We start from the raw sequence: 57671 nt of genomic DNA on the forward strand, positions 1-57671 counted from the left end.
TCTATGTCCAACTCTCCACCTGCAATCTCTGAACCGACTAAACGTGACGTCCATTGAACTTCTGTGGCTTGTGATGAGAAAGAGGTGAAAAGAAATAATAAAAATGCAGTTAGAATATTTTTCATCATGTATCGTTTTAATTTCTGTTATCGGTAATGGTATATCCTTGAAAAGGAGCTACAGGAACAAGTACGCCTGACTCCTGAACCAGGTAATTGGATAAGTTGAATACCGCATTGGTTTGCTTTGAATGGGTGGAATAATTATATAGTTTGATGCGCAGACGTGCTACATCCAGTTCTTGTTGCTGTCTGTTTTTAGAAAAATCCTGTAGTGCCGTATAAAAAATATCCAATTGAGAAATCCTGTAATTCTTAGGATTCGCAGTAATTTGAATGTTGTTAATTCCCAAATCCGCGTTCATTAATTCCAGGTTTACAATCAGTGATCCGTTGACTTCTTTGACACTCTTTTTCTTCACATATTTCAAGGTCTGATTCAAATCAAAACCTGCAACTACCGCTGTTTGGCTGTTGCTCAACTCCATTCCTTTTTGATCTGCATTTATTTTCAGGGTAAAACCTGCTGCATAAATGAATTCCGTTTGATTAATTTTCTGATAGAGTTGCTTTCCGTTCTTATAAACATAACCGGAGTAATTCGAGGTCGCAACTTCTGAGTTCCCCCGGAGCAATTCATACATTGTATAATATTCCAGGTGGTCTGCATCCGAATAATTGGTAGTGATCTTCTTCAATACTTCGGAAGCATCCTGTGCAAAAGACAGTGCGGAAATCCCTATGAACAATGTAAGTAATTTCATCTTATTCCTGGTATTTTATGACATTCGATGAACGCGATTCCTGAATAGTCATGATTCCTCTGGCAGTTTCCTTTTTGATACGGATTAACTGTCCTTCATTGTCGTATTCATAAATTGTCGCATAGTTATTATCATCCAACTCAGCCGTCAGCCAAAACGTTTCAGCGTCGTACACATACGACTTCATGCTTGCATTAAACGGATGCACACGAACATCATCAAAATAAGAATCAACGGAACCTCCTGAACTGGCAAGGTGGATATTCATCTTAACAGCACCGGTAGGAATAGAAAATTTGCCGACAATGCGTTGCCATCCTTCAATGATATCTCCCGTCGGGTGGAACTGATACGGTTGAACAGTGGTTCCTCCTCCAAGAAATTCGATTTCAATGTATGAATTTTGGTAGGTTTTGGGTTGAATGGCATGCCCTTCCATCACCCAGGCACTGATCCAATAAGCGGTTGTTGCATTATCCAATGAAAAGTTTTCACAACAATATTCATTATTTAAAATGATATCTTGGGTCATTGTCACAGAGGTAGTACACGGCGGAAAACCGGGAAACGTAGTTATTTGTGTTACCGTATACGGCCCATTTCCGGGAAAGTCATGTGCAATCGGATCTAATGTTGTCGGAAATACGGATGGACTTCCATCCCCAAAATTAATTTCTACACTTGGTGTTCCCTGTGATGCTGAACCTTCATAATGCGCCGGTGTAAACTCAAAATGATTTTCACCTTCTTCATAGACTACGCTGAAACTTAACCCCGACATGTTCATGCATGGATTATTGGTATTGTAAATTACTTCTGTTTCACAGACACATCCACCTTGAAATGTCACAAATTCCTTGATCGTTTTATTACCATGTGTATTCCCGTAATTCGCGGTATAATTTTGATCGAACTGAACAGCCGAATTTCCTGATTGCCCTGTCTGCCAGTTGTAATTGATCTTGTGACTTGTAACAAACGGAGCCAATGATGAATTTGTCAAGTTTCCGGTCTGAACAACCGGTCTGAATTCAGTTGGCCCAGGTGAAATAGTAGGAGGTGTCAGGTAATCGCAGAGGTTATTCAAAGTAATCGGAACTGGTTTTGTATAAGGACAAAGTAATTTATTTGCTCCGTTTCCAAATCCCATTGATGCGGCATGGGATAAGGTATACATTTTTGTAACCTGTAAATCCGTAGTTGCAGTTAAATCATTAAATTCAGGCTCATCCGATCTGCAATAAAAATGAGGTGATGCATTTACATACAGCGGATCGTTTTCTCCTAACCGATCACCGTTTTCCAATTCTGTTTGTGACCAGATTCCTGCAGAACCGTCGTCAAAATTAAATACATAATAGTCGTTGTTGGTAACATAATCACCCGTATAGATAAAATTATAGTAATTGGGCAATACGGAATTGGCAGTATAATCGATTGAATTGAAATTATTTGCAGCAGTTGGTCTACTATAAAATTGAGTCATTGGAGGATTCACTGTAACCCAGTTATTAAACACATTCTTATATTCGAATGTAACTTTAATCCATGCGTTTTGATTTACTTCATTAAAATTGATATGATGCTGAAGTCCGCCACCATTAGAAGTGATGTTCGGCGTACTTACCACGCCATGAAATTGATTTCCTGAATTATACGATCCATTAACATCAGGAGTTGAATAGTGAAAGGTAATATTCTTAACTAGTCGTGAACAGAAGAATCTTAAATCAACCGTACCATCACAATTCACAATCGTGTGTAATGTTGTTCCATTAGGTGCTGAATTGTTTTCGATTATTACATAGGTAGCTTGTGCAACTACATTTAAATTCAATCCAACTACTAAATAAAATAGAATTGCGATTTTTTTTGACAAAATATTTTTTTTGTGTAAATGCATAGTGCTTTTTTTAAAATTCATCTATTGCCCGCTAGTTCCACCCTCTTCCTCTGCTTCAAAATCCTCAATTTGTCCACAGTTCAGTTTCTTTTCCAGAGTAGAACGCTGTCCCGGGCCAATTTTCAAACTTTTCTTACCGGTATGTGCTTTATTGACAATTTCACCATCGAATTGGAAATGCGGAGTATGCGGGCATCCGCCAAAATTCCGGTCTTCGAAGCCATCAAAGCCTATCTTTTTGTATTCCGTATTTGCTCCGACAGCTATCGGGAACATGTTGTTATATCCATAAAGTGCTGCGGAGAAACGGTTCAATGCATCCCGGTTTTCCACTTCAAACCCATACGGACTGTACTGTTCTACCTCCGTAACCTTTGTCCAACCGGTATAATCGTGTACCCATGCGTTATTGAAACGCTTGTACATCGGGGCAAATTTTGCAAAATACCCATCTACCCGTGGCGTTGCCTTCTGTGCATAATTTCTGCCCGTTAAGTATGTACGGGATGATTTTGTCCGCCACACTCCCAGTTCATTAATTGCATACGGGTTGTAAGTCGATTGTTTATCTTCTATACCACATTCACAGCTTACTTTCCAGTTGCTTGAATACTCAACGGCACCGGCATTGATAATTTTCCAGGCGGCATCAAGTCCTTGTGTGGTAAACAAATTCGATAAATTCTGAATCGGACTGCCATCCAGTTTTTGGAGCGGATTTTTCATCAGCGTTACGTTCATGATTCCTGCAGACTGGAGATTTCTTCTGGCTGACCGGAGTACGACATAATCCAACGTACCTGTCAGATTTAGCGTGGCTCCACTTGCATCAATTAAGACTAAACCACTTCCTACCTGACTTACCCATGCATGTCTTTGTTCGCTCGAATTGTAAACAATCAATTCATCACCCGGCATGAAGAAAGGCAGGTAATTCCCCCCCGGATTATACACTCCGCTACCTAAACTGGTGATCGAGCCACTCAATCCCGTGTTCGTGTACGCTTGTCCCATGCCTTTATACACCCAATGAGCAGGGTAATTTAAAGTATAGTATTTGTCATTGAACTCATCAACAGTCTCCGTAACCAGAACCTCACCAGTTGCCTCATCCCAGGCCAGGTTACGTGTACTGACACGGGCACCCGCATCATAAGCAATCGTTTCACGCAAGATTCCGAATGTATTAATGACTTTTGTTGTGGTTGCAGATCTGAACTGATCTTCTGACTGAGAATAATCAGGTAACGGAACCGGGATCGGTATTGGAATAACCCCCGCAATAATAGTTGCCAGGTTGGTGTTCATCCCTGGAGTTATCGTTTTCGACTTATTTTCCCGTAGGTGATTGACTACATCAATTTCGACACCGATTGTTCCATTTTTAACTTCACCGTTAGGCGCAACAACTGTAACGGAATTATTCAATCTTCCCTGGTTCGCATTCGTGATATCAGCACTCTGAGAACCGTTGATATCGTAGATGTACTCTACTCCCGAGATCGCATCATCCTGACCTTCGGCATACACCATTTGTGATTTTTGTTTGGCATTCATGTCATTTAAATGAATGACATATCCCTGTGATGCTGTAAAGTGTTTTTTCGTATTTAAGTTCAGTAGATTACTGAGCAAATCGGTTTTGTCTTCTTCCGTTTGTAATTTGGTTTGATCCACAATTACAGGATAGTCTTTGGAGGTATAGAACTCACTGACAACTTTACCTGTTCTATGCAGCGACTTTATTTGCTGACCTGCCGCTGTATTTGTTCCTAAATTCAGCGAAGAAACACTAACCCGCGAATACGTTACCTGCGGACTTGGGAAAAAACTCTCCCCAAACGGAGCTTCCATGTAATTTTCCTCATCAGGTGCCAGTAATTTTTCTACGTGACTTGTAACAGGTTGCACAAGCGGATTCTCTTTGTTTCCTATCGGTTCGTATGTCGCAACTCCACTTGTTTTTCCGTTTGGTAAATCATACGAATAGGACTGCCCGTATTCCATTTTGATAAACTGACTAAAGTTAGGTAAGCTATTCGGATTGTTCTCACTTTGCTGACCTGTACTTAACATTTGATCCCAATTATCACTTATCCGAACTTCTTTTACGCGGGCACCACCACCCAGCTTAACTCCGTCCGGGTCTTTCAGACGCACCCACGACTTTTCAGGAATGAATCTTCTGGCAATCATTTTTTGTTCAAGTGCACCGTTGGGCCCTTCAATAATTTCCATCAAACTATTGATCATATCCGCACCCACCAGCTGATTGGCAATCGCTTCTATATCGTTCTCTTCATCATTCGGATTGAGACTGTATACGTATTTATTCAAAAATTTCCGTCCGAATTGCCATCCCCCCTTCGCAATCGGATTGGTCGCACCACTACCGATATTTTCTTCATGAACGGTTGTGACAGGTAAAATTAAATACGCTTGTCCACCATAAAGTTTAACGTCAATAGGTCTCCCGGTATCATATGAACAATAACCCGAAACGTAGTCAAATTTTGCATTGTTTAGGTTATTTGTACCCGGAGCCCCACCTAACTGCGTCATGTTCAAAAAGAACCTAAACTGAATCGGGGTTTGAATCACGTCAAAAAACAACTGTTCAATCTGCGTCTCACTCATTGCATCAATCGTTGCTAAAGATGCAATGTTTTGAAGTTCGTCCTCGTCCAGATCGACAATTAAATAGTTGGTGTGATTCTGAACCATGCCTGCCGTATACAATTCTTGTTTCAGGTCGTTTAAATCCGGATCAGGGCTTGCAGATACTCCTGCCACCTTGTACATCCGGTTTACTTTTTTGTCCTGAACATAGGCGTATTCATCTGATTCATACACTAAACTTATTTCTCCACCGGAGGGTAGTTTTATTTTTTTCAACAGCCATGCAGATGCGTACTCATTTTGTGTCGCTTGCTGTTGATTCGTATATGGAAATTCAGCAGCTGTCGGCATACCGGTAATGGTATTTGAATGATTCGGAGGCAAATAATTTCCCCATGTATCATACCCTTTCAAGTCATAACCGGGGTTGTAATCGCTGTATCCGAATTCATACCCGGTATATTTACCCATTTTGGAATTGCGGTACGTAAAGTGTATTTTTTTGAGGGTTAATTTCCCTCCCTGATTCACGTCAGGACCTTGTAAATCATTGTTGATGACTCCCTGGCAAAGTTCATAATCGTATTCAAAATGCACTGTTTTTATCGGTACCGCAGTTTGAATAGGCTCATGATTTGCATTATAATATTCCCCGACGGAATACAAGCTTATTGAATCCAATTTGAATGATTTCGATAAAGACGTTTCAGGATTGGGTATGCCCGAACCATGTTCATCATTTACACCATACCCGTCATGTCTGGGAGAAACATGGAAAATGGCAACATGGGTTTTTGTTTCAACTTTGCGGATGTAACGCACCTGTTTTTCACCATAAACATAATTTCCCTGATCGTCTTTCGGGTCTGTCTTCATCCCCTCGTTATAACTTCCTTGATTCGCCTGAAAAGGAACTCTCCATTTATACACCCCAGCATCTGGTGGATCAACAGCGTCTGTAGGGATAGTTCGAGGATATCCATCGGTATAGGTGAACAGCGTATAAGACCCAAAATCATCTGGTGTAGGACCATCATTTTCCCTGTCAAAATAATCTGTTGACAAGATGGATGATAACAGGTATGTATGCACATATCCTGGGGTAGTAATCCGATTAAAATATTGATCATTTGGCAATCCACTGATCGGATTCATCGGATTATCGAATGATGATGGGTTATAACTAACAAGTCCTGTATTCGAATTTGCCATATTCCCATTAACGGCAAATGTGGTTTCTTTCTTTGTCGTATTGTAAAGTGGTTCACCGTAGATATAGCGGGCACCGTCATTGCGAATGATCTGCACCTCACCGACGTGATGTGATTTTGCTGCGGCAGGACGTAAGTTATAATTTCTCGCAATCGGGCCGTAACCAACCCCTTTTTCAAGTTGTTCAAACGTTACATTATTAATCGTTTGATTCCTCGATTGACGTTCGGTTCTTTTTATTTGCTGACCATTCAATGCGACAAGGTTGGATTCGTTCATCCCAACAGAACTGATTTTTTTGGAAAAGGCACCATTCAATGTTCTGCCGAACTGGCCTCCTGAAAATGGGATTCGTATTGCCTGATAATCACCTATTTTCGTCTTAAAAGCTCCCAATTCCCTGTCAGAAGAAAGATCTCCTACATTTCTGTAATGGACGTTTTCAAAATTAGGATTGGATGAATTTGTTTCTCCCAGTGCACTTAAGATGTTATTCTGCGAAAACCATCCTCCTGAGCTACTGTTCGTAGTTGTGGTCTCAATATCTACTCCCACGTGTGCAGTTTGGGCAGCACCAACTTCAACTCCTATTGTTCCGGAAGCACTAAAATCCGTGATCTTCGTATCGTAAATATAACCTACCTGGTTTCGGTAAGGCCTGTATGTACCACTCACACCCTGCCCCTGAATCGAATAAATATCATAGGTGTAATTTGCAACAGGCATATTTGTCGTATTCACACTGAAACTCCCGTCCTTTTCAAGATTGAAGTCCAGTACATCTTCTTCTCCGGCTTCATGCGTATTTGCATAACCATAGGCACGTGAAGTAGAAACGACATCACGTACAGTCGTAATCGTACCGTAAGCTGTAATCTGCCCTTGTGGCTCCGTTCCAAAAACTTCAAGTCCAACTCCTGCATTTAGCGTGAAACTTTCTGTTTTCATCGCTACCCGTTTTGAAGGGGTATATAACTCTTCAGCATATGCAACAACAGAGCCTAATGATGCACTCCCTCTCGCATTCCCAGCCTTAAAATGTGTATACTTCAACTGTCTCAGTTGAGCACTTTTCGAAATATTCACAGACCTGGAAACCAGACCTTGTCGCGAATTATAACTTGCCCCAACATTGGCAGAAAGCTTTGTCCCATTTCCCGCCATTCGCTTTGCCTGGTAATGAAGAGATGCATTGGGACTTAAAGAAAGCCCGTTTTCACCGGATTCCACATTAAACCCGACTGAAGCTGCCTTACCCAAATCCAATGAAATTCCTGCACTTGGTTTAATTGAAAACCCGGTATATGAATTAAAGGATGCTGCTACTCCAACACTCGCGTTCGCACCGATTAAACTTTCTACATCGATACCTGTAATGTTTGCCTGGACGTTAAAATTTGCTCCAACTGTCAGGTTCGGCTTAAGGTGATTTTCATACGTCATTTGATCACCTTTGAAGTCATCCGGTAATCCTCTTACATTCCGGTTAATCTGTCCAACTGATAAATCCCAGCCAAGACCAACCCATGAAGCCTCCTGATCCATACCGACATTACTCGAATAAGCAATGTTGATCGGGTAGCCCCCCACGTCCATGAGCGGAATGTTATAATTCATATCTCCTGATGACAAATCAACCATGTCGCTGGCCCCGATCGGTGTGAAGGAATTAAATTCCGGTTGTGTCGGACCACCTGTCAATGCCAATGCCTGAGCAGGAAAGACAACGTTTATAAAAAGAATAGCTGACAGCAGTATTGCCGTTCTTTTAAAGGATTTGCTGGCACGAATTTTTAAAATCATACGGATTGTTGTTTATGTTGCTTTGATACCTTAATGATACCGGCATCAAATAATTGATCAGTGTATTGAATGGTGTAATTCTCACGGATATCGACTCCTTTGAAAAAAGTCAAAATCCTTATTTTATTTTCATTGGCTCCTACTGTTCCCTCGTATTGAATCCCGTTCGGATTGATGCGCTTTCCATTCTGAGTTAACCAGAAATCGTTTACAAAATCACCAACGAGGTATTGAATCATTTCATCCTTGCCCAGAGTCGCGTGGATGTTCTTAAAAACAGAATGATATTGATTTGTATCGGACAGTTCAACGATGATCACTGTCTCGTCTTTTAATTCCTCCGCATCTGCATCTGTCGGAATTTTGTTGTTCCTTGCAAGAAAATCAAGTGCGCTAATCGCAGCAAATGAAAATCGAATCCCTTTTACTGTTTTTGTCTGAATGTTACTACCATCTGCAGCCTGTTGCTCCTGAATATCAAGTACACGCGGTTCAATGTTTGAGCCTGAAGTTTCATTATCCTCAATTAAACCGTGCTTCTTATTCTCTGAATGACAGGAAAGCGTGAAAAATATCAATATATACAGCCATCTATGCATTACTCCTCGAATTTTTTATTTGCATACGTTATCATTTCTTCTGTAAAATCGTTTGATTCTTCAACAAATAACACCGTACCGTTATTCCCTGAAAATACAATATCCAACTTTTTATCCTTAGCAAATTCTTTGATATACTCATCGAGTCTGGCAGTAACAAGCTTCGTATATTTCATGGAGTATTGTTCAAACTTATTATTCATTAACTGATCTGCAACCTGATATTCTCTTTTTAATTTCGTAAGCATCTGATCATCGGTCGTGCTGTTGATCAACGTAGATAATGAATCCAATGCAACAGTTTCTGCCAATAAGTCATTTTCCAGTATTTTATCGTATTCAACTTTCATCGTAAAACTTTCAAACAGTTTCATTGAATCAATAAATCCGATCGATTCAGATTGATCTTCTTTTCCAGAACAACAAGTCAACAAAAAGCTAACGCTGATTATACCAATGTACCTTAACATGACTTATATAATTTGAAAACGTAAATAGAATTTTTCTGACTTATCATTGATAACCTCCAAAATGTATTCTCCGCTCTGCAACTGTGACACATTGAGTTTATAACGATTATCTCCAAATGTAACATCTTCTTGATTTGTTGTTCCGGTCATTACAGGAGTTACAGGATCAAACGCTTTGTAAATTTTGTAATTCAAATTCGGGCTGGAACTATGGTATTCCTGATCGTAGTAAAATTGAACTTTATCCAGGTATACTTTATATTTCTCACCGGTCAACCTTCTTTCAAGCTTTGCATAAATTGTTCTTTCCGGGCACGGCAAGTTGGATGAAACATTTTTAAAACCACAGTTCAACCGGTTAACAAATGCCACTAATTTATCCGGGGATGAAAAACTAAAGGTCGTTCCTATCGCTGAATAGGAATTCCAAAACGTATGCTTTCTGAATAATCTCGCTTGCGTTGGAGATAACAATTGCAATCTGAATTTTGTATTCAAAGGAATCGTATTATTACTCCCTCCCGGAACGATTACCCCCAGTTGATTAGAAGCAGGATACGTAACAAATCCTAAACCAACGGTCGGGTACATTGAGTTAAACGACTGATCCTCAAAACCAATAAAAAGAATGTTTGTATATGAACCTGTTTGTTTTATCTCAAAGTCAACATAATAAGGATAATTTGTTCCTACCACATTCTTCGATTCCGCAGACTCAAGATCTACCAACAGTATAGAAGGATCGGTAGAGGTCAACGATTCATCTGCACTTTGATAAATGGCATCATCTAAATTTGTCCAGATGATTCGGGAATCGATTTCAACAACAATAGTTGTAGTGGTAACAAAGCTATTCAAACCTGAACCATTTGCTACATAATAACGTTCTACTTCAAAGTGATAGGTACCCGGCAGTAAATGCTCATAGTTGTAGACATATTCATTGGTACTGGTATTCGCAATCGTAACAGACGGAATAGTGAGCGTCGTGGAAGGTGTTATTAAATTGTCATTGGAATCATACAAGCGGATAGCTGTCACGTGATGCGTTTGATACATGTCTGAATACGCCACATTGCTCGTCATAAAATTCAAATTACCCTCTCCTGAATAGCAATTGCTGGGCGTTTTATGAATTTTATAGAAGTTTACCCATTGAAGAAGTGATGGCAATGCTGTTAATTCCAGGAAACCATTTATTCCATTGATTTCAATTGTTAAATACCGCTCATCACTTATACTCAACGGTTTTTTCAATATGGAAATGTCGTTCAAAATAAATTCAATAAAGCCATCTTTTCGCAGAATAGATACGGTACTCTTATCATTGATCTTGTAATTTTTCTCCTTCAATTCTCCTTTGTTGATAACAGAAAGAATACCATTACTCACTTTAAAACCTTCATCAACATCAGAAAAATCAGTCAATATTTTTTCACCTCTGTAAAAACCTACTGTGATTCCTTCATTTCGTAATAATTTTGAAACCTGAAGGTTCATTGTGGCTGTTGGCATACTCTCACGTCCTATAATTGCTGTACCCTTCGTTGAATTGGATACTAAACGTTTACCGTCTTGTACAACTCCTGAAGTATGGCTGAATAGCAGATTTGGTGCATTATAAATCTCTTTTTGAAAAATAATTTTCCCGGCATTATCATAGGAAGACACATAATACTTCCCCGGCACATCATTATAAGTAACGTAAGGCGTAGTATATGAATGGCTTCCGTTACAAAAACTCGCTGAATCGATTATGTTACTGTCCAGGCTCGTATTGATCATCGACACATAGTATGGTAGCGGCGGAATGATTAATGAACTCCCATCTATGTAGCTAACGTTTCCGGATAAGCCGCTAACCTGGTTTAAATTTACAGCCACTCTTCCGGTATTTAAGCTATCAACCCAGGTAGTAGTGAGTAATGCGTCATAATTCTTATGGGAAAAAGACATGTTTTTTAATTTACTTCCTCCGATTACAACTCCTCCGATTACTAAATTTCCAAGAGTCGGAATATTCATTGAATGCATGATAATACCATTTACGGAAACGTTCCAGGTTCTGTTTTCCTGATCTGAAAAAATAGAAAAAACATCTCCTGGATTATATGAAAACTCCTTTAGTTTATTCGTATAAGATGTAATTATTGCTATCTTGTTCTCAAAACTAATTCCAATAGGAGCATTAGAAATAGATGAGAATGAGCCGCTTTGACTAATGATTCCAAATCCTCGAAATACTGTTTGATCATCCGTAACATACGAAACCCAATGATCTTCTTGATCCGTGAAAACAGATGTCGATTTTGCAGTACCAAATATCCCGGGGCCCAATGGAAAAAACTCCAGAATTCCCTGACCAAAACTATCATTATTTACAACCTGTGATTTATTAAATGAGCCCCATACGATCGGTTCTCCAACCCCATATTCTTTGTCTATAGTGTTTCCTAAATTATCTCTGACCTTAATCTTTTCCAGGTTTTCAAGGTAGTTGTGTTTCGTAATTGCTATATCACCATCTTCCCAATTATACAGATAATTTTCGAGCGTATCCAAATAAATGAGGTTGTTCACATTGTCAATCTGTGTATTTAACTCCACTATTTTTGAACTTATGGATGTTGTTAAATGTGAAAAACTGGAAGGTGCGCTGATTAGCTGAGCCTCTATTTGCAACACCTCATACGGATCAACAAGAAGTTGGTGAATCTTCGAACCATTTAAGGTCACAAAAATAGAATCTTCGAACCGTTCCAAAGCAATGGAATCATTCACAACGAATGTACCAAGCGTAATTGTTGAATCAGCATTGAAAAAATACAGCTTACTATCCACAAAACTAATTCCGTAATCAATTTCGTTGAACGTCTGACTACTGTCACTGATAACATCAAAACCGATTTTTTTCAAATCATCTGTCACATTGCCTATTTTTAAACCAATCCCGCCATTTTTATATCCGTACTCATTCCTTGCATATAGAATGTTCTTTGATCTGCAATAAGGCACCGCGACCGATTGCGTGTTTTTCTTCACGAACGTTTGACCAACGCTGATATCCACACCATTCCCATGAGACCATACCAACTCAGTATCTTCTTCAACTTTAATTTTAAATCGTACATAAGGTCTATAACTTGCAGTTGCGTGATCTGACGAATAGAACCGTTGATATTTTGATATATTATTATAATAAAGTAATTGAACAAGCCAGCCATAGTTACTTATATTATCTTGTTGCCATGTTTGAAACTGAGACAAAGCATCCAATTGAATTTTACTCAAACTGGTGATCGTTGAATGTGCAATTTCCAGATATTCAGTCGATGAAGAATTCGGCATCGACGAATGTGTTACAGTCATTTCCCCCCAATCATTGTTGACTCGATTGAGTCGAACCGTATTGTTGCTTCCACTACTTGCAGTTGCAGTTGATCGGCTTAAATAGAGACTTGCCTCATTCATTGTAAATGCAGGATCCAGCCAAAGTCTGAATCTTAACAGACCTCGAATGTCATTTGTCGTAGTCACTTCTTCAGCAAGTATATTCCCAGTTACTCCATAATTGTAGTAAAGGAAGGAAGAATATAATGATGCATCGTCAATAAAATTACCGTCAGGGTTATACGTAATGGTCACCTCTTCTCCTTTTTTTCCCACCAGAAAAGAATAGTAAAATGCTTCTGTTCCTACAATAGAACTTGTAACTCGTAATCCATACCAACCATAGGGAATGTCTGTTAATTCCAAAGATGTTTTCCCGGGCATCATTGTTCCTGGGCCATTGTACCATTGGTAACTATAGGTTCCTCCCGGACCATCTGCTAATAGGGGTACAATCGATCCGTCATTCGTCCCATCAGCACTTTGATGGTTAATTTCAACAGAGGAGACAGACATCGGAATGTAATAAGTGACTTCCAACTTTGGTATCTGGGTGGTATTAAGTGCATCATCAGAAGCAAAAGACCTGTTAACTGCAAGAGATTGTGTCTCATTCGAAAGATAGAGTATCCACCCATTATTGGTATACACATTCGCATTCATTTTCTGCACATGACTTGTCACATCAAATGTAAGCCAGTTACTCACAATTGAAGACGTTGTAATGATATCTGACGTTTCATAAGCAGGTTGATTTGCCCAAATTGCTGTACTTTCACTCCATGGGGCAGATAATCTTGCTGCATATATTGTAGGAGTTCCTGAAGTAGTACTGATATACATTTTTAGCTTTGCAGAAGTAATAATTGCATTCGATGGAATACTCGTCGAAAATTCAACCAGCGTTCGGTAAGTTGTGTAAGGATCTCCTGTCGCTCTGGGAGCATATCTCCCAACTAGAACAGATGATGAATTAGGATTTGCTGTTGCGCTTGCAGAATGTACGCTCGTAGATTTATCCGATGTAATTTCTGTGGTGGTAATCAATGAAGTTTGTGAAAACACAGTCAGGGAACTAAAAAGCCCCAGTAATAATAAAATAAGTTTCATTCGTTCAGAATATGTGGTTAATGAACCGTTTTGCTGATAATCGGATAATTCATACCTTGATAATCCCGTACAATAACTTCGACACGATACTCTCTTTCTTCTTCAACACCATGTTGAATATTGATTGTAATAATACCTGAATTGTAAAGATTATTATCGAGAATTGATTGAGCAGTATGTTTAATCTTGTGAACCGGATAATCTGTCTCTTGATCATACGCTGTTACGATAATTTCTCCAAAAAAATCAAAATCATTGACCCATGTTTCGGTTTTAATCGCTTTGACTGTTGCTGTAGAATCCAAGCCCTCGAGTTGGACAGTCACCGTTTCAAAATACGTATTAACAGAAGCACTGTCGAGCTGTGCTGTAGAAGAGAAAGGAACGAATGCGAGTATTAACAGGCACAAGGAGAGCATATTTTTCATGGAGATCTAAGTAATTAGTTATTAGTGATAATCTAGTTTTTTAATAGTGAGGTGCAAATCTACTCTAAAAAAAGATTAAAACAAGAAAAAATAGAAAAAAACAATACAAAATGTTATAAAATTAACACCAAAACAACCAATCATCGACCTTACCAACTGAAAAAGAAGACAGTACACCGAAATAAAATGACATTAAACAGCTGGTAAAAAAGAACCGAATCGCCTATCTTAAGTCTGCCGTTTCAAGGAAGCGTAACACATTCGCGTAGATACGTTCTTCGATGTTATCTGTAGCGGCTTTTTGGAATTCCTTCCCCGTAATGCGTTCGTACAATTCAATGTATCGTTCTGTAATTGTTTCCACGAATTCGTCCGGCATCACCGGCATTTGTTGCCCGTCCAGTCCCTGGAAGTTGTGCTCAATCAACCATTGACGAACAAATTCTTTGGACAATTGTTTTTGCGGTTCGCCTTTCTCCTGGCGTTCTTCGTATCCGTCCGCATAGAAATAGCGGGAAGAGTCTGGTGTGTGAATTTCATCAATCAGAATCACTTCCCCGTTTCGGATACCGAATTCGTATTTTGTATCTACCAGGATTAACCCTTGCTTTGCAGCCATCTCCGTCCCGCGCTGAAACAATGCACGTGTATAGTTTTCTAACTGTGTATAAATTGCTTCCGGAACAATGTTTTTCGCAATGATATCTTCACGGGAGATGTCTTCGTCATGCCCTTCATCCGCTTTGGTCGCAGGTGTAATAATCGGTTCCGGGAACCGGTCGTTTTCTTTCATTCCTTCTGGCAATTCGACACCACACAGCACTCGTTTTCCAGCTTTGTACTCACGTGCCGCATGTCCTGCCAAATAGCCCCGAATTACCATTTCCACACGGATAGGTTCGCACGCATACCCAATCGCAACGGAAGGATCCGGTGTTCCGATCAACCAATTCGGTACGATATCACGTGTTGCCTCCAAAAACAAAGTAGCAACCTGGTTCAGCACCTGCCCTTTGTGGGGAATTCCTTTCGGCAAAATATGATCAAACGCAGAAATGCGGTCAGAGGCAACCATTACCAACAAATCATTTTCCAGTGTATAGACATCGCGGACTTTTCCTTTGTATACCTTTTGTTGTCCCGGGAAATTAAAATCTGTTTTTACAATTGCTTTTTCCATTGCTTTCATTTTCGTTTGATTCGTTCTGTTGTTTTTCTTTTTTTACATTTCATTGATCAGTGATCGTCTTCGACCCGGAGCTCTTTTTCTTTCGCCTCTGCTTTGTCGAACGCATCAATGATCTTTTTCACCAGGCTGTGGCGAATGACATCACTTTGTTGCAGACGGATGATTTCCAATCCCTCCACATCTTTCAGGATATCCATCGCGTAAGCCAGTCCTGATCGCTGTTTTCTCGGCAAATCGACCTGTGACATGTCGCCGGTAATGACAAATTTTGCCGTCATTCCCATCCGCGTTAAAAACATTTTCATCTGCATGGTTGTTGCGTTTTGTGCTTCATCCAGGATGACAAATGCTTTGTCCAACGTACGCCCGCGCATGAATGCCAGCGGCGCGATTTCGATGATACCGAATTCAATCATATCCGCCAGCTTTTCTGCCGGGATCATATCACGCAGGGCATCGTACAAGGGCATCATGTACGGATCCAGTTTTTCTTTCAGGTCGCCGGGAAGAAAGCCCAGATTTTCACCTGCTTCCACTGCCGGTCGGGTCAAAATAATCCGCTTGACTTCTTTGGCTTTCAACGCCCGCACAGCAAGTGCTACCGCCGTATAGGTTTTTCCCGTTCCAGCCGGTCCGACGGCAAAGACCATGTCATTTTTACTCACCGCCTTCACTAGTTTTTTCTGGTTGAGCGTCCGTGCCTTGATCTTCACTCCTCCGTTACCATGGACGAGTGTTTCCGAACCGTCATCCACCGAAAGCATGTTGTGCCCGTCTTCCAGCATCAGGTTGTCAATATTGTTTTCAGAGAGTGAATTGTATTGTTTGAAATGACGCATCAGGAGATCAAACTTTCGTTCAAATTCCTCAATTACCTCTTCATCTCCGATCAACGTAAGTGTGTTTCCCCTCGATACGATTTTCAACTTCAGGAAGAAGCTTTTTATGTGCTTCAATTTGGTGTTGTTGACTCCAAAAATCCCTACCGGGTTGACATCCGTAATTTCAATAGTTCTTTCCTGCAAACTGATAATTTATGAAATAATTGCCAATAGTATAACGATAAAACGTATTTTTGGACAAAATTAGGAATTATTTACTCACTGTAATAAGGATTTTTTTAACAAGCATGCGTTTTATCACATTAACGACAGATATGGGGTTGGATGACCACTATGTTGCTGCAGTAAAAGCTACCATTTTACAGCAATGTAATCAGTCTATACACCTCATTGATATCACGCACAATGTTCAACCGTTTGATGTTGCAGAAGCAGCATTTCATGTGAGTCAGGCATTCAGAAGTTTTCCGGAAGGCACGATTCACATTGTAGGAGTGGATTCGGAACCGATCTTCAATTTCGGAAATTCGGAAGGAGCATTTCCATCCATTATGGTGATGAACAACCAGTATTTCATTTCCAATGACAATGGTTTTTTCGGGGTATTATCCCGTTTCGGGCAGGACATTCAATTCTACCGGATCGAAGATGTGCTTTCCAACCCGAAGGGGTTCAAGTTTCCAACCAAAAACATGCTGGTTCCGATTGCTGCAAAACTGGCAAACGGAGAGAAAATAGAAGAAATTGCAACTCCTCACCCATCTTTCAAAAAGGCATTTGCAACCGTTCCGGTGATTGAAGAACACCTGATCAAAGGATCAATTATTCATTTCGATAAATTCGGAAATGCGATCACCAATATCGATACGGAATTGTTTCAGAAAATCGGAAATAACGCACCTTTCATTATTAAATTCAGAGAAGGAGAAAGCTATAAGATTGATGTTATTTCTAAAACGTACAATGAAGTACCGGAAGGAGAGAAACTGGCTCTTTTCAGTGAAAACGGATTGTTGGAAATTGCCATCAACAGAGGAGCCAACCAAAGTACGGGAGGAGCTCAAAAACTATTTGCACTGCGAAAAAATGACATTGTCAGAATTGAATTCATGCCACGGGGATCCCGGGAATCATTCGATCAATTATTTTAACATACATCCATGATACGCATCGTAAAATTGACATTTGAAGAAAATAAAATCACTGAATTTTTAACGTTCTTCGACTCCATCAAACACATTGTCAATAACTTTCCCGGATGCAATGGAATGAAATTGTTACAAGACATTCACAATCCCGCTATCATCATGACATACAGCTTGTGGGAAGGTGAGCAAGATTTGGAAAATTACCGCGTGTCTCCTGAATTTCAACGGATCTGGGGAACAATCAAACCCTGGTTTGCGACAAAGGCTGAAGCCTGGAGCGTGGATGCTTACTTTGATGGTTTTGCTGAGAAATAAGCACTATTGATTTTGGAAAAGTCTTATACTGACTGACTGATACTCTTGTCTTTCCGCACTCGCCAGATCACCGCATCGAGGTAGTAATGGTGCAACGACATGGAGAGAAAAAGAATCGCAATCGCATTTCCTAATACATATTCCGTTTCGGGAGCTACTCCGAATGATATGAATTTTGTACCTGTCCGGAATAATTCGTAGACAACTGCATAGATGAAAGAAACGGCGATAAAAAAAACTGCTTTTTGTGCCATTTTTTTGGCTATTCCATGCTCTTGTTTACTGGCTGAATAATAGTTGTAATTGAAGAAATTGACGAAGGTCAGATACTGAATGTTATGCGGAATGGTAATTGCCATCACCACAATGGATTTGTTCTCAATCGGCAACAATAAAATACCTCCGTACAATACCAGCGAAGAAATCAAAACCGCCCATTTCTTTGTATTCAGCACTTGTTGATTGATTGCTTTCCGGATGCTCATCACCAATGACACAACAAAAAGAAGAACGACTCCGGTCAACACCACATATAAAACATTCGTTCCCCATTTCAATAAAGCCTGCATCAAAACAAAAACCGCCAGGAAGAAGAGCCCCAGATTTCGACTTACATATTTGTATTGAGGACGCGATTGGAACACATATCCGATCAACAGCAAAATAACTGAAAAAAGAAGTGTATACAATGAAATCTCCCCCCATTCCTGTGCGAGATATTCCACTAAACCTGGTTCAGGAGTAATAAAAAATGATTCGGAAGGAAACCAGACCGGATAGATGATCGCCGCGAGAATAAACGGAATAAATGACCCGCTGAGCAACACCAATTTATCCCATCGATCGGACCCATCCTCCGGTTCATTCATCTTCTTTTTATAAATGGCCATGAATCCCCAGTTTTGCTTCACCAGGTGATAAAATCCAAGAATCGTTGTGATCCGTAGAAAATAGGTAAAAATAAATCCTGTGTCGTACACTCCTTCTCTTGCAACCAGAAAAAGTACAAATAAAGGCACCGCAATGATCAGAAAAAAACTGGCGTTCAACCACTTTTTATTTTCCTTGAAATAAACCTTGTCCAGATACGTTCTGGAATACGTGGAAAATAGATGGCGCACATCAAAAAAGATGGCGTAAATCAAGAAAGTAATGAGAATGGCAATATCCGGTTGCTTTGGGAATACGGCTTGCATCAACAGGTAAAAACCTATCAGCATAAAACCAGAAAGAGAGCTGAACACAATGAAGGTCCAATCTCTCTTTTCCGTTGCTAATATTGTTGTCATAGCTCGCCCAACGGTGACTACCTTAACTTCTGAACAGTTTTAAGGAAAGTGCAACTTTGTCTCTGAGCTCACCTCTGTGCACAATGTAATCCAGGAAACCGTGTTCCAATACAAATTCGGATGTCTGGAATCCGTCCGGCAAATCGCGTCCGATTGTTTCTTTCACAACGCGCGGTCCTGCAAACCCGATCAATGCTTCCGGCTCCGCAATGTTTAAATCTCCCAACATCGCAAAAGATGCAGTGACACCACCTGTCGTAGGATGTGTCAACAGGGAAATGTATGGTAATTTGGCTTCAGACAATTGCCCCAGTTTCCCGGAAACTTTTGCCATCTGCATCAGGGAAAACCCTGCCTCCATCATACGGGCACCTCCTGATTTGGAAATAATCATAAACGGTGCATTAATTTTGATCGCATGGTCAATTGCACGTGCGATTTTTTCTCCCATTACCGAGCCCAACGAACCTCCAATGAAATCAAAGTCCATACACGCAATCACAAAATCATGACCATCCAGCTTTCCTGCCGCCGTTCTGATCGCATCGTACAATCCTGTGCTTTTGATGGTTGCCTTAACACGGTCTGTGTATTTTTTTGTATCCTCAAAATCCAGGGGATCACCTGATGTTAATTTCGCATCCAGTTCTTTGTATTTCCCATCATCAAATAAGATTTGGAAATATTCCTCAGAACCGATTCTTCCGTGGTGTGAACAGCGGTCACACACCCAGTATAATTTTTGAATCTCCTGAAGCGTATAAACTGTTTTACACTTGTCGCACTTATGCCACAGTCCCTCCGGAGTTTCTTTCTTCTCTTTTGTAGAAGTGGTGATTCCTTCCTTAACTCTCTTAAACCAGTTGCTACTCATACTTTTTTCTTTTTCTCTGCTTATTCGGACAAACGGCCCTTATCAAAGTGTATTTACATTGTTCAGATCGGCAAATGCTTGCTCCAAACGTTTGATAAATGTCAATTCCCCTTCACGTACCCACTTTCTCGGGTCGTAGTATTTTTTGTTCGGCTGATCTTCTCCTTCCGGATTTCCGATCTGTGTTCTCAGATAATCAATTTTCGATTCTACATAATCCCTCACACCTTCTGTGAATGCAAACTGCAAGTCGGTATCGATGTTCATCTTCACAACTCCATAGGAAATTGCTTCACGAATTTCTTCCAGTGTTGAACCGGACCCCCCGTGAAATACGAAATTCACAGGATTGTGACCTGTATTAAATTTTTGCTGTACGTATTCCTGGGAGTTCTTTAGAATCTTCGGTGTCAGGACAACATTCCCCGGTTTGTATACGCCGTGTACGTTTCCAAATGCTGCTGCGATGGTGAATTTATCACTTACTTTCATCAATTCTTCGTAAGCATAAGCCACTTCTTCCGGTTGTGTATACAATTTTGAACTGTCCACACCTGAATTATCCACACCATCTTCTTCTCCACCGGTAATTCCCAATTCAATTTCCAGCGTCATTCCGATTTTGCTCATTCGCGCCAGGTATTCTTTGCACAACTCAATGTTTTCTTCAATCGGCTCTTCCGATAAATCCAACATGTGTGAAGAGTACAGGGATTTTCCTGTTTCTGCGTAAAATTTCTCGTTCGCATCCATCAAACCATCTATCCACGGAAGCAGGTTTTTAGCACAATGGTCCGTATGTAGAATAACTGTCGCTCCATAAAGCTCTGCCAATTCATGAATGTGTTTTGCACCGGCAACAGAACCTGCAATTGCAGCACGCTCGTTGTCATTCTTCAATCCTTTTCCTGCAAAAAACTGACCTCCGCCATTGGAAAACTGAATGATTACCGGTGCATTCAATTTCGCAGCTGTTTCCATCACAGCATTTACCGTGCTGGAACTTGTAACATTTACTGCAGGAAGCGCAAAACCTTTTTGTTTTGCATAATCAAATATTTTCTGCACATCATCGCCTGTTGCGACTCCGGGTTTAATAGTATGACTCATAGATCTAAAAAATGATGCTGGCAAAGATAATTTAATAAACTGAAAAATTTTAGCTTTTACAGGGATTTTACCGAATTCTTGTTATTTATCCAACGAACCGAAAACACGTTGAAGCAAGTCAGATACACGCGCGCTTGCGTTGTCACGGATTTTATTTTCTTCTTTTTCAACCATTTTAAACAACCCGTCGATTGCCAGTTGCGTAACGTATTCATTCAAATCCGGGTTTACTTTATTGGTTCCAAGCAACGGAGCTGCCGTATTGTATTTTGTCACAATCGGGTTCCAGTAATCGGTTAATTTCACCTTTTCAATCGCTGTTTTAACTTTCGGCGCGAATGCAGCGATCAATTCGTTCGTTGTATTGTCTTTGAGAAATTTAGTAGCGGCACCTTTTCCTCCGTTCAACACAGCGAATCCATCCTGCAGGGACATTCCGGTAATTGCATTTTTAAAGATTGGCAATGCTTCTTTCGCCGCTTCTTCCGCTGCTCTGTTCAACGTTGTTTCAAATTTTTCAACTTGTCCGTCCAATCCCCACTCGATTGCCTTCTCTCTTACTTTGATTGCATCCGGAGGAAACGGCAGTCTGATTTCTGCATTTTTCAGGAATCCGTCCGTTACGGAAGTTAAATTCACTGAATTGGTAATCCCTACGCTTAATGCTTCTTTCAATCCTTTGACAACTTCTTCATTTGACAAAGGAATTTTCCCTGTGGAAGATCCATTTGTAACGGTACTTGCAGCGCTTTCCAGCACATCACATGAACTCAAAATCATCAGTACCCCTACAGAGGCTGCAATCACTATCTTTTTCATTTTGTTTAATTTTCTAATTGGTTATATTTTGATATTCACAAATGTAATACCAAAAACAGACTAAAAAAACCTGAGTTCGATTATTATTATCGAAAAAAGAAACCTGTCAATCAAGTTTAGGATTCATTTTGAATTGTAAATCTATTGTGGGATTTAACTGAAAAACTGTTTCGTCTGATAACTTCTAAACTACACAAAAATGACTACTTAAAAAACATGCTCCTTTGATTTTGTTCGCGGATAACACGGATTTTTAGAAATTATTTCTTAAATTGTACTTCTCAAAATTGTATAAATCGTTTTGATGAAACGTATAACATCTAAAATTACTATCATGAAAAAAACTCATTTTATTGGTGCATTCTTATGGTGCTTAAACTCATTCTCATTTGGTCAATTTAATACTCCGTGGACTACCACGACTTCAAACGCAACCAGTTCTGGTTATATTGGAATAGGTATCAGACCGCTTTCAACATCCACATCATTACCTAATTTTAATTTTCAAGTTCATGGCATAGCTGATTATATCGTCTATGGTGGTAGTCAATCAGGACTGGTTCAAGGTAATGAACTTGAAAATGAGAGTTCTCAATTTGAAAATTTTCAATTTGAAAGTTCAATAAATTATGGAAAAACATCTCGAATAGGCTTGACAAATAGTGTAACGGGTCTTGGAGCAAGTGATGGCACTGTACTAATGATGGCTCAAAATGATTTTTTCATTAAAAATCAAGAGCTTGGAAATTTCACATTGTCAACAGCTGGTTTTTCTGTGCTTTTACATAATTCCTCCAAAAGAATTTGGGTAGGTGGCACGCCATCTGCTGCTCTTACCTATGGCAAATTAAATCTCATTAGCCCGGATAATGGCTTATATATCGAGACATTCGGATCCAGCAAAAAAGGGTTGATCGTAAAAAGTTATACAGATGCCTCGACAGCAATTGAAATTTTTGGCGCTAATGCAACTCGATCAAATTTCAGAGTGTATGCTTCTGGTTTGGTACGCGCGCGCGAGGTAATTATTGACCTGGCAGCATGGCCTGATTATGTATTTATGCCTGGTTATAAGTTAAAACCATTAAAAGAAATAGAAGTGTTTATTAATAAACATGGGCATCTGCCAGGTGTTCCCAGTGCAGATGAAGTGGCTAACGAAGGTGTTTCATTGGGTGAAATGAACAAAATACTTCTTGAAAAAATAGAAGAATTAACCCTTCATTTGATTGAGCAACAGAAACGTATTGAAGCATTGGAAGCTAAAAAATAGGTGATGAAAAAAATAATAACGAATCTATTTACAGGGCTCAGTTTTGTTACAACTGCACAAGTAAGTGTCTATGAAAACAACAACACGGTTAGATATATAACAACAACCGAATTAAATGCAACAGCTCCCATTGATGGCAATAAAATTGAAATCGGAAATACAGGAGGTGCCAATTTCACAAGCAACATCAACAAAAGCATTGCAGCTTGTACAGAAGTACGTTTAAAACCGAATACCCACTTAAAAGCTCCTGCAACCAGCTCCAATGAATTACATTTAGATGTAGTGGCAGATAAATTGGAAATATTCTCACATTCTCATACCGACTTAACTCAAATTCACGCGCTTGAAAAATTTGAAACACGTGTAGAACTTCCACTTGAAATTGCACAAAAAATTGCGGCTTATAAGCAGAATGAGTTAGATACGAATGGCCTTAATCCATTTTTAGAGTGGGATGTATCTCTAAAAATTAAATACACACATCTTTCAACCGGATATTCACATTTTAATTATGGATTCTATTACGAAGATTATGCCCGTAATATGAATGGTGGAAATGAAAATATGGAAAGTTGGGGCTGGAATCTGATTCCAAACACAGAAGGATTCCGGGTACGCTATGCTTTCCCGGAGTTAAATGGTTTATGGAAGATCGAATATGAGTTATTTGTAAAAAATAACCTGTATTATTCCTATTGTCCTTTTATGGTTACCGTTATTGATAAAAACCCCGAAGATGGATTTGTACGAGTAGCTGACAATAACCGTGTACTTCAAAGAAATAATGATTTATTTATGCCTATTGGTCACAATTTGAAGTGGCCGGATTCCTATCAGAAAGCTAACGGAGATTGGATGTATTGTGAATATAGCACAGAACCGTGCGAAAGTGCTGCATTTTATGCGTATGACCAGCAATTGCAGGATTTTGCAAACTCAAATATTGATTATTTCCGGATGCTTCTTTCTCCCGGATCCATTGATTTTGAATTTGAGAAAATGGGAAATTACTTTAACCGCCTCAACTATGCAAAGGAAATCGATAAAATCATAGAATTTGCTGAAGATGAAGACATGTATGTTGATTTTAATATGAAGGTACATTACAATTTGGTAGATGGTCCTGTATACACATTTTTTGCATGGGATGGTTCTGACTATACGGCTCCGGGCTTCGATGAAGCTTATGGATTGCAGCAATATTGTTATGTGGAGGAATTGAATATGAACAGCCCCATTGAATTTTTCACGAATGCAGAAGCAAAAAAGTTTTACAAGCAGAAGCTGCGTTACCTTTTAAGCCGTTGGGGGTATAGCACGCATATTGCGATGTTCGAGTTAATCAGTGAAATTAACCAGGTGGGGGATGTGGTAGAAGTATTTTACAACTTTCCGGACGACATCGCTCCTTCCGATACCAGTTCGTGGTGGCAATACAGTTATACACAGACGACCAGCAGCCCTTATGTTTCAACTGTATCGAATAGAGTCAATACCTACCTGTGGCAGAAGGAAATGGCAGCATACATCAAGCATGACTTGCAACACAAACAACACCTGCTCACCTGTAGCTATGCCGGAGGTCCGGGTGAAGGAGATTCTACTTTTTCCATTCCCGAACTGGATCTTTTAAGTGTCAATATGTATTCCTTTGGAAATTTAAACAACATCGTTTCGCTGCAGAATACTGTAAAAGCTGTACACCAATTGTATAATAAACCCATTATTTTCAGTGAATCGGGACCCCTGGATGAATTAACCTGTTCAGGTACCTACTCCTACACACAACAGTTGTGGCAGTTAGCTTTCTCAGGCATTGCCGGATTTAATTACTGGAATGCAGACAGGGTTGCTTTTGCCGCTGAATGGGCAGAAATGAACAAGCTGAAAAACTGGATTTCCGACGACCCCCTCAAACAGTCCATCTTATTGGGTGACTGGGAGGTGGGGCATGCGAACGGAACAGTACGAGGAACTCCTGACTCGTATTGGCGGAAAGATTTTAATTACATTTATGAAACAGCTACGTATCCGAGTACGTTTAAACATGCATTTGGGGCACTGGTGAACCTGACGGATAATTATTATACCAACAATGCAGCAGATTCAAGTTGGTGTATTAATACTTGGGGAGAGCTAAATCCATGGCTTAAGGATCGAATTAATTTTGATGGGACGTTAAGTACCAATCAACGGCTTTTTGTTAAAAACGATCTTTCCACCAACAATGACCCCTTGTATCTGCCGTGGGGATATGTTGAATATGTTTCTGATTTAGTGTGGTACGATCTGGCCACCTTTAACACGATATCAGGAAACTGGACCAATTACAACAGTGCCCCCTTGAGTCATCCGACCCTCTATGTGACGGATGAAACAATTGCTGTTCATGGAAACAGAGCTGTTGTGCCTTTTGAAGGGCAATTTAAAGAAATTTCAGAGCAGGGCATGGCACAAAACGAAAGTGAAACTGTTCAACTATTTACAGCTGTGGAGAACAACGAGCGATTGGAAATTGTTGAAGTCAGGAAGGCGTCAATCAGATTAGAACAACAGCCTACCATGTATGAAGTATACATTACAAATGTGATGGGTCAAAAAATATACGAAGGAACCATTGATTTGAAGGAACAAAGTGGTATCTTTACAGAACGCTTTCCTGCTGGAATATTGATTATTACGCTAATAAATAACAACGAAAAACACACCGTTCGATGGTTAAATTTATAAACATACTACTTATCTTGCTTGTATTGTTGGCTTGCAAGAAAAAGAAATTTGAATCGGATGCGTATGCGTTTATATTGGGAGAATGGGAGTGGAAGCTTTCTATTGCTTCCTGGAGCACCATTACTAACACAACTGGACCAGGTAGTTATTACTTAGATAAAATTTTTGTAAGAAAGGGAGAAATTTCTGAATACTGCCGGCTTCGTTTTACAAACAATGGCAAACTCACAATTACCACACAAGAGGGAGAGGAAATCATGAAATTAAAACCACACAACGTGATTCAAATCGGAAACAACCGCATTGTGCAATTCAAAACCAATGATGGCGCAATCATTACCTTTTCGTATTCAGCAGAATTGAACCAATTAGATACAGAGTACTCGTTTTTTTCATTTCCCGCTCACCCATGCAATACGGGTTTTTTAATCTTAAACAGCAGCTATGAAAAAAATTAGTTTGATAGTGCTGGTGCTGGTGTTTTTTATTTCTTGTGAAAAAGAAAAGAAAGACGCCGCACCTTGTCATAAGGTATCAGTAGAACCAGCACTCGTTGGAAAGTGGAAGTTAATCAGATGGAGTACTGCTCGTTCTAATACAGTTACATGTGAGGGTGGAGGAGGAATGTGGTACAATACTTCAGATTGGGGAATAAATGTGGTATTAGAAATACGGCCTGAAGGAACGTTTCGAACCTACAAAAATGATACACTGGTCAATGAATCTTTTCCGACAAATACATATGTATATCTTTACGAGATAGGAGAACAATATGATCTGAACTGTGGACAACTACATATGGGGTTTAAGAGTTACTCAGCCAACTCCTTACAAAGTGTTCAAATCGGAGATACACTACAAATAGACAATCCATTTGTTGATATTAATTTTTATAGTGTTCCTACTCCTGTTATTTTGTCTCTTACCGTGCAGCAATATTACGTGAAGGTAGAATGACTTCAATTCTCAAAACGATACCTCCCCTAAAAATCACGAAGCAGCACCAAATGTGAGGAATTATTTAAACGATTGAATAACGAAAAACACACCGTGCGATGGTTAAATTTATAAACATACTACTTATCTTGCTTGTATTGTTGGCTTGCAAGAAAAAGAAATTTGAATCGGATGCGTATGCGTTTATACTGGGTGAATGGGAGTGGGAGCTTTCTATTGCTTCCTGGAGCACCATTACTAACACAACTGGACCAGGTAGTTATTACTTAGATAAAATTTTTGTAAGAAAGGGAGAAATTTCCGAATACTGCCGGCTTCGTTTTACAAACAATGGTAAACTCACAATTACCACACAAGAGGGAGAGGAAATCATGAAATTAAAACCACACAACGTGATTCAAATCGGGGACAACCGCATTGCACAATTCAAATCTGATGATGGTAAAATCATCACCTTTTCGTATTCAGCCGAATTGAACCGATTAGACACAGAGTATCCGTTTTTTTCATTTCCTGCTCACGCATGCAATACGGGTTTTTTAATCTTAAACAGCAGCTATGAAAAAAACTAGTCTGATAGTCTTATTGCTGGTGCTTTTAATTTCTTGTGAAAAAGACAAGAATGCAAAAAATACAAACACGTGTGATCACATCGCATCTGTAGAACCGGCACTTGTTGGAAAGTGGAAGTTACTCAGATGGAGTACTGCTCGTTCTAATACAGTTACGTGTGAGAGTGGAGGAGGAATGTGGTACAATACATCGGACTGGGCAATAAATGTGGTATTAGAAATACGGCCTGAAGGAACGCTTCGAACCTACAAAAATGACACACTGGTCAATGAGTCTTTTCCAACAAACAGGTCTGTAAACACGAACGGCATCATCAGAGAAACATATAATGTTAATTGTGGAAAAACATTTATGTTCTTTAAATCGACTAGTCCATTGATAAATTCGTTACACGACATACAAATAGGAGATACATTAGAGATATACAATCCATTTGTTGATCTTGTTTTTTATAGTGTTCCTACTCCAGTTATCTTGTCTCTTACCGGGCAACAACATTACGTGAAGGTAGAATGACTTCAATTCTCAAAACGATTGGTGTCAATAATAAGTATATCTGTTGCTTTCACAAAAAACACTTATTGGAATTCCTTACCCGTTCTCTTCTTTCTCCCGACCTTATTCATGCAGGTAATACCCCGGTTTTTCCAGGCGATTTCCTGAAGCATCGTGTACCGCAAAGTTAAACCCGTTCTGGATACAATACGATCCGTATTCACCGTCTTTGCCAATAGCGATAAATCCAACCTGGATGCTTTTCAAATCCTTTCCCCTTCTTTTCGCTATCTCCACAATGCGTTCAACTGCTTCTTTACATGCTTTCTGCGGACTTCTCCCCTGTCGCATTAGCTCCACAACAAGGTGACTTCCAACTGTACGGATCACTTCTTCACCATGACCTGTCGCAGTTGCCGCCCCCACTTCGTTGTCAACAAACAGTCCGGCACCAATGATCGGAGAATCCCCGACACGACCATTCATTTTAAACGCCAGACCGGAGGTGGTGCACGCTCCTGACAGATTCCCATTCGCATCCATGGCAATCATCCCGATGGTATCATGATTTTCAATATTCACCGGAGGCAAATATTCCGATTTTTGCAACCATTCCTTCCACTCTTTTTCCGATTCGGGGGTCAGCAGATTTTCTTTTTCGAACCCTTGCGAAAGTGCAAAACTAAGTGCTCCTTCACCTACCAACATCACATGTGGTGTATTTTCCATTACCTTCCGTGCAACAGAAATCGGATTTTTAATGTATTCCAGAAAAGCAACAGACCCGATGTTGTAATTGTGATCCATGATACACGCATCAAGTGTAACACGCCCATCCCGGTCAGGTCTCCCCCCATATCCCACACTTCTTTCCGTCGGATCATTTTCGACCAGTCTTACACCTTTCTCAACAGCGTCCAATGCAGTACCTCCCGTTGACAAGACATCCCACGCAGCCTCGTTTGCCCGCAACCCAAAATCCCAGGTAGAAAGCACCAGAGGTCCGTTGATTTGTGATTTCTTTTTCTTCTCTGAAATTTCCTGACTGATACGAACAGATGGGACGGCAAATACCAAAGAGGCAATCGCCGATGACTTAATGAATTTTCTTCTCGATGTTTGCATAGTTCAAATCTACACTTTTTAGCAATAAAAAAGGCTCATAGTTTCCCATGAGCCTCTTCCGATTCTTTTTATTCTATCTCAGAACATTAACTGTTCCTTTGTATTCATCCTTCCCATCATCATTTTTATGTTTGATAGATGCTCTCCAGGTATACATACCTTGCTGAACAGGTTTTCCGTTATACGTTCCATCCCATCCCACTGTCGGGTCGTTTGTTTCCCAAACCATTTCTCCCCAACGGTTATACACTTTCAGATTAAATCCGTACGCATCACCTCCTTTCAGAATGAATTTCCAGGACTGGTTAAATTCATCGCCATCCGGAGTAAATGTATTCGGAACGTAGAACATAATTACATCTTCAACAATTGCATCTACCGTGATGGTATCGGTACACCCGTATTGAGACGTTACAATCAATGTAACCGGGTAAACTCCTTCCACTCCTTCAGGGAATGTAAATTTAGGACTTTCCAGGTTACTGTGTGCAGGGATAGAGTGCGGAGAAATCCACTCCCATGCCACGACGTCATTTGATGATAAATCATGTCCCTGAACCGTTGTTTCAAAAATCGTTGCAGGATTTCCTCCTAAGTAGAAATTAGCTGTCGGATCCGGATGCACAACAAAATAATCTACCAAAACTGTATCGTAAATACATCCATAAATCGATGTATTGATAACTTCCAGTGTGTATGTTCCTGGTTGATTGTATACAATCATTGTATCTCCTCCGTTTGGAATAATATAGTTTACATTGTTTCCGAAATCGATATACGTAGTAGCCAATTCACTGATGTTTGGCGAGATATTTTCGATGTAAAACTCTCCCGGTCGACAATCCTCGTATTTATCCGGTTGTAACACCGGTGGAATCGGTGTCGGGAATGTAATCACCATACATGAATCCGCTTGCGGTGAACCGCATTCTTCCGTCAGTGTAACACAGTACTGCGTATTCGTTACCGTAGGATCAACCGTTATTGAAGTTCCTGTTCCCAAAACAACTCCATTCGATGACCATGTAAAAATATATGGTGATGAACCTCCTTCTCCTGCCGCAGAAATTTGTAAATCATCTTCCGGACAAATTTGTGTATTTGGGGTAATGAAACTAACTTTCAACGGAGCCGGTTCCGTCAGTGTTCTTGTCATTGTAATTACGCACGCCTTATCATCCGTAATGGTTACTGTGTGTTCTCCCGCATACAAATCATTTGCTGTATGAGTCGTTGAAGCTGAATTATCCCATACGTATGTATAAGGTGCTGTACCTTGTATGACTTCTACTTTCAAAACACCATCATTACCACTATTACAAGTCACATTCGAAACATTTGTAAATGTTCCCACCATTCCCGGAATTTCAGTCACTGTAACATTCACGTTATTTGTACACCCCACAGACGAAGTAATGGTACATGTATATGTTCCTGCAGTTAATCCTACAGCTGTTTGCGTTGTTTGTCCCATCGGGTCGTTCCACGAGTAAGACAGTGTTCCCGGAGAAGTTGAACTCGCCGTAGCTGTTCCATCATTTCCTCCCGGACATGAAACCAATGTAGAAGAAGACGTTGTGGTTACCGTGTTGAATCCTACGTTCACTGTAGCCGTTCCGCTACAACCACTTGACAATGTAATTGTACACGTATACGCTCCCGGAGTTAATCCCGTAGCTGTTTGTGTCGTCTGCCCTGCTGGATCACTCCACAAGTAAGTCGCAGTTACTCCTGGTGCTGCAGCTACAAAGTTAGCCGTTGCAGTACCGTTATTCCCGCCAACACATGCTGCCGGTGTAGAAGTTGCAGAATACGTTGCACCTACATTGGTAACTGTTACTGTAGAAGTTGCTTCACAACCGTCATCCGTTGTCATTGTAACGGTGTAACTTCCCGGAGCAAGCCCTGTAACAGAAGGTGTTGTCGGGTTACCCGGCGTGTTCCATGAATAAGTATACGGAGCCAATCCATGTTGAGGCGTTGCTGTTACTGTTCCTACACTCTGATTACATGTATCCGGTGTCATAGTTGTATTTACAGTACAAGGCAACACGATATTACAGTTTGTCAATCCTGTAGAACCAGCATCTGTAAAAGCAATACTTCCTTGTGATCCGTTGTAATTTGTTACCAGCATGATATATACCTGCCCTTCATTCGCATTTGGAATATTCGCCTGCTCACTTGCAGAACCAGAATATGAACAATCTATTGTAGGAGTGTTTGGCCCGATAGTGGCACACCCTTGGTTCACAGAAGTATAAGGCCCGTATAAAGCAAAATCGACATCTGTCGGTGTACCGTTCATATTTGTCTGGTTCATATCAATATTAATATTTCCTGCTTGTCCGACTTCCATGTACAACCACATTGCATTAGGTGTCGTATACAAACAAGAATATTGACCTAAACTTGGATTCCCTCCACCTCCGGTGTATGAGTTACAATAAACGATATCCGCTCCCGAACAAAACGGCTGTGCTGTTGCACAGTTAAAGTTATCTCCACCAATACAATCATCCGGAGGAGTAGGAGAAGTTGCACAAATGGAAAAAGTACCTGTTCCCCCTCCATATCGCCAGATCCGCACATAAATCACTTGTCCGGGCGTCATTCCTGAACGTGTAATTTTAGGCATCAATCCATTGTTGCTATCATCGTCGTCACATTCGATCAACGTGAAAGGTCCGCTACAACTGGATGCAGAATACCATGCCATCCCACCATCCGTGATGGAACCTGTATTTAAATCAATTGCTAAAGATCCGTTTGCGGGAACCGTTACCTGGTACCACACATCCGGCCCTGAATAACTGGCGCATCCCGGAGCAGGCACTCCCGTCGTATTTGTAGATCCGACATTTGTTCCCGACTGAAATGAACAAGAAGTACCAACGTTCAACGTCGGTGCTCCACACGGATTATCAGACTGAGCACTCAGCAATCCAACGCTCAATGCAAATGATAAATTTAATATCGTTGATGTTAACTTCATATTACATGAATTAGTCTTCAACTGAATAAACAGATGAATAGTTTTGAATAGCGGCAGACGTCGTCACTACATACGCCTTGATATCCTTAATTGTATATTGTCCTTCCGAAACCAGTATTAATTTAGTACCATCCGCAGTCAATGTAAAATTCTTCACACGGGGATCTGCTGTAATCTGATTTTTGAATGCCTGTATTTCGCTTTCCTGGAGGTTTGACAAATCGACATCGAAAGTGGCGATCACTCCGTTGTACAAATCCATTCCCGATGCTTTATTTGCATCCATTTTTTGTTGTACAACACCCGGCATCTGACTGTATTCCTGAGCAAAGGAAAAAGAAGTCAAGATACTGAACATTAAAACATTGGCTATTTTCATTACCTTCCGATTTACATTTTTCAATTCGTTATTATTAAAATAACGTTACATACATGATTTGGTTGCTTCAAGTTTACAAAAAAATAACCTTAAGTTATCCTTTCGTTTACAAAAATAACACATTTACATCAAATTATCTACTCAAAAAATTAGCATTCCATGTTTTTCCACCTAAATTATCTTTGTTGCTTTCATAGCAACATATCCGAATAAAATATAGTTTTGCACTTTAAATTTGTTTATACATCAAGCGTACCAAATAATGGAAACAGCGTTAGAAAAAAGATACATTGATTTCGATGCGACAGGATTCAGCAACGAAGAATTATTAACCATCTACAAAAAACTGGTTCTTCCTCGACTTATTGAGGAAAAGATGCTGATTTTACTGCGCCAGGGGAAAATTACCAAATGGTTTTCCGGATGGGGACAGGAAGGGATTTCCGTTGGTTGCGCGTATGCCATGAACGAAGAGGAATTCATTCTACCCATGCACCGGAACTTAGGTGTGTTCACAACGCGGAATGTTCCGCTGAATCGTCTTTTTTCTCAATTTCAGGGAAAAGAAAACGGTTTTACAAAAGGGCGCGACCGTTCGTTTCACTTTGGAACGATTGAACATAAACTGGTGGGGATGATTTCCCATTTGGGTCCTCAATTGGGAATCGCAGATGGAATTGCACTTGCTGCAAAAGTAAAAAAGGAACAAAAAACGACCTTGGTATTTACGGGTGACGGTGGTGCATCGGAAGGAGATTTTCACGAAGCTGTTAACGTTGCATCTGTTTGGGATTTACCAGTGATTTTTGCCATTGAAAACAACCAATGGGGATTGTCAACTCCTTCACGGGAACAGTTCAATTGTAAACAATTTATTGACAAAGGAATCGGTTACGGAATTGAAGGAATTCAGGTAAACGGAAACAATGTGCTGGATGTTATCCGCACCGTTCGCTCTATTCGTGAAAAGATGTTACAGGATTCAAAACCAGTATTGTTGGAATTGATGACCTTCCGGATGAGAGGGCACGAAGAGGCTTCCGGCACAAAATATTACCCGGAGGGACTACAGGATGAATGGAAAAAACAAGATCCTGTCGACAACTATACGCTCTTTTTGAAGGAGAAAGGAATACTCACGGATGCATTGGAGAAAGAAATTCACGATTCCATTAAACATGACATTCAAAAGAATTTTGATCTGGCACAAAATGAACCGTTAATTCCTGCTGCGATTGAAACGGAATTAAATGACATTTACGCACCGTTCACGCAACATGTCATTGCGCCGAAAGGAGATCAAAAAGAAATGCGCTTCATTGATGCCATCCAGGACGGACTGAAACAGTCCATGGAAAAATACCCGGACTTGATCATTATGGGGCAGGACGTTGCAGAATACGGAGGTGTCTTCAAAGTAACGGAAGGTTTTGTTGACCTGTTCGGAAAAGACCGTGTACGCAACACTCCGATCTGTGAATCAGCAATTGTAGGAGTCGGATTGGGACTGTCTATTGCAGGAATGAAAGCTGTTGTTGAAATGCAGTTCGCTGATTTCGTAACATGTGGATTCAACCAAATTGTCAACAACCTGGCAAAACTTCACTGGCGCTGGGGAGAAAATGCCGATGTAGTGGTGCGCATGCCGACCGGAGCAAACACAGCTGCAGGGCCGTTCCACTCCCAATCCAATGAAGCATGGTTTTTCCATACACCGGGATTGAAAATCGTTTATCCATCCACGCCGGAAGATGCAAAAGGACTACTGGCTGCGGCTATTGAAGATCCGAATCCCGTCTTATTTTTTGAACACAAATATTTGTACCGAAGCCTGAAAGCGGAAGTTTCAACTGATTATTACACAACTGAAATCGGTAAAGCTAGAACCGTTCGTCAGGGAACTGACCTTACGATTATCACTTATGGACTGGGTGTTCAGTGGGCAGAAGAATACTTAGACCAACATTCGGAAATCAGTGCGGAAGTTATTGATTTGAGAACGTTATTGCCTTTGGATACCGAAGCAGTTTATGCTGCTGTTAAGAAAACAGGTAAAGTACTGGTGTTACACGAAGATTGTATGACGGGAGGGATCGGCGGAGAAATTGCTGCATTGATCGCTGAAAACTGTTTTGAACACCTGGATGCTCCTGTAAAACGCATTGCGTCGCTGGACACACCGGTTCCGTTTGCGGTTCCGCTGGAACAACAATTCTTGCCGAAAGTACGAATTGACGAAGCGGTAAAAGGGATTTTGAAGTATTAATTTTGAATTATAAATTATCAAGTGCGTTAGGTCCCATTCATAATGGATAATTCATAATTCATTTATATTTGCATAAAACGATATAATACAGTATAAATACAATGAAAAGAACAAAAATAATCGATGTTTTAACGCGTACGGAGGTAGGTACGGAATTGGTAGTAAAAGGATGGGTGCGTGCATTCAGAAGCAATCGTTTCATCCAACTTAATGATGGTTCTACAATCAACTCACTCCAAGCGGTTATCGATTTTGAAAATTTTGACGAAGCTGTATTGAAAAAAATTACAACAGGTGCTGCTGTCGGACTGACAGGAGTCTTGATCGAATCCCAGGGTTCAGGTCAGTCTGTTGAACTACAGGTGAAGGAAGTGGAAATCATTGGTGAAGCCAATCCGGATGATGTACAAAAAACGGTAATGCAACCGAAAAAACACAGTCTGGAGTTTTTGCGTGAACAAGCGCATTTGCGATTCAGAACAAATGTATTCGGAGCTGTTTTCCGTATTCGTCACGGTGTTTCGTATGCGATTCACAAATTCTTCAACGACAAAGGATTTTTCTACATTCATGCCCCGATAATCACAGGTTCGGACGCTGAGGGAGCGGGAGAAATGTTCCACGTCACAAATTTAGACATGGAAAAACTCCCGAAGAATGAAGCTGGTACAGTTGATTACAGTGAGGATTTCTTCGGAAAACCGGTGAATTTGACTGTTTCCGGGCAGCTGGAAGCGGAATTAGCGGCACTGGCACTGGGTCAGGTATATACCTTCGGACCGACTTTCCGCGCTGAGAACTCCAATACATCACGCCACCTGGCGGAATTCTGGATGATCGAACCGGAAGTCGCATTCAACGACCTGAACGATAACATGGATCTGGCGGAAGAAATGCTGAAGTACATCTGCAAATACATCGTCGACAATTTTGCAGATGATCTGGCTTTCTTAAATGAACGTGAAAAAGCGGAGCAGCAAACAAAACCGGTCAATGAACGCAACGAGCTGACATTGCTGGAGCGTCTGGATTTTGTGATCAACAACGATTTCAAACGCATTACCTATACAGAAGCGATTGATGTGTTGATGAATTCCAACCATTACAAAAAGAAAAAATTCAAATACGAAGTCAACTGGGGAACTGATCTGCAAAGTGAGCACGAGCGCTACCTGGTCGAAAAAGAGTTTAAACGTCCTGTAATTATTACCGACTACCCTGCGGCATTCAAAGCATTTTATATGCGTAGAAATGACAACAGTGAACTGGGGAAAGAGACGGTTGCTGCCATGGACATTTTGTTCCCGGGAATTGGTGAAATGGTGGGCGGGTCACAACGTGAAGAGCGCCTGGACGTGCTGAAAGAAAAATGCGCTGCATTCGGAATCCACGAGGCAGATTTATGGTGGTACCTGGACACACGAAAATTCGGAACAGTACCTCACTCCGGATTCGGTTTGGGATTCGAACGTATGGTTATGTTTGTAACAGGAATGACCAATATCCGCGACGTGATTCCTTTTCCGAGAACACCTGGAAATGCTGAATTTTAATTCAAAAAAATACAGATCAACGATAGAAAGAGGTTATTTTATAACCTCTTTTTTCTTTTAACACCGCAACAGGAACAGAGAAACAGAATTTCACTTATTTTTGCCTGCATCAGACCTTTTAAACTGATTGATTTTGTGTGTATGAAGAATAGTGTTCTGTATCTGTTTACAATACTAATTACCTGCTTTGGCAAACCTGTCTACTCTCAACAAACTGCCGACTCCCTTCACCATCTCATTGATGTTTCCCAGGGAAAAAGAAAAGGAGAGTTGATCCTGGAATTAGCCAATCATTACTTGTCCGGTTATCCGGATTCCAGTATGCACTATGCGCTCGTTGCACGAAAAACAGGAGAGCAAACAAAAAATCATGTGCTGGTTATCCGCTCTTATTCGCTGGCAGGTGAAATCTATCAGAAACAAAATAAACTGAAAGAATCGGTTGATTCTTACCTCAAAGGAGTTGAATTGGCTGAAAAACACGAAGAGCAATCACTGCTGGGAACATTGTACAATGGCATCGGAACCTGCTATTTTTATATGAACAATGTAAAAAAAGCAGAACGTTACATGGAATTGGCGGCACAGGCCAAAAAAGAAGCAAACGATTACCAGTACTATGCGATCATCAGCGCCAACCTTGCGTCATTACAAATCCTTCAGGCATCCTACGATCAGTCGATACACACATTACTGGAAGCAGAAAAAACATTACTGGAAAAACAACAGTTGGTCTACCTTAGCTCTGTGTATAATTCATTGGGAGCCGCCTACCAGATGGGGAAACCCGAATCTGATTCTTCCCGGTTTTACTATGAAAAAAGTCTGGAATTTGCCTTAAAAAACAAGGATTATCTCATCATGATGAACGCCTATCAGAATTTAGGAGATTATTATTTTTCAAAAAAGGAGTATTCCACCGCAATTGATTACATGAAAAAGGCCATTGCTACCAATGAACTCCGAAAAATAGAAGATCAGTACAAACCTGCATTGTACGGAAGAATAAGCACCGTATACGACTCCCTGGGAGATTATAAAAATGCTTATACCTATATCAAAATGCAGCTGGAGGCCAATGAACGACTCTTAACTGCTACACAGCAAAAAGAAATTGAAGAGTTGGAAATCCGCTATCAAAGTGAGAAAAAGGAAAAAGAAATTCAATTACAGAAACAAGAAATTGAAAAAGGAAAGAATCAGCGCAACACCATTATTTTTACAACGATCTTTTTATTCCTGCTAATCGGGTTCAGTGTGTATTTCATTTTCCAGCGCAGAAAAATCATGCAGCGATATGAACAGGAAAAATTAAAACTGTTTGAGAATCTTTTTCACGAAATCCGCACACCACTTACGTTAATCAACGGCCCCATCCAGGTGATGAAACAAGCCGGTACCGCTAACCAGGAACAATTACACCTGATGGAAAAAAACGCCCGGAAACTAATCGGATTGATCAATGAGTTGTTAGACGCCTCAAAATTGGGAAAAGGAAATTATCAGCTGCACTTCAACACAGGGGATCCTGCTGATTTTATTGCAACGGTCATTGAACGTTTTTCAGGGGAAATTACAGCAAAAAACATGGAAGTTATCTTTGACAAAGACGACGGCTCCCCGATTTGTTCATACCCCTTCAATGTACTGGAAAAGGTAATCAGCAACCTGCTTGGAAATGCCATCAAATATTGTCCTTCCGGAACAACCATCCGGATCACGTCAGCAATTACAGGAACCCGGCTGATGATTGAAGTACGTGACAATGGTGGAGGAATTCCTGAAAAAGAACAAAAAAAGGTATTCAAACGTTTTTACAGAGGGACCAATGCAGCAGTCGGCGGAACAGGAATCGGGCTGGCATTGGTGAAAGAGTTGGTGGAACTTGCCAACGGAACCATTCAACTGCAAAGCAATCCGGCCGGGACAACCTTCATTGTAACACTCCCCGTCAGGGAAACGGTTCGTACAACGGAAATAACCGCATTAAAGGGCGACACTCCCATACTTTTACTCGCAGAAGACGATCACGACATGGCAGCCTTCAGTACGGCTGTACTCAAAGAAGATTTTCAAATCATCCGGGTTTCAAACGGACAACAAGCCATTGAAACCATCACCTCACAGTTGCCCGACATTGTACTTTCGGATGTGATGATGCCACAAAAAGACGGAATCGCACTGTTGCAAGAAATCAAGTCCAACGAACTGACCAATCATATTCCCGTTGTACTGTTCTCAGCAAAAGCATCCCTGGAAAGCAGGTTACAAGGCCTAACACATGGCGCTGATGCATATATTCCGAAACCATTTTCTCCGGAAGAACTAAAATTGACGCTCCAGAACTTACTCACAACCATTCAACGAAATAAGCAGGTTTACAAAGATGCGATCCGTTCTGAAACCACATTTGAAGAACGCATTAAAAGTAATAACCCCTATGTTAATAAAGCCATAGAAAAGGTAATCAGGAATATTGACAACCCGGATTACTCTGTCAATGAACTCTCGGATGACATGGCAGTGAGTCGTAGCCAGCTGCACCGAAAACTGGTTGCACTTACCGGTTTTTCCACTACCAATTTCATCCGGATGATCCGTCTGGAAAAAGCAAAGGATTTGTTGGCAAATAACGAGGGAAACATCACTGAAATTGCCTACAAATGTGGTTTCAACAGTCAATCTTATTTTACCAAATCTTTTACAGAATATGTTGGCAAAAGTCCGAGTCAAATGGCCGGAAAGCCTTGATTTCACAAGACATGCAACAATAGTTCATACAATTACAACATGGGTGCATACTGCATAATTCGCCCCCTCCTACCTTTGCTCCATTAATTGTTCTGATATGACAAACTATTTTATTCTATCTGTTTTTACAGCATTCATGTTTGCTGCCAATGCAAATGATGAATGTACAAATGCAACTGAGTTATTTCCGAATCCTACATGTACCAATACCAACGGAACATTTAACGGAATGACAATGAGCGGAGCTGCTCCTTTATGCGGTACAGCTTCTCTTCAGGATGTCTGGTACAAATTTACCGCAACATCTGCAACGATGAGTGTGACGCTCACAGCCAATAACGGTTTGAATCACGGATTTGAACTCATCCAGGGAGGATGCAACGGAACCGTTTTACAATGTGTCAACGCAAATAGTTCCGGTTACGGGGAACATTATTTCAACAATAATTTTGTTCCGGGGCAACAATATTATGTCCGTGTGTTCAATGCAGCTGCATCAATGAGTGCTGCTAATTTCGGAATTTGCGTACGCAATTATCCGAATCCTTCCAATGATGCATGCAACAATGCCGGGACATTAACGCCGAACACTACTTGTAATTACACCTATGGCACATTCAGCGGAGCCCTGTTGGACGGAGGAACATCCGTATGCGGACCGAATACTTCCCAGGATATCTGGTACAAATTTACCGCATCAGACTCAACCATGAGCATTACCTTATCAGCCGAAGCAGGGCTGAACAACGGATTTGAGCTCATCCAGGGAGGATGCAACGGAACAGTCATACAGTGTGTCAACGCAAACAGTTCCGGTTACGGGGAGCATTATTTCAACAACAATTTCATTCCGGGACAGGAATATTACATCCGTGCGTTCAATGCTTCGGGAAGTCTAAGTACCACGACATTCGGAATCTGCCTGCGCAAATACCCAAGTCCGGCAAATGATGATTGTGCGACTGCAACCACACTAACACCAAATACAACATGCAGTTATGTATACGGTACGTTCAGCGGAGCAATGATGGGCGGAGGAACCACTCCTTCCTGCGCGACGAATACTTCCCAGGACGTCTGGTACAAATTTACCGCGACAGATTCAACCATGAGCATTACCTTATCGGCGGAAGCGGGATTGAATCACGGATTTGAGCTCATCCAGGGAGGATGTAACGGAACAGTCATACAGTGTATCAATGCGAATACATCAACAGGGTATGGCGAACACTATTTCAACAACAACTTCATTCCGGGACAGGAATATTATATCCGCGTGTTTAATGCCTCGGGAAGTTTAAATACCATAACATTCGGAATCTGCCTGCGCAAATATCCAAGTCCGGCAAATGATGATTGCGCAACTGCAACAACGTTGACACCAATAACTACCTGCGGTTATGTATATGGTACGTTCAGCGGGGCAATGATGGGAGGAGGAACCACTCCTTCCTGCGCGACAAATACTTCCCAGGACGTCTGGTACAAATTTACCGCGACAGATTCAACCATGAGCATTACCTTATCGGCGGAAGCGGGATTGAATCACGGATTTGAGCTCATCCAGGGAGGATGTAACGGAACAGTCATACAGTGTATCAATGCGAATACATCAACAGGGTATGGCGAACACTATTTCAACAACAACTTCATTCCGGGACAGGAATATTATATCCGTGTGTTTAATGCCTCGGGAAGTTTAAATACCATAACATTCGGAATCTGCCTGCGCAAATATCCAAGTCCGGGAAATGATAATTGCGCAACTGCAACAACATTGACACCAACAACCACTTGCAACTATGTATATGGTACGTTCAGCGGAGCGATGATGGGAGGAGGAACCACTCCTTCCTGCGCGACAAATACTTCTCAGGATGTCTGGTACAAATTTACCGCCACCGATTCGACCATGAGTATCTACTTATCGGCAGAAGCAGGCCTGAATCATGGCTTTGAACTTATCCAGGGAGGGTGCAACGGGACCGTTTTACAATGCATCAATGCGAATACATCAACAGGATATGGTGAGTATTATTTCAACAACAATTTCATTCCGGGACAGGAATATTACATCCGTGTGTTTAATGCGTCGGGAAGTTTAAATACCATAACATTCGGGATTTGTCTCCAGAAATATCCAAGTCCGGCAAATGATAATTGCGCAACTGCAACAACATTGACACCAACAACCACCTGCGGTTATGTATACGGCACATTCAGTGGAGCAATGATGGGCGCAGGAACCACTCCTTCCTGTGCGACGAATACTTCCCAGGATGTCTGGTATAAATTTACAGCCACCGATCCGACCATGAGTATTTATCTGACTGCAGAATCCGGTTTGAACCACGGATTTGAACTCATCCAGGGGGGATGTAACGGAACAGTTGTACAATGTGTCAATGTAAATAGTTCTAATTCCGGCGAATATTATTTCAACAACACGTTCATTCCGGGACAGGAATATTACATCCGTGTATTTAATGCTTCAGGGAATTTAAATACTGCTACATTCGGGATTTGTCTCCAGAAATACCCGAGTCCGGCAAACGATCTGTGTGCAAATGCTGCTGAGTTGACGCCCAACAATACATGTGGTTTGGTTTACGGAACATTCAGCGGAGCCTTGATGGACGGAGGTACTCCTCCCTGCGCTGCATCTTCCTCCCAGGACGTCTGGTACAAATTTACTGCAACTGCCACTTCGATGTCTGTTCAGTTAGGTGGAACAAGTGGTCTCAATCACGGATTCCAGGTCTTCCAGGGAAGTTGTAACGGAACAGAAGTCATCTGCCGCAATCAAAACGGATCAGGAAGTGGTGAGTCGGCATCGCTGACACTGTTAACAATCGGGCAAACGTACTTTATCCGGGTCTTCAATGCTTCTTCAAACTTGAGTACAATTACTTTCAACATCTGTCTGATCGGACCACCTCCATCTGCATGTACACCTTCTGTTGTAATCAGTACATCCACGACTACCATTTGCCAGGGAGAAAGCATTACGTTTACCGCAGCACCGACAAATGGCGGAACTGCCCCCGCTTATCAGTGGAAAGTGAACGGAGGAAATGTCGGTTCAAATAGTGCTTCTTACACAAGTAACACCCTCACCAATGGTAGTATTGTCACATGTGTGATGACCACTAACGCGGCCTGTGCCTCTTCAACAACAGCCACCAGCAATCAGGTAACGATGACCGTGACGCCTCAGGCAACACCTGCGTTTACACAACTACCAGCTATTTGTTCGGGTGAATCGTTGACACTGCCTGAAACCTCTAATAATGGTATTTCAGGAACGTGGAGTCCGGCAGCCAACAATACGGCCACAACAACCTACACCTTTACACCGTATGCAGGACAATGTGCGGCAACGGCAACAATGACCGTAACAGTGAGTCAGACGACACCTGTCTTTACGCAAATTCCTGCTATTTGCCCGGGTGGATCCTTCACACTTCCGGAAACCTCCAACAATGGCATTTCAGGAACATGGAATCCGGCGATCAATAACATGGCCACAACGACGTATACCTTTACACCGAATACGGGACAATGTGCATCAACCACAACGATGACCGTAACTGTCAGCCAGGAAACACCTGCATTCACACAAATTCCGGCTGTTTGTTCAGGAACTTCATTTACGCTACCTGCAATGTCCAATAACGGTATTTCAGGAACGTGGAGTCCGGCAATTGACAATACGACCACAACAACCTATACGTTTATACCGAATACCGGACAGTGCGCAACGACGGCAACGATGACCGTAACGGTAACGACTCCGGTAACTCCGGTATTTACACAAATTCCGGCAATCTGTTCCGGAAGTTCATTTACATTGCCAACAACTTCATCCAATGGTATTTCAGGTACGTGGAGCCCGGCAATCAACAACACGGCAACGACAACGTATACCTTTACGCCAAACGCAGGGCAATGTGCTACAACTGTAACAATGACCGTAACGGTAAATAATGGTACAACAACTCCGGTCTTTACACAAGTTCCGGCAATCTGTTCCGGAAGTTCTTTCTCCCTTCCAACGACTTCGTCCAATGGAATCATCGGTACGTGGAGTCCGGCAATCAACAACACGGCAACAACAACGTATACATTTACACCGAATGCAGGGCAGTGCGCCACAACCACAACAATGACGGTAACTGTTAATGAGAATACCACTCCCGTATTTACACCAGTCTCTGCAATTTGTTCGGGTGAATCGTTAACGCTTCCTTCCATCTCTAATAATGGTATTTCAGGAACATGGAGTCCGGCAGCCAACAATACGACAACAACAACGTATACATTTACTCCGACTTCAGGGCAATGTGTACAAACGGTGACCATGACGATCGTTGTCAATGCCGTAAATACAACCGTTACCACACAAGGCAATACCATTACCGCAGTGGCAACAGGTGCTTCTTATCAATGGATCGACTGCAATGACGAAGCACCGGTCAACGGAGCGATCCATGCATCCTTTACCCCTTCAGAAAGTGGAAGTTATGCGGTGATTGTTACACAAAACGGATGCACAGACACAAGTACCTGTATTCAAATCGGTTCCGTAGGAATCGGCACACTTTCCAATGAAGTGGTTCAGTTATATCCGAATCCGTTTGAACAGGAATTTACGGTAAACAGTGGTTCTGCATTCATCGGAACATTATTTACAATTACAGATGTATATGGAAATGTTATACGCACAGGAATTATTTCAGAAGAACAGCAGCGGTTTAGCATGCGTGAAGCAGCAGCCGGAGTTTATTTCATCCTGGTTGACAAGCACATCATTAAGTTCATTAAGCAGCACTAATTTTTAACTCAATACGACACAAAAGGGAAGCCGGTAATCGGCTTCCCTTTTTTATATTTTTGGCATGATATTCGCTAACTGTTAAAAATTAAACAAAAACAAAAACACATGATGAAACAACTTTTTTTCGCATTGGCTTTCACAACGGGAGTGAGCTATGCACAGGACTACCGTACCGGAGACGCTGATCTGGACGCCAATTTGAAAATTGTCAATACAAAAGGGAAAGAAAACCTTTCGGATTTTAAACTGGATTTATCAAAGCGTTTCGAAGTTCCACTACAAAAAGTAGAGGATTGTTTTACTGCAGGAATGAATCCCGGGGATGCATTCATGGCACTTCAGGTTGCATCTATCCAACAAATCCCGGTCGACAATGTAATTAAAGTATACAAAACGGACAAGTCAAAAGGATGGGGAGCGATGGCGCAGGAATTAGGAATTAAACCCGGATCAGCAGAATTTCATGCGCTGAAAGGGAAAGCGAAAGAACATTCCAATGGAAATGCCGGAAAAGGAAAAGGTCAAACAAAAGCAAACGGGAAAGGAAAAGAAAATGGTAAAGGAAAATCCGGTGCCTCGTCAACAGCTTCTTCTTCAAAAGGAAACAGCAACGGAAAGGCAACTGGAAAAGCTACCGGGAAGTCCACCGAAAAATCAGCGAAAGGAAACAGTAAAAAATAAACCGATTTTCAGTTAATGCTATAAATAAAAAGCGTTTGGGGATTCTCAGGCGCTTTTTTGTTTCAGGGGAATCGAATTGTTACTACCCTTTGATCTTGTTCCAGGTTTCGTACATTTTTTCCTGTTCCGGTCGGTCAGGCTCTACTTCTGTCAACGGTTCGCATGGTCGCAAATGTGTATGACATTCTCCGGGAAGTGCCTGATACAATGCTGTACCTTTTGTTTTCCAGGCAATCATTTCGTCGCTCACATCCTTAACAATTTTTGCAGGATTTCCCACCACTACACTCCGTCTCGGAATTGTCGTATTGGCAGGAACAAATGCCAATGCACCAATGATGCATTCATCGCCGATAACACAATCATCCATGACGACGGCATTCATGCCGATCATGCTATTCGCTCCGATTGTTCCGCCGTGTACAATAGCCCCGTGACCGATGTGCGCTCCTTTTTTTAACAACACCGTTGTTCCGGGAAACATGTGAATAGTACAATTTTCCTGTACATTGCATCCGTCCTCAATGATGATCTGTCCCCAGTCTCCGCGAATTGCAGCTCCCGGTCCGATGTATACATTTTCACCAATGATTACGTTTCCTGTTACCGTTGCATTCGGATGAACAAAACTGGATGGTTTCATTACCGGCTTAAAGCCGTTGAATTCAAAAAAGGCCATGTTGTTTGGAATTATGAATATTGAATGTTGAATTATAAATGATTAGTTGAGTGTTTATGATTTAACGGTTGTTATGAAATCAGCTAAACGGGATTCGTGTTCTTCGATCAGCTTTCCGTTTTCAAACACATGTCCGAAAGACGGTAAACTGAATGTCTGCTTCACCGTTGCACCCAATCGTTCCATTAAACGTTTGGACAGCTCTATCGAATTGGACGCTCCCCCTCTTCCCGGAGAGGTTCCGGCAATAAATACCGGTTTCTCCTTTACGAAATCCCGATCGAAACGGCTCAGCCAATCCATCGTCGATTTAAAATAACTCGTATAGCTACCATTGTGTTCCGAGGTTGACAGCAGCAATAAATCCGCATGCTTGATCTCAACATGCAGTTTTTGGACAGTCAACGGGATTCCGGAATTCAGTTCGGTATCCATTGAATACATCGGAACTTCAAACGAACGCAATTCGACCAGTTTCATCTCGGGGAGGTAATTAGACTGAATGTATTTCAATAATTGATGATTAATGGAGGTGGAACTGTTACTTCCCGCAAATGCCAGTATCTTTGCCATAGTTATTTTTGAGTGCCAAGATAAGGAAATTAGCGAATAATTAAAATTACTTTGCAGGTGTTCCGAAATTCCGCAGGTTGTAGGTTGCCGTCAGCATGAAATAACGATTCAACACCCTTGATTCAACATCTTCGATGTAGGATTCCGTTACATTCCGTGCAATGCTATTGTTATTATTCAGAATATCAAAGACAGACAAACGGACTTCCAGTTGTTTTTTCGGTAAGAATTTATACCCGATTCCTGCATTCCACAACATGATTGTCTGGTTGAAATCGGAACTCAATCCCGCGTATGCATTCAATGCATAATTGGTGTTAAACACCAGGCGCTCTTTCACAATCCAGTTAAATTTGGCATACAGGTTCTGTACAAAATATTCATTGTTGGTGCTGCCCTGGCGTGAATTCACGGCATTGTTGTAGTTGAACGTGTACCCCACAGCAAAATCAATCTTCGGGCTGATGTTGCTTGCAATCGTCACTCCGGCATTTCCGTTTCGTGTATTCGATCTGTTGAGCTCATTGTTGATTAATCCCGGTGTAACACCGTATCCTCCTCCCAGGTTAAAATTCAGGTTAAGTTTAAGTGCCGACAGCGGAATTCCATACGACACATACCCGTTTGTATTCCATTTCCCGTCCAGGTTGACCGGTTTCCGGTATTGCGCGCCCCTTGCCAATTGAATGGTTCCGTCAATCAATGTATCACTGGTAGCAATAATTGTTGAGTTGGTAATATAATCAGAGCTGACTTCTCCGGATAAAAACACAAAGAAATTACTTCCTTTCGTTACGTTGGTCACATTAAAACGACCAAATACCCGGTGATTGTACTGTTGTTTCAGTTTTTCATTTCCCGACGAAAGTGACAGCGGGTTGGAATTATCAATTACGTTTTGTAACTGGTCGATGGAAGGCGTACGTGTTCCTGCCCGATAGTTCAGCTGAATGGATTTTGTTTTAGAAAATTCATACCGGAATCGCACGTTGGGCAACAGGTTATGAAAAACCAGGTTGACATTCCGGTTAACGGGAAATTCCTGGTTGTTTAATAACAATGTATTGAGGTAGCTGAGACCTATCTGTACGTTGGCCTTGTTCTTTCTGAACCGAAAATTTGTTCCGATTTCGTTTCCGATTGTTTTGTTTTGAAACACGTTGGAGAGCAGTGTATCCATTGTATTGTACACGCCTGTATTCGGATCGTAATTGTATGTCCGTTTGTCTGCATTACTCAGCGTATAAGAAGGCGTGTAGGAATATTCACTCGACCAGTAATCATTCAACGGCTCCGTATATGAAACCCGTAATGAGGTGATATAACCGTTTGTTTTATTGTCCGCAAACTGGTTAATTGTTGCCGATGAATCTCCCGCCAATGCATCGTAGTATTCTGCCAGTGATTCCTGCCCGCTTTCTCCCAAACGGTTGTTGTACGTTCCGGACAAGTTCATAGACAGTGTTCTTTTCGGCTTCATGAATTTATGTCGCCACAAGAAAGATGTACCAGCATTGATTCCCTTGTTATCTCCGTAAGTTGAATTGGCAATCTGATTGAGCAAGGATGCCTGCTTATCGGCAGTCGTTGCGAACATTTCCTTTGTCCGGTCATTTCCCTGGTAGCTCAGTTTCGGAGCAATCACGATTGAATTGAGTGAATCCAACTGTACATCAAACCGGAAATTCATACGGTGGTTATAATTCCGGGTAACGGCAGAATAATCTTCATTGTATAACTGACCGGACTGGCTGGATAAAATATACTCCCGTTCGGTCAGCTGCCTGTTTTCATTTTTAGAAGCATTGAAAAAATAACTTCCCGTCACCTTGGTTTTGGTTCCCCACCTGTCCGAATAGTTGATCCCGATGGAATGTGTCGTACTGATCCCGTTTTCCTGACCAACGATAAAATTTTCCGCGGCACCTCTTCCACCCGGGCCTCTCCCCCCTTGCCCTCCGGATGCTGACCCCGAGCTCGAAAGCCCCAGGATATCTTCCGATGAAAAATTTTGTTGGTTTACATTATTGGTCATTCCAACGATGGAAATTTTACTTTTTCCTTTAAAAATATTGATGTTTAATCCGCCTAAATAGAGATCCGGGTATCCATAACCGGCATATATTTTACCAAATTGCCCCTGGTTTTTACCTGTTTTTGTGACAATATTCAACGCTTTCGCTTCCGTTCCATCAGAAATTCCTGTAAATTTTGCCTGGTCACTCTCGTTGTCGTAAATCTGAATTTTGGACACAATTTCCGCAGGTAAATTTTTCAATGCAGCTGCCGCATCATCTCCAAAAAACTCTTCTCCGTCAATGAATACTTTTTTGATTTGTTCTCCCTGTGCTTTTACCACGCCATTTTCCACAGTAATCCCTGGCATTTTGGTGACCAAATCTTCTACGGTCGCATCCGGATTTGTTTTAAACGCGTCGGCGTTGTACTGCGTGGTATCTCCTTTTTGCTCTACGCGAATGGCTTTTGCCTCCACGCTTACCTCATCAATCAATTTAGCATCTGAGGAAAGAACAATGGCCAGTTCGGTAGCACCTCCGGGAAGACGAATGGTTCGGACCTCATCGTTGTACGTGAGCACTGTCACTTTCAGGATATATGTTCCTGGAGCAGCAGAAATCCGATAATTCCCTTCTTCATCAGAAGATGTTCCTGTTACAACGGATGAATCTCCCGGTGATAACAACATGACTTTTGCATCAGGAATGGATTCTGTTGTTTTTTTGTCTGTAACACGTCCCTTCAATTCTGCTTGTTGTGAGAATGTATAAAATGAACTAAATGCAGCGATTACAACAACAATAACTCTGACGAAAGACTTCATATATTAATTTTATCTATCAAAGACAATTGAAAACAGGAAACGTTTAATCCAATTTACAAAAGAAAATGATCACAGCCAAACCGATGGAGCGGATACCTCCGGTGGTCAACTGATTAGAAGTAATTTTATTTTTGAATTTTAATGTCAACAGTCATCACAGCTGCCACATTTCCGTTTCCTGAAATGCTTTTAATTCTCAGCAAACCGATCTTCTGATTGTGCGTAATAAAACGGTAGACCTTCCCGCTTTGTACATTGGACACGTAATGGGGCATTAAGCCCGTAGTTCCCCAGGCTGCTTTTAGTTCCGAATAAGTAGTTATGCTGATAAAATCTCCGACCGATACGGATTCCCAGGGCATGATCGCCGTTTCATTTATTGTTGCCCAATAAACAACTCCGTTCGGAGCATTATCATACAATCCACCTTCTGCCTGATTGCTTCCCAGCGTTGACGGAGCTCCCAGGTAAGCGCTGGTTGGAGCGGTTGCAGTATAATAATAAACAAGGTCTATTCTTGCCTGGTGATCTGCTGCTTTGGGTGGGTCGTTGAGCGTATATACTTCACCTGATCTCAGGCATAGAAAACCGGATAGAGTTGCCGTATGGTGATTTCCGATCTGAATATCTGAAAAAACAGCAAGCGAATCTTCAGGTGTTTGCACTATCGGTTCGTCTTCCGACTTGGTCTGTTCTTTTTTACAGGACAAAGTACACATGGAAAGTAAACAGCCGGAAATTATTATTTTTTTCACCAACTTCATCCGGATCAGATTATTTATAGATACAGGCTGAAATTTATCGTATGACTTTCAGTCAGTACCTGTTTTTATTCATACAAATAAACGTTATTTTTTTATAAACTTCACTACTTGCTGCTTCCCTTCTTTCTGATTTACAATTGTAACAAAATAAACACCACTGTCCAATCCATTTAATTCCAGGTAAACTTCGGTTTTCAGCCCTTGCGAAGAAACACCTTCTTCTTGTGTTACCACTCTTCCATACTGATCCGCCAGTTGCAATGTATAGGATGCATTTTTTTCACTGGTAAAGGATACGATGCATTGATTGTCTGCAGGATTCGGAACAATCACCGCCTCGTTTAACACTTCATCCGATGAAGAAACAAACCGCGGACCGTACAGATTAAATTTACCGTCAAAATCAACGACTTTCAAGCGGTAATAAATGTACCTGCTGTTTGTAACCGCTTCTTGATCTTTGAATGTGTATGCATGAGATTCATTGGCATATCCCGCAGCCTGTACGTTTCCTATTTCATAAAAATTGAATCCATCGTCAGAACGTTCTACCGAAAAATAGTCGGTATTTAATTCTGTAGCTGTTTTCCATGTCAGTTCTACGGTAGTTCTGTCTATTCTTTTAGAATCAAACCCGTAAACTTCGGTCGGCAATGCGATTCCATCCACCGTAAACGTCCACGTACAAACATCTCCTGCCTGTCCGTCCACAGCGATAATATACGTTTGCCCCGGAACCAGTGGTGAGAGTGAGAGGCTGGATGTACCAACGGCACACCCCAAAAAGTTCGCTCCGTAAGTTCCCACGGCAGCACAACTTCTCCATACACCAAACTGAGCCTCTCCCATTGTTCCGTCATTACAAATAATATTGTCAATATCAATTGAACCATCGGCATCTGTTGCCGTAAATGTGTAAAACACTGTATTTTCGTTTGAATACCACGTTCCTCCGGCACATGCTCCGGCACCTAACGCACTGGAAGGAGCGGTAAAAGTAGCACCTGTCGCTCCCAGATTGCATGCTTCGGTATTGGAAATGGCATTCGCACACGACGTGTTGGAAGGCGCGGGAGAAGTTCCCGTAAACGTAAAGTCAATATCATATCCTTTATCTCCCCAGACAAATATCCACAAATTCTGGGTATCATCCAGGTTATCCAATCCCAGAGAAAGCAACACTAAATTGGGTCCGGATTTATCAATGATCTGCCCGCATCCTACGTTTGTAAGCGAAGAACAATTCGGACCTTGATAGGCAGACATCCACAATTGGCTGAATCCACCAGCACCTGCAAACCCGCCAGCATATTCAATCAACAGACTTTCCACCCCTGTAGCCAGATCAAACACATGCCAACTTCCCGGTTGCACTCCTCCTCCCTGAGGTCCGCAAGGATGTCCGGTAGCATCTACATTTTCATCATCAACAGAAGCGGTTATCCCTGCACTGTTAAAAGCAGCGGTACCAATATCATCACAATCGACCAGATTGATCGTACCATGGTTGGTTGCTCCACAGCGTGTTGTTCCTTTTTCCGCATACGATTCTACTTCATGTGGGGGATTAGGCACGTCTATGGCTACATAAGGAGCAAGGTAACGAACATCTTTTTGTTGCCCAAAAAGGCAATTTACATTTACGAGAATTGTTAGAAATACAAGTATTTCCGGTCTTTTCAGCTTTTTCATGGTTATTTGCTTTAGGTGAACAAATACACTACAAGTGGTTATTAATCAAACAAATATACAGCAAAAAAAATGCAACCGGTTTCTTTTTACTCTTTTTTTTACAAAAATATGTTGTCTGAAAAAAATGCCAGAATCCACAATCCCTTACTGGTAGTGCTCTACGAAAAATAAAACGACTTCCCCTCACTGGTTCGGGAAGCGCCAACATTCATTTGCTGCAAATAGTTTATTTATAAGAAAGCCGGTGGTTTTCTGAAATCCAGCTTCGCATCTTTAAAGATAGACGACGTATTGCGAATGGTGAGTAAGAAACTTTTGTTGAATCCGATCGGTGTCCAGCGGAATGACAATGCCCAGCAATGCATATCTCTGTTGAGCGTAAAATAGCCATTGGTTACTTTTTTAGTTTTCAGGTCAATGTTGACTACCGCCCCCAGCTTCCATCGTTTGGTAATGCTAATATCTGTATCCACGTTTACCGTATGCACCTGGCGAAATTCTTCATTATCCGTTACCGTTTTATTGATGTTCCTGTTGAGATTAAATACATGGGATACGTTTACTTTCCATGGAATCCTGTAATCAATGATTCGCTCCGGGTGCAGGTAGAAATAATCATAATCCGCCTGCCAGTTTTCTGCTACCACCTCTTTGTTTTCTTCTATTTTTTCCCGGCTTTCCCGTGAGGTAATTGTAAAAGTCGTTGTGATGGCGTTGTTCATCGTTCGTCCCAATTTACTGTTTGATTTCAGAGCGAAATCAGGTAAGGATGCATTGGTGACTGCATCCCATCCATAAAACGAATAAGAAGTCGTCCCGACAATATTCATCCATTTAAAAGGACTGATCCGTATATTGACATTGATGTCCGACAAGTTCATCGATTCTTTCATGATGTCGTAATTACCCGTGAGGCTCAAGGCGTCAATGATCCTGATTTTCTGGAAACCGGTTACGGTGTCTTTATCGGATTTTCGTTTCAGTTCAAATGAGTTGTTGATCCCGAAATTAATCAACGCCTGATCTTTGGTTGCAGTATATGCATACACACTATTGGAATAGGGAGAGTAAACCAGTTTTTCCTGATTTGGTCCGACATTGGCTTCCAGATTTTTCGTCAGCAAAGGACGGTAACTGAAAGACACATTCGGTGTCAGTACATGGCGCATGATCGGTTTATTTTTACCGACAAAGCGGTAATAGGTATACAGTGCTGTTGTTGCTGCCATATTGAACGACAAGGTATGTGCCAATCCCGCTTGTCGTACAGTGTCATTCACCGCATTATTGAGAACCGGGTCGTATACTTTTCGGATCTGCTGAAAGTTCAGATTGGTCGAATAATTAATACTTGGCGTCAGCTTCAATACATTTTTAAAGACTCCTCCTGTAGTCTGAACAGTCAAGTTTTGGCGCATTCCATACATAAACTGATTCCCGATCTCTGCATATTTCCCATCCCTCAGCAATACATCTTCAAACGTCGATTTGTTTTGTCCTTCAATGTTGTAAATAATCCCCAGGCGCTGGAAAATTTCCGCTTTCAGCAATTTTTTCAATGGAAAAAACTGACTGGTTGAAAAGTTCACGATCGGGCTTGTCAATGCGATATTCCGTGTCTGGGAGTTTTGACTCAGCGCTATTTTTGCAGACAACTGGTATGGTTTCCCGGGAAATGATCGGTTGAGATTGATGTCGGACATCAAGGTATTTTTGAAGTAATTCTGGTTAACCGGATCCAGGTTATTTTTCGAGTTGTTACTGGAATTAAAGTTAATATTGGTATTGAAGTTCCATTTCGGGTTAGACTTCGCATCTTTTCGGTGTACCCATTTCAGGTCCACATTGTTGAGCCTGTTATTGGTCGGAAAGCCACTTTTATACTGGTAATAACTCACATCAAAACTTCCCGTGTATCCATATCGGCGGGCATATTCCGTTACATTCCGCAATCCCCAGCTTCCCCTGGAATAGATTGTTCCGTAAACAGAAGTTTGCAAACGATCGTTAATGGGAATATAGTATCCCAGGTTATTTAAACCAAAACCATAATTCGAGATCGGAACGATCTCCGGGAATAATAATCCGTGCGTGCGTTCATTCTGATCCTTTTGCGGAATGTAGCTGAACGGTAATCCTAATGGTGTCGGGACTCCTGCAATGTATAGATTCATCGGTCCGGTCACGATGCGTTTATCGGGAATCATTACACCCCTTGACAATTGAAAGTGATAATGCGGTTCATCCAGGTCACAGGTTGTAAACCGGCCTTCCACGAAATGAATTTCTTCATTTGCCTGCCGCTTGGCTCGTCCCATGTGCAGGTACATTTCGTCCTGTACAATTTTTACTGCTTCAATGTATGCTTTTCCTGTCCGGAGATTGTATTTTAAGGTATTTGCCTCGGCTTCATCGCCTCCCATGGTGAAGAGCGGTTTTTCAATCAACCTTCCTTCCTCATCCAATACGTATGTAGCAGTCACTTCCTCCTTTTCCATGTCCACCAGGATATAACCTGCCTTGAGATTCATTTCTTCTGTTTCCACATAAGCTTCTCCATACAGGTGCAACTGTTTCTTCTTTAAATCCGCATAGATCGAATCACGGGCACGGTATTTGGAAATTCCTCCCATGCTCTCATCGTTTACATAGATTGTATCCTGTCCGAATGAATAAAAACCCGCACACATTATTAACAATGCATGGAAGATAAGTAACGGTATGGAACGCTTTTTGAGCAAACTTTAAAATTAACTTTGTACTCTATCGTTGTTTTATGGATGCAAAACTAAAAAATAACCTTCTTGTGATGGAAAAAAACAGGCCAATATACAAAATCTGTACCCTTTTTGTGTTAATTTTAGTTGCCACGGGGATTTTAACAATTGATTCCCATGCACAAAAAGATGAATTGTTCAATTCAGCCATTAAAACCGTGGTGATCGATGCCGGGCACGGAGGAAAAGATCCCGGGTGTAACGGGGCACATTCCAATGAAAAAACAGTTTGTCTGAACATGGCACTGGCACTGGGTGAGATGATCAAAAAGAATTACCCGGAAATAAAGGTTGTTTATACCCGTGACAAAGATGTATTTGTGGAACTGGATGAGCGGGCAAAAATTGCCAACCGCAATAACGCCGACCTGTTTATCTGTATTCACGCCAACTCAGCAGGACCTGCAGCTTATGGGGCAGAAACCTACGTTTTGGGACTCCACCGGACCGAATCACAGCAAAAGATCGCCGAGCGGGAAAACTCCACAATTTACCTGGAGGATGACGGAGGTGAAAAATACAAAGGATTTGACCTCTCACCGGACGCCATCATAGCACGCCAGTTACAATTGAGCATTTTCCTGGATCAATCCATTAATTACGCCAGCAAAGTGCAGGCGGAATTTAAAACGCTCGGCCGTCACGACAGAGGTGTCAAACAGGCAGGATTTCTTGTACTCTACAAAACTACCATGCCGAGTGTGCTGATTGAAACCGGCTTTTTAACCAATCCGCAGGAAGAAAACTTCCTGGGAAATAAGGAAAATCAAAAGAAAATGGCCGAGGCAATGTTCAGCGCCTTTCGTAAATATAAAAACGAGTTGGAAGGTGTCCACGTTGATACAAAAACTCCAATTACGAATTCCAGCCAGAATTCAGGAACAACTACACAGCAAACGACAGAAACAACAACTGAGGATGAAAAAGAGAATAATAACAAAGTTGTCTTCCGTATCCAGATTCAAACCTCTCAAAAACGCATCCCTACCTCCAGTAAAGAGTTTAAGGGGATGCCGATTTATGAATACCAACAGGACGGACTTTACAAGTACGCCACAGGATATTTTGTAAGCGACTTCAAATCAGCAAATAACCACAAAAATGAATTGAGAAATACCGGCTTTGAACATGCATTTGTCATTGCCTTTTTAAACGGAGAACGCATTAATTTGGAAAAAGCTATTAAATTAGCAGAAAATTAATTGTTTTGAAAATCTCTAAGGAACTTAAGACGGGTGTTATATCCATCGTGGCGATCGGATTACTGATCGCAGGGGTTAACTTTCTGAAAGGCAACAGCTTTTTTGGAGGCGATGATGTATATTACGTTTATTTATCTGAATCAGGCGGCGTTGCTCCTGCTACTTCCGTTTATGTGAACGGGGTCATTGTCGGAAAAGTACTGGAAGTAGGTCTGACAGGAGAAAAAGAAGAAAATAAAAAAGTCCTGATGAAATTCAATATTCAGGATCGTAACTTCAGAATTCCGGTTGGCTCCAACATCCACGCAGGGAGTGTTGACTTACTCAGCAAAGGTTTGATTATCATCCCGAATGAAGACATTTCAAAGTATCACAACCCTTCGGACTACATCCAGGGAGACATTACCAGCAGTTTGATGTCCGAAGTAAAACAATACGCGGATCCGCTGATTCAAAAAGTTTCTGCAGTTGCCAATTCACTGGATAAATTCATCGTTTCATTTTCTGCTTTCTGGGATACAACCGCTAATTCCGAACTGAAAGAAACATTTAATGAAGTACAGTCGGCCTTAAAAAAATTCGGTAATGTAGCAACAGAACTGGAAGGGTTGATGGTAACGGAGAAAGCAAAACTTTCCCGTATTTTCAGCAATGTGGAATCCATTACTTCCAACCTGCATAAGAGCAATGAGAAAATCGAAGGAATCATTGGCAATGCAAAAACATTTACCGACGACCTGGTAACTGCCGATTTTAAAGGTACAATTGAAGAAGCAAAAATGACGCTCAACAAGTTCAATACGATGCTGGATGCGGCTACAAAAGGAGAAGGGACCCTCGGAAAATTGCTTTCCGACGAGCAATTGTACAACGAGTTGAACACAACCAATCAGCGTTTGCAAAGCCTGGTAGGTGATATTGAAAAACACCCGGAACGGTACATTCACTTCTCCGTTTTCGGAGCAAAAACAAAAGGAGTACCTTTGTCACCAAGTGAAGAACGGAAATTAAAACAATTGTTGGACTCAACAAATCTGAAATAAATGATTAGCGGTATTGTATTCGGCATTTTATTGGTAGGAAGCTTCGGATTCTTTACCTGGAACGTATGGAAGATCCGTCAGAATATTCTCCTGGGAAGGGAATTGGACAGAACGGACAATCCGAAAGAGCGTTGGAGAACAATGATCCTGGTGGCATTCGGGCAAAAGAAAATGTTTCAGCGTCCGATTCCGGCAATCCTTCACTTATTCATCTATGCGGCATTTGTGATTACACAAATCGAATTGATTGAGATTGTTGTAGATGGTTTCTCAGGACATCACCGGATTTTCAGACCCGCACTGGGCGGCTTTTACACCTTTATCATCAGTTTTATTGAAATTCTTTCCGTACTGGCGTTTGTGGCAACCATTGCCTTTTTGGCACGCAGAAACCTGTTAAAAATTCCGCGATTTACGATGCGGGAAATGGTTGGCTGGGCAAAAACGGATGCCAATTTGATTCTTTTCTTTGAATTTTTACTGGTGACTTGCATCTTCATGATGAACGGGGCCGATGAAGTACTTTACAGCAGAGGGCTTTCTCATGCGGAAAACCTGGGAGACGGTTCATTCGGGTTTGCCGTTACGCAACACATCGGGCCGGCATTCTTCGGCGGACTTTCCGACGGAGCATTGCACGTGATTGAGCGCATCGGATGGTGGGGACATATTGTAATGGTATTTGTTTTCCTGAATTATTTGCCCTTCTCCAAGCATTTTCACATTTTACTGGCATTTCCGAACACGTATTATTCCAACCTGGAAAAAAAAGGACGGTTTACCAACCTGGCATCTGTTACCAATGAAGTAAAATTGATGATGGATCCGACAGCAGATCCATTTGCAGCTCCGGCAGATGGTGCGGTCGCAGAACCACAGCGTTTCGGTGCGAAGGACGTAACTGACCTGACCTGGAAAAGCTTGCTGGATGCGTATACCTGTACGGAATGTGGTCGTTGTTCTTCCGCCTGTCCGGCAAATCAGACAGGGAAATTACTTTCTCCACGTAAAATCATGATGGAAACACGCGATCGTTTGGAAGTGGTCGGTGATAACATTCGCAAGCATGGAAAAGAGTATGATGATGGAAAAAGTTTGTTGTTTGACCACATCACAGAAGAAGAAATCTGGGCATGTACATCGTGTAACGCGTGTGTGCAGGAATGTCCTGTAAATATTGACCCGCTTTCGATTATCATGGAAATGCGCCGTTACCTGGTAATGGAAGAGTCAAAAATGCCAAGTGAGTTAACCGGAATGTTGACCAATATAGAAAACAACGGGGCACCGTGGCAGTTTTCTCCGACAGACCGCCTCAATTGGAAAGACGAGTAGTGTACAATCACACATCATGGATAAAAAAACAGACCAACACTTAATTGAAACAAAAGAAAACGGAAAACTGATCAGTCCCATATTACCGGAACACGTAAAGAATTATTTAATTGACATTGACGGGACGATTTGTGATGACATACCGAATGAAGAACCGGAGCGAATGGCTACAGCAGCTTTGTATCCGGATGCACTGGAGATAT

The 57671-nt window shown here is 41.4% G+C and carries 39 protein-coding genes (1 of these 39 running past the window's edge); 17 read left to right on the plus strand and 22 right to left on the minus strand.

All coding sequences use genetic code 11. The features are described from left to right. Positions 1–136: 136 nt before the first annotated feature. The 9 genes from H9Y05_RS08805 to H9Y05_RS08845 form a co-directional block, all read right to left on the minus strand. Positions 137–823, minus strand: a complete 687-nt coding sequence (locus tag H9Y05_RS08805; protein ID WP_216714064.1) for a hypothetical protein — start codon at positions 821–823, stop codon at positions 137–139. A 1-nt stretch (position 824) separates the two neighbouring features. After that, positions 825–2726, minus strand: coding sequence for a hypothetical protein (locus tag H9Y05_RS08810; RefSeq protein ID WP_216714065.1), 1902 nt, complete (start codon positions 2724–2726; stop codon positions 825–827). Positions 2727–2747: 21 nt separating this feature from the next. Continuing rightward, positions 2748–8360, minus strand: a complete 5613-nt coding sequence (locus tag H9Y05_RS08815) for a hypothetical protein (RefSeq protein WP_163492763.1) — start codon at positions 8358–8360, stop codon at positions 2748–2750. Next, a complete protein-coding gene (locus H9Y05_RS08820; protein ID WP_163492762.1) occupies positions 8357–8959 on the minus strand; it encodes a hypothetical protein in 603 nt (200 codons plus the stop codon). The genes H9Y05_RS08815 and H9Y05_RS08820 overlap by 4 nt, the downstream gene beginning before the upstream one ends. After that, positions 8959–9309, minus strand: a complete 351-nt coding sequence (locus H9Y05_RS08825) for an OmpH family outer membrane protein (RefSeq protein ID WP_235992170.1) — start codon at positions 9307–9309, stop codon at positions 8959–8961. Before H9Y05_RS08825 ends, H9Y05_RS08820 begins: the two co-directional genes overlap by 1 nt. Positions 9310–9432: 123 nt before the next feature. Beyond that, positions 9433–13929 carry a DNRLRE domain-containing protein gene (locus H9Y05_RS08830; protein WP_163492760.1) on the minus strand — a complete coding sequence of 1499 codons (4497 nt, stop codon included), beginning with the start codon at positions 13927–13929 and terminating at the stop codon, positions 9433–9435. Between the two features lie 17 nt (positions 13930–13946). Continuing rightward, the gene (locus tag H9Y05_RS08835; protein ID WP_163492759.1) at positions 13947–14357 is read right to left on the minus strand and encodes a hypothetical protein; all 411 of its coding nucleotides are present in this window, start codon (positions 14355–14357) and stop codon (positions 13947–13949) included. Positions 14358–14580: 223 nt separating this feature from the next. After that, the gene (locus H9Y05_RS08840) at positions 14581–15537 is read right to left on the minus strand and encodes a phosphoribosylaminoimidazolesuccinocarboxamide synthase (RefSeq protein ID WP_163492758.1); all 957 of its coding nucleotides are present in this window, start codon (positions 15535–15537) and stop codon (positions 14581–14583) included. 56 nt (positions 15538–15593) lie between these two features. Further along, entirely contained in the window at positions 15594–16571 is a 978-nt protein-coding gene (locus tag H9Y05_RS08845; protein ID WP_216714066.1) for a PhoH family protein, read from the minus strand. A 104-nt stretch (positions 16572–16675) separates the two neighbouring features. On the opposite strand from H9Y05_RS08845, the gene H9Y05_RS08850 reads away from it, so the two are divergent. Both H9Y05_RS08850 and H9Y05_RS08855 read left to right on the plus strand, forming a co-directional pair. Beyond that, entirely contained in the window at positions 16676–17539 is an 864-nt protein-coding gene (locus H9Y05_RS08850) for an SAM hydrolase/SAM-dependent halogenase family protein (RefSeq protein ID WP_163492756.1), read from the plus strand. Between the two features lie 9 nt (positions 17540–17548). Further along, entirely contained in the window at positions 17549–17851 is a 303-nt protein-coding gene (locus H9Y05_RS08855; RefSeq protein ID WP_163492755.1) for a putative quinol monooxygenase, read from the plus strand. A 23-nt stretch (positions 17852–17874) separates the two neighbouring features. Here H9Y05_RS08855 and H9Y05_RS08860 read toward each other — a convergent pair whose 3' ends face one another. From H9Y05_RS08860 to H9Y05_RS08875, 4 genes are all read right to left on the minus strand, one after another. Next, on the minus strand, positions 17875–19140 hold the full coding sequence (locus H9Y05_RS08860; protein WP_216714067.1) for a hypothetical protein: 1266 nt from the start codon (positions 19138–19140) through the stop codon (positions 17875–17877). A gap of 22 nt (positions 19141–19162) precedes the next feature. After that, positions 19163–20014: an acetyl-CoA carboxylase, carboxyltransferase subunit beta gene (gene accD / locus H9Y05_RS08865; RefSeq protein ID WP_163492753.1), complete on the minus strand. Its 852-nt coding sequence runs from the start codon at positions 20012–20014 to the stop codon at positions 19163–19165. A gap of 42 nt (positions 20015–20056) precedes the next feature. Next, positions 20057–21124, minus strand: coding sequence for a class II fructose-bisphosphate aldolase (fbaA, locus tag H9Y05_RS08870; RefSeq protein ID WP_163492752.1), 1068 nt, complete (start codon positions 21122–21124; stop codon positions 20057–20059). Between the two features lie 81 nt (positions 21125–21205). Further along, a complete protein-coding gene (locus H9Y05_RS08875) occupies positions 21206–21943 on the minus strand; it encodes a DUF4197 domain-containing protein (RefSeq protein WP_163492751.1) in 738 nt (245 codons plus the stop codon). A gap of 304 nt (positions 21944–22247) precedes the next feature. On the opposite strand from H9Y05_RS08875, the gene H9Y05_RS08880 reads away from it, so the two are divergent. The 6 genes from H9Y05_RS08880 (at position 22248) to H9Y05_RS08905 (ending at position 27995) form a co-directional block, all read left to right on the plus strand. Then, on the plus strand, positions 22248–23216 hold the full coding sequence (locus H9Y05_RS08880; protein ID WP_163492750.1) for a hypothetical protein: 969 nt from the start codon (positions 22248–22250) through the stop codon (positions 23214–23216). A 3-nt stretch (positions 23217–23219) separates the two neighbouring features. Continuing rightward, on the plus strand, positions 23220–25949 hold the full coding sequence (locus tag H9Y05_RS08885) for a hypothetical protein (protein WP_216714068.1): 2730 nt from the start codon (positions 23220–23222) through the stop codon (positions 25947–25949). Next, positions 25934–26407, plus strand: a complete 474-nt coding sequence (locus H9Y05_RS08890) for a hypothetical protein (protein WP_216714069.1) — start codon at positions 25934–25936, stop codon at positions 26405–26407. The genes H9Y05_RS08885 and H9Y05_RS08890 overlap by 16 nt, the downstream gene beginning before the upstream one ends. Beyond that, a complete protein-coding gene (locus H9Y05_RS08895) occupies positions 26394–26906 on the plus strand; it encodes a hypothetical protein (protein WP_216714070.1) in 513 nt (170 codons plus the stop codon). Before H9Y05_RS08890 ends, H9Y05_RS08895 begins: the two co-directional genes overlap by 14 nt. 98 nt (positions 26907–27004) lie before the next feature. Next, positions 27005–27478 carry a hypothetical protein gene (locus tag H9Y05_RS08900; protein WP_216714071.1) on the plus strand — a complete coding sequence of 158 codons (474 nt, stop codon included), beginning with the start codon at positions 27005–27007 and terminating at the stop codon, positions 27476–27478. Then, positions 27465–27995 carry a hypothetical protein gene (locus H9Y05_RS08905; RefSeq protein ID WP_216714072.1) on the plus strand — a complete coding sequence of 177 codons (531 nt, stop codon included), beginning with the start codon at positions 27465–27467 and terminating at the stop codon, positions 27993–27995. The genes H9Y05_RS08900 and H9Y05_RS08905 overlap by 14 nt, the downstream gene beginning before the upstream one ends. A 102-nt stretch (positions 27996–28097) precedes the next feature. Here the strand turns inward: H9Y05_RS08905 and H9Y05_RS08910 are convergent, their stop codons facing one another. The 3 genes from H9Y05_RS08910 to H9Y05_RS08920 form a co-directional block, all read right to left on the minus strand. Then, on the minus strand, positions 28098–29099 hold the full coding sequence (locus H9Y05_RS08910) for an isoaspartyl peptidase/L-asparaginase family protein (protein ID WP_216714073.1): 1002 nt from the start codon (positions 29097–29099) through the stop codon (positions 28098–28100). Between the two features lie 73 nt (positions 29100–29172). Next, positions 29173–32094, minus strand: a complete 2922-nt coding sequence (locus tag H9Y05_RS08915; protein ID WP_163492743.1) for a T9SS type B sorting domain-containing protein — start codon at positions 32092–32094, stop codon at positions 29173–29175. A 10-nt stretch (positions 32095–32104) separates the two neighbouring features. Beyond that, a complete protein-coding gene (locus H9Y05_RS08920) occupies positions 32105–32473 on the minus strand; it encodes a hypothetical protein (protein WP_163492742.1) in 369 nt (122 codons plus the stop codon). Positions 32474–32735: 262 nt separating this feature from the next. Between H9Y05_RS08920 and H9Y05_RS08925 the strand changes: the two genes are divergently transcribed. The 5 genes from H9Y05_RS08925 to H9Y05_RS08945 all read left to right on the plus strand — a co-directional run bounded on the left by H9Y05_RS08925 (position 32736) and on the right by H9Y05_RS08945 (position 44561). Next, positions 32736–34739 (plus strand): alpha-ketoacid dehydrogenase subunit alpha/beta, encoded by a 2004-nt coding sequence (locus H9Y05_RS08925; protein WP_216714074.1) that lies wholly within the window; start codon positions 32736–32738, stop codon positions 34737–34739. Positions 34740–34840: 101 nt separating this feature from the next. After that, the gene (gene asnS, locus H9Y05_RS08930) at positions 34841–36292 is read left to right on the plus strand and encodes an asparagine--tRNA ligase (RefSeq protein WP_216714075.1); all 1452 of its coding nucleotides are present in this window, start codon (positions 34841–34843) and stop codon (positions 36290–36292) included. A gap of 141 nt (positions 36293–36433) precedes the next feature. Further along, a complete protein-coding gene (locus H9Y05_RS08935; RefSeq protein WP_216714076.1) occupies positions 36434–39043 on the plus strand; it encodes a hybrid sensor histidine kinase/response regulator transcription factor in 2610 nt (869 codons plus the stop codon). A 97-nt stretch (positions 39044–39140) separates the two neighbouring features. Next, positions 39141–43877 carry a T9SS type A sorting domain-containing protein gene (locus H9Y05_RS08940; RefSeq protein ID WP_216714077.1) on the plus strand — a complete coding sequence of 1579 codons (4737 nt, stop codon included), beginning with the start codon at positions 39141–39143 and terminating at the stop codon, positions 43875–43877. A 108-nt stretch (positions 43878–43985) separates the two neighbouring features. After that, positions 43986–44561: a hypothetical protein gene (locus H9Y05_RS08945; RefSeq protein ID WP_163492737.1), complete on the plus strand. Its 576-nt coding sequence runs from the start codon at positions 43986–43988 to the stop codon at positions 44559–44561. 82 nt (positions 44562–44643) lie between these two features. On the opposite strand, the gene H9Y05_RS08950 is transcribed toward H9Y05_RS08945, so the two are convergent. The 6 genes from H9Y05_RS08950 to H9Y05_RS08975 form a co-directional block, all read right to left on the minus strand. After that, positions 44644–45240: an acyltransferase gene (locus tag H9Y05_RS08950; RefSeq protein WP_216714078.1), complete on the minus strand. Its 597-nt coding sequence runs from the start codon at positions 45238–45240 to the stop codon at positions 44644–44646. A gap of 54 nt (positions 45241–45294) precedes the next feature. Next, entirely contained in the window at positions 45295–45813 is a 519-nt protein-coding gene (locus H9Y05_RS08955) for an NADPH-dependent FMN reductase (protein ID WP_216714079.1), read from the minus strand. 46 nt (positions 45814–45859) lie between these two features. Beyond that, positions 45860–48655: an outer membrane beta-barrel protein gene (locus H9Y05_RS08960; RefSeq protein WP_216714080.1), complete on the minus strand. Its 2796-nt coding sequence runs from the start codon at positions 48653–48655 to the stop codon at positions 45860–45862. A 125-nt stretch (positions 48656–48780) separates the two neighbouring features. Further along, positions 48781–49419, minus strand: a complete 639-nt coding sequence (locus H9Y05_RS08965; RefSeq protein ID WP_216714081.1) for a hypothetical protein — start codon at positions 49417–49419, stop codon at positions 48781–48783. Between the two features lie 84 nt (positions 49420–49503). Then, on the minus strand, positions 49504–51111 hold the full coding sequence (locus H9Y05_RS08970) for a T9SS type A sorting domain-containing protein (RefSeq protein WP_216714082.1): 1608 nt from the start codon (positions 51109–51111) through the stop codon (positions 49504–49506). A gap of 230 nt (positions 51112–51341) precedes the next feature. Further along, on the minus strand, positions 51342–53801 hold the full coding sequence (locus H9Y05_RS08975) for a putative LPS assembly protein LptD (protein ID WP_163492731.1): 2460 nt from the start codon (positions 53799–53801) through the stop codon (positions 51342–51344). A gap of 161 nt (positions 53802–53962) precedes the next feature. Between H9Y05_RS08975 and H9Y05_RS08980 the strand changes: the two genes are divergently transcribed. The 4 genes in view from H9Y05_RS08980 to H9Y05_RS08995 are tightly spaced (at most 16 nt apart) and all read left to right on the plus strand, a layout consistent with a single transcriptional unit that may run on beyond the window. Then, positions 53963–55090 carry an N-acetylmuramoyl-L-alanine amidase family protein gene (locus tag H9Y05_RS08980; protein ID WP_216714083.1) on the plus strand — a complete coding sequence of 376 codons (1128 nt, stop codon included), beginning with the start codon at positions 53963–53965 and terminating at the stop codon, positions 55088–55090. A 5-nt stretch (positions 55091–55095) separates the two neighbouring features. After that, positions 55096–56133: an MlaD family protein gene (locus H9Y05_RS08985; protein ID WP_163492729.1), complete on the plus strand. Its 1038-nt coding sequence runs from the start codon at positions 55096–55098 to the stop codon at positions 56131–56133. Beyond that, the gene (locus H9Y05_RS08990; protein ID WP_163492728.1) at positions 56134–57468 is read left to right on the plus strand and encodes a (Fe-S)-binding protein; all 1335 of its coding nucleotides are present in this window, start codon (positions 56134–56136) and stop codon (positions 57466–57468) included. Positions 57469–57484: 16 nt separating this feature from the next. Further along, positions 57485–57671, plus strand: the 5' portion of a protein-coding gene (locus H9Y05_RS08995) for an LNS2 domain-containing protein (RefSeq protein WP_163492727.1). The gene runs 245 nt beyond the window's last position; only the first 187 of its 432 coding nucleotides appear in the window; the start codon lies at positions 57485–57487; its stop codon lies off the right edge, out of view.

Origin of the sequence: Taishania pollutisoli (genome assembly GCF_014518315.1) — a bacterium.
GTDB classification, from domain to species: domain Bacteria; phylum Bacteroidota; class Bacteroidia; order Flavobacteriales_D; family Crocinitomicaceae; genus Taishania; species Taishania pollutisoli.

Bases quoted from the DNA above. Each gene is read 5' to 3' on its own strand.
- H9Y05_RS08810 (WP_216714065.1), bottom strand. From the start codon at position 2,726: ATGCATTTACACAAAAAAAATATTTTGTCAAAAAAAATCGCAATTCTA.
- H9Y05_RS08945 (WP_163492737.1), top strand. From the start codon at position 43,986: ATGATGAAACAACTTTTTTTCGCATTGGCTTTCACAACGGGAGTGAGC.
- H9Y05_RS08890 (WP_216714069.1), top strand. From the start codon at position 25,934: ATGGTTAAATTTATAAACATACTACTTATCTTGCTTGTATTGTTGGCT.
- H9Y05_RS08965 (WP_216714081.1), bottom strand. From the start codon at position 49,419: ATGAAGTTGGTGAAAAAAATAATAATTTCCGGCTGTTTACTTTCCATG.
- H9Y05_RS08885 (WP_216714068.1), top strand. From the start codon at position 23,220: ATGAAAAAAATAATAACGAATCTATTTACAGGGCTCAGTTTTGTTACA.
- H9Y05_RS08805 (WP_216714064.1), bottom strand. From the start codon at position 823: ATGAAATTACTTACATTGTTCATAGGGATTTCCGCACTGTCTTTTGCA.
- H9Y05_RS08915 (WP_163492743.1), bottom strand. From the start codon at position 32,094: ATGAAGTTAACATCAACGATATTAAATTTATCATTTGCATTGAGCGTT.
- H9Y05_RS08895 (WP_216714070.1), top strand. From the start codon at position 26,394: ATGAAAAAAATTAGTTTGATAGTGCTGGTGCTGGTGTTTTTTATTTCT.
- H9Y05_RS08925 (WP_216714074.1), top strand. From the start codon at position 32,736: ATGGAAACAGCGTTAGAAAAAAGATACATTGATTTCGATGCGACAGGA.
- H9Y05_RS08880 (WP_163492750.1), top strand. From the start codon at position 22,248: ATGAAACGTATAACATCTAAAATTACTATCATGAAAAAAACTCATTTT.
- H9Y05_RS08820 (WP_163492762.1), bottom strand. From the start codon at position 8,959: ATGCATAGATGGCTGTATATATTGATATTTTTCACGCTTTCCTGTCAT.
- H9Y05_RS08950 (WP_216714078.1), bottom strand. From the start codon at position 45,240: ATGGCCTTTTTTGAATTCAACGGCTTTAAGCCGGTAATGAAACCATCC.
- asnS (WP_216714075.1), top strand. From the start codon at position 34,841: ATGAAAAGAACAAAAATAATCGATGTTTTAACGCGTACGGAGGTAGGT.
- H9Y05_RS08855 (WP_163492755.1), top strand. From the start codon at position 17,549: ATGATACGCATCGTAAAATTGACATTTGAAGAAAATAAAATCACTGAA.
- H9Y05_RS08910 (WP_216714073.1), bottom strand. From the start codon at position 29,099: ATGCAAACATCGAGAAGAAAATTCATTAAGTCATCGGCGATTGCCTCT.
- H9Y05_RS08900 (WP_216714071.1), top strand. From the start codon at position 27,005: ATGGTTAAATTTATAAACATACTACTTATCTTGCTTGTATTGTTGGCT.
- H9Y05_RS08955 (WP_216714079.1), bottom strand. From the start codon at position 45,813: ATGGCAAAGATACTGGCATTTGCGGGAAGTAACAGTTCCACCTCCATT.
- H9Y05_RS08835 (WP_163492759.1), bottom strand. From the start codon at position 14,357: ATGAAAAATATGCTCTCCTTGTGCCTGTTAATACTCGCATTCGTTCCT.
- H9Y05_RS08840 (WP_163492758.1), bottom strand. From the start codon at position 15,537: ATGGAAAAAGCAATTGTAAAAACAGATTTTAATTTCCCGGGACAACAA.
- H9Y05_RS08935 (WP_216714076.1), top strand. From the start codon at position 36,434: ATGAAGAATAGTGTTCTGTATCTGTTTACAATACTAATTACCTGCTTT.
- H9Y05_RS08905 (WP_216714072.1), top strand. From the start codon at position 27,465: ATGAAAAAAACTAGTCTGATAGTCTTATTGCTGGTGCTTTTAATTTCT.
- H9Y05_RS08850 (WP_163492756.1), top strand. From the start codon at position 16,676: ATGCGTTTTATCACATTAACGACAGATATGGGGTTGGATGACCACTAT.
- accD (WP_163492753.1), bottom strand. From the start codon at position 20,014: ATGAGTAGCAACTGGTTTAAGAGAGTTAAGGAAGGAATCACCACTTCT.
- fbaA (WP_163492752.1), bottom strand. From the start codon at position 21,124: ATGAGTCATACTATTAAACCCGGAGTCGCAACAGGCGATGATGTGCAG.
- H9Y05_RS08830 (WP_163492760.1), bottom strand. From the start codon at position 13,929: ATGAAACTTATTTTATTATTACTGGGGCTTTTTAGTTCCCTGACTGTG.
- H9Y05_RS08920 (WP_163492742.1), bottom strand. From the start codon at position 32,473: ATGAAAATAGCCAATGTTTTAATGTTCAGTATCTTGACTTCTTTTTCC.
- H9Y05_RS08815 (WP_163492763.1), bottom strand. From the start codon at position 8,360: ATGATTTTAAAAATTCGTGCCAGCAAATCCTTTAAAAGAACGGCAATA.
- H9Y05_RS08970 (WP_216714082.1), bottom strand. From the start codon at position 51,111: ATGAAAAAGCTGAAAAGACCGGAAATACTTGTATTTCTAACAATTCTC.
- H9Y05_RS08990 (WP_163492728.1), top strand. From the start codon at position 56,134: ATGATTAGCGGTATTGTATTCGGCATTTTATTGGTAGGAAGCTTCGGA.
- H9Y05_RS08825 (WP_235992170.1), bottom strand. From the start codon at position 9,309: ATGAAAGTTGAATACGATAAAATACTGGAAAATGACTTATTGGCAGAA.
- H9Y05_RS08940 (WP_216714077.1), top strand. From the start codon at position 39,141: ATGACAAACTATTTTATTCTATCTGTTTTTACAGCATTCATGTTTGCT.
- H9Y05_RS08860 (WP_216714067.1), bottom strand. From the start codon at position 19,140: ATGACAACAATATTAGCAACGGAAAAGAGAGATTGGACCTTCATTGTG.
- H9Y05_RS08875 (WP_163492751.1), bottom strand. From the start codon at position 21,943: ATGAAAAAGATAGTGATTGCAGCCTCTGTAGGGGTACTGATGATTTTG.
- H9Y05_RS08960 (WP_216714080.1), bottom strand. From the start codon at position 48,655: ATGAAGTCTTTCGTCAGAGTTATTGTTGTTGTAATCGCTGCATTTAGT.
- H9Y05_RS08975 (WP_163492731.1), bottom strand. From the start codon at position 53,801: ATGTGTGCGGGTTTTTATTCATTCGGACAGGATACAATCTATGTAAAC.